This window comes from Mycobacterium sp. E2327 (assembly GCF_001672675.1).
In the GTDB taxonomy this organism is placed as follows: domain Bacteria; phylum Actinomycetota; class Actinomycetes; order Mycobacteriales; family Mycobacteriaceae; genus Mycobacterium.
This window is the reverse complement of record NZ_LZKE01000053.1, coordinates 1-48,752: the sequence shown is the minus strand read 5'-3', so window position 1 is coordinate 48,752 and position 48,752 is coordinate 1. Positions and strand designations below refer to the sequence as shown.

General features: G+C 70.0%; 45 protein-coding genes and 2 pseudogenes. 34 read left to right on the top strand and 13 right to left on the bottom strand.

Features of this window, described 5'->3' with window-relative positions; translation table 11 throughout:
• The 14 genes and pseudogenes from A5712_RS31240 to eccE all read left to right on the top strand — a co-directional run.
• Positions 1 to 329 (top strand): annotated as a pseudogene (locus A5712_RS31240) (hypothetical protein); the annotation flags it as partial.
• A gap of 10 nt (positions 330 to 339) precedes the next feature.
• Positions 340 to 1,242, top strand: a complete 903-nt coding sequence (locus A5712_RS06765; RefSeq protein WP_068102792.1) for a class I SAM-dependent methyltransferase — start codon at positions 340 to 342, stop codon at positions 1,240 to 1,242.
• Positions 1,243 to 1,349: 107 nt separating this feature from the next.
• Positions 1,350 to 2,861, top strand: coding sequence for a PPE family protein (locus tag A5712_RS06760; protein ID WP_068102790.1), 1,512 nt, complete (start codon positions 1,350 to 1,352; stop codon positions 2,859 to 2,861).
• 170 nt (positions 2,862 to 3,031) lie between these two features.
• Complete coding sequence (gene eccA / locus A5712_RS06755) at positions 3,032 to 4,885, top strand: type VII secretion AAA-ATPase EccA (protein ID WP_068102788.1); 1,854 nt, start codon at positions 3,032 to 3,034, stop codon at positions 4,883 to 4,885.
• Positions 4,882 to 6,465, top strand: coding sequence for a type VII secretion protein EccB (eccB, locus tag A5712_RS06750; RefSeq protein WP_068102786.1), 1,584 nt, complete (start codon positions 4,882 to 4,884; stop codon positions 6,463 to 6,465). The genes eccA and eccB overlap by 4 nt, the downstream gene beginning before the upstream one ends.
• Positions 6,462 to 10,430, top strand: a complete 3,969-nt coding sequence (gene eccCa, locus A5712_RS06745; RefSeq protein ID WP_068102783.1) for a type VII secretion protein EccCa — start codon at positions 6,462 to 6,464, stop codon at positions 10,428 to 10,430. Before eccB ends, eccCa begins: the two co-directional genes overlap by 4 nt.
• A 2-nt stretch (positions 10,431 to 10,432) precedes the next feature.
• Positions 10,433 to 10,741 carry a PE family protein gene (locus A5712_RS06740; RefSeq protein WP_067158321.1) on the top strand — a complete coding sequence of 103 codons (309 nt, stop codon included), beginning with the start codon at positions 10,433 to 10,435 and terminating at the stop codon, positions 10,739 to 10,741.
• A 3-nt stretch (positions 10,742 to 10,744) separates the two neighbouring features.
• Complete coding sequence (locus A5712_RS06735) at positions 10,745 to 12,202, top strand: PPE family protein (RefSeq protein ID WP_068102781.1); 1,458 nt, start codon at positions 10,745 to 10,747, stop codon at positions 12,200 to 12,202.
• Positions 12,203 to 12,253: 51 nt separating this feature from the next.
• Complete coding sequence (esxG, locus tag A5712_RS06730) at positions 12,254 to 12,547, top strand: type VII secretion system protein EsxG (RefSeq protein ID WP_068102779.1); 294 nt, start codon at positions 12,254 to 12,256, stop codon at positions 12,545 to 12,547.
• A gap of 43 nt (positions 12,548 to 12,590) precedes the next feature.
• Positions 12,591 to 12,881 (top strand): WXG100 family type VII secretion target, encoded by a 291-nt coding sequence (locus A5712_RS06725; protein WP_068102777.1) that lies wholly within the window; start codon positions 12,591 to 12,593, stop codon positions 12,879 to 12,881.
• 10 nt (positions 12,882 to 12,891) lie between these two features.
• On the top strand, positions 12,892 to 13,830 hold the full coding sequence (locus A5712_RS06720; protein WP_068102774.1) for an ESX secretion-associated protein EspG: 939 nt from the start codon (positions 12,892 to 12,894) through the stop codon (positions 13,828 to 13,830).
• Entirely contained in the window at positions 13,827 to 15,251 is a 1,425-nt protein-coding gene (eccD, locus tag A5712_RS06715) for a type VII secretion integral membrane protein EccD (protein WP_068102772.1), read from the top strand. The genes A5712_RS06720 and eccD overlap by 4 nt, the downstream gene beginning before the upstream one ends.
• Positions 15,248 to 16,637, top strand: a pseudogene (gene mycP, locus A5712_RS06710) (type VII secretion-associated serine protease mycosin); the annotation flags it as partial. The gene eccD and the pseudogene mycP, both read left to right, overlap by 4 nt.
• Positions 16,633 to 17,631 (top strand): type VII secretion protein EccE, encoded by a 999-nt coding sequence (gene eccE, locus A5712_RS06705; RefSeq protein WP_082973309.1) that lies wholly within the window; start codon positions 16,633 to 16,635, stop codon positions 17,629 to 17,631. The pseudogene mycP and the gene eccE, both read left to right, overlap by 5 nt.
• Positions 17,632 to 17,715: 84 nt before the next feature.
• On the opposite strand, the gene A5712_RS06700 is transcribed toward eccE, so the two are convergent.
• Entirely contained in the window at positions 17,716 to 18,909 is a 1,194-nt protein-coding gene (locus A5712_RS06700) for a S9 family peptidase (protein WP_068102799.1), read from the bottom strand.
• Between the two features lie 102 nt (positions 18,910 to 19,011).
• On the opposite strand from A5712_RS06700, the gene A5712_RS06695 reads away from it, so the two are divergent.
• On the top strand, positions 19,012 to 19,791 hold the full coding sequence (locus tag A5712_RS06695) for a trans-aconitate 2-methyltransferase (RefSeq protein WP_068102767.1): 780 nt from the start codon (positions 19,012 to 19,014) through the stop codon (positions 19,789 to 19,791).
• Here the strand turns inward: A5712_RS06695 and A5712_RS06690 are convergent, their stop codons facing one another.
• A complete protein-coding gene (locus A5712_RS06690) occupies positions 19,792 to 21,156 on the bottom strand; it encodes a sulfatase (protein WP_068102765.1) in 1,365 nt (454 codons plus the stop codon). It lies immediately after the preceding gene.
• A gap of 72 nt (positions 21,157 to 21,228) precedes the next feature.
• A complete protein-coding gene (gene bluB / locus A5712_RS06685; RefSeq protein ID WP_068102797.1) occupies positions 21,229 to 21,894 on the bottom strand; it encodes a 5,6-dimethylbenzimidazole synthase in 666 nt (221 codons plus the stop codon).
• Between the two features lie 31 nt (positions 21,895 to 21,925).
• Here bluB and A5712_RS06680 point away from each other — a divergent pair, with 31 nt between their 5' ends.
• The gene (locus A5712_RS06680) at positions 21,926 to 22,210 is read left to right on the top strand and encodes a hypothetical protein (RefSeq protein ID WP_068102762.1); all 285 of its coding nucleotides are present in this window, start codon (positions 21,926 to 21,928) and stop codon (positions 22,208 to 22,210) included.
• Here the strand turns inward: A5712_RS06680 and A5712_RS06675 are convergent.
• A complete protein-coding gene (locus A5712_RS06675) occupies positions 22,194 to 22,676 on the bottom strand; it encodes a hypothetical protein (RefSeq protein WP_068102760.1) in 483 nt (160 codons plus the stop codon). The two genes, A5712_RS06680 and A5712_RS06675, sit on opposite strands and share 17 nt — an antisense overlap.
• A gap of 35 nt (positions 22,677 to 22,711) precedes the next feature.
• Here A5712_RS06675 and A5712_RS06670 point away from each other — a divergent pair, with 35 nt between their 5' ends.
• Positions 22,712 to 23,335, top strand: coding sequence for a phosphatase PAP2 family protein (locus tag A5712_RS06670; RefSeq protein ID WP_068102758.1), 624 nt, complete (start codon positions 22,712 to 22,714; stop codon positions 23,333 to 23,335).
• A 71-nt stretch (positions 23,336 to 23,406) separates the two neighbouring features.
• Complete coding sequence (locus A5712_RS06665; protein ID WP_068102756.1) at positions 23,407 to 24,060, top strand: L,D-transpeptidase; 654 nt, start codon at positions 23,407 to 23,409, stop codon at positions 24,058 to 24,060.
• Here the strand turns inward: A5712_RS06665 and A5712_RS06660 are convergent.
• Entirely contained in the window at positions 24,050 to 24,544 is a 495-nt protein-coding gene (locus A5712_RS06660; RefSeq protein ID WP_068102753.1) for a nuclear transport factor 2 family protein, read from the bottom strand. The genes A5712_RS06665 and A5712_RS06660 overlap by 11 nt on opposite strands.
• Positions 24,545 to 24,586: 42 nt before the next feature.
• Complete coding sequence (locus A5712_RS06655; protein WP_068102751.1) at positions 24,587 to 25,168, bottom strand: TetR/AcrR family transcriptional regulator; 582 nt, start codon at positions 25,166 to 25,168, stop codon at positions 24,587 to 24,589.
• Positions 25,169 to 25,206: 38 nt separating this feature from the next.
• Here A5712_RS06655 and A5712_RS06650 point away from each other — a divergent pair, with 38 nt between their 5' ends.
• From A5712_RS06650 to A5712_RS06635, 5 genes are all read left to right on the top strand, one after another.
• Entirely contained in the window at positions 25,207 to 26,433 is a 1,227-nt protein-coding gene (locus A5712_RS06650; RefSeq protein WP_068102749.1) for a hypothetical protein, read from the top strand.
• Between the two features lie 239 nt (positions 26,434 to 26,672).
• Complete coding sequence (locus A5712_RS32425) at positions 26,673 to 28,172, top strand: Hsp70 family protein (protein ID WP_304528662.1); 1,500 nt, start codon at positions 26,673 to 26,675, stop codon at positions 28,170 to 28,172.
• Positions 28,169 to 28,489, top strand: a complete 321-nt coding sequence (locus tag A5712_RS31790; RefSeq protein ID WP_231982012.1) for a hypothetical protein — start codon at positions 28,169 to 28,171, stop codon at positions 28,487 to 28,489. Before A5712_RS32425 ends, A5712_RS31790 begins: the two co-directional genes overlap by 4 nt.
• A 163-nt stretch (positions 28,490 to 28,652) precedes the next feature.
• On the top strand, positions 28,653 to 30,041 hold the full coding sequence (locus A5712_RS06640) for a hypothetical protein (protein WP_068102747.1): 1,389 nt from the start codon (positions 28,653 to 28,655) through the stop codon (positions 30,039 to 30,041).
• Positions 30,042 to 30,111: 70 nt separating this feature from the next.
• Positions 30,112 to 30,513 (top strand): hypothetical protein, encoded by a 402-nt coding sequence (locus A5712_RS06635; protein ID WP_068102745.1) that lies wholly within the window; start codon positions 30,112 to 30,114, stop codon positions 30,511 to 30,513.
• Position 30,514: 1 nt separating this feature from the next.
• On the opposite strand, the gene A5712_RS06630 is transcribed toward A5712_RS06635, so the two are convergent.
• The gene (locus A5712_RS06630) at positions 30,515 to 31,234 is read right to left on the bottom strand and encodes a DUF3060 domain-containing protein (protein WP_068102742.1); all 720 of its coding nucleotides are present in this window, start codon (positions 31,232 to 31,234) and stop codon (positions 30,515 to 30,517) included.
• 47 nt (positions 31,235 to 31,281) lie between these two features.
• On the opposite strand from A5712_RS06630, the gene A5712_RS06625 reads away from it, so the two are divergent.
• Complete coding sequence (locus A5712_RS06625; protein WP_068102795.1) at positions 31,282 to 32,307, top strand: NADP-dependent oxidoreductase; 1,026 nt, start codon at positions 31,282 to 31,284, stop codon at positions 32,305 to 32,307.
• On the opposite strand, the gene A5712_RS06620 is transcribed toward A5712_RS06625, so the two are convergent.
• Positions 32,304 to 32,933 (bottom strand): hypothetical protein, encoded by a 630-nt coding sequence (locus tag A5712_RS06620; protein ID WP_068102739.1) that lies wholly within the window; start codon positions 32,931 to 32,933, stop codon positions 32,304 to 32,306. The two genes, A5712_RS06625 and A5712_RS06620, sit on opposite strands and share 4 nt — an antisense overlap.
• Before the next feature lie 118 nt (positions 32,934 to 33,051).
• Between A5712_RS06620 and A5712_RS06615 the strand changes: the two genes are divergently transcribed.
• Both A5712_RS06615 and A5712_RS06610 read left to right on the top strand, forming a co-directional pair.
• Entirely contained in the window at positions 33,052 to 33,501 is a 450-nt protein-coding gene (locus A5712_RS06615; protein WP_068102738.1) for a MarR family winged helix-turn-helix transcriptional regulator, read from the top strand.
• Positions 33,502 to 33,658: 157 nt separating this feature from the next.
• Positions 33,659 to 34,492, top strand: a complete 834-nt coding sequence (locus tag A5712_RS06610) for a family 16 glycosylhydrolase (RefSeq protein WP_068102736.1) — start codon at positions 33,659 to 33,661, stop codon at positions 34,490 to 34,492.
• Here A5712_RS06610 and A5712_RS06605 read toward each other — a convergent pair whose 3' ends face one another.
• On the bottom strand, positions 34,493 to 36,022 hold the full coding sequence (locus tag A5712_RS06605; RefSeq protein ID WP_068102734.1) for a glycosyltransferase family 39 protein: 1,530 nt from the start codon (positions 36,020 to 36,022) through the stop codon (positions 34,493 to 34,495).
• Between the two features lie 78 nt (positions 36,023 to 36,100).
• On the opposite strand from A5712_RS06605, the gene A5712_RS06600 reads away from it, so the two are divergent.
• Genes A5712_RS06600 through A5712_RS06590 form a run of 3 tightly spaced genes read left to right on the top strand, consistent with a single transcriptional unit; the run spans position 36,101 to position 37,805 of the window.
• On the top strand, positions 36,101 to 36,406 hold the full coding sequence (locus A5712_RS06600; RefSeq protein ID WP_068102732.1) for a hypothetical protein: 306 nt from the start codon (positions 36,101 to 36,103) through the stop codon (positions 36,404 to 36,406).
• Between the two features lie 20 nt (positions 36,407 to 36,426).
• Positions 36,427 to 37,098, top strand: coding sequence for a GAP family protein (locus A5712_RS06595; RefSeq protein WP_068102730.1), 672 nt, complete (start codon positions 36,427 to 36,429; stop codon positions 37,096 to 37,098).
• Positions 37,099 to 37,124: 26 nt separating this feature from the next.
• Complete coding sequence (locus A5712_RS06590; protein ID WP_068102728.1) at positions 37,125 to 37,805, top strand: GAP family protein; 681 nt, start codon at positions 37,125 to 37,127, stop codon at positions 37,803 to 37,805.
• On the opposite strand, the gene A5712_RS06585 is transcribed toward A5712_RS06590, so the two are convergent.
• On the bottom strand, positions 37,796 to 38,521 hold the full coding sequence (locus A5712_RS06585; RefSeq protein WP_068102726.1) for a hypothetical protein: 726 nt from the start codon (positions 38,519 to 38,521) through the stop codon (positions 37,796 to 37,798). The genes A5712_RS06590 and A5712_RS06585 overlap by 10 nt on opposite strands.
• A gap of 24 nt (positions 38,522 to 38,545) precedes the next feature.
• Here A5712_RS06585 and A5712_RS06580 point away from each other — a divergent pair, with 24 nt between their 5' ends.
• The 3 genes from A5712_RS06580 (at position 38,546) to A5712_RS06570 (ending at position 42,478) form a co-directional block, all read left to right on the top strand.
• On the top strand, positions 38,546 to 40,042 hold the full coding sequence (locus A5712_RS06580; protein ID WP_068102724.1) for a bifunctional phosphatase PAP2/diacylglycerol kinase family protein: 1,497 nt from the start codon (positions 38,546 to 38,548) through the stop codon (positions 40,040 to 40,042).
• A gap of 64 nt (positions 40,043 to 40,106) precedes the next feature.
• Positions 40,107 to 40,889, top strand: coding sequence for an SDR family oxidoreductase (locus A5712_RS06575; RefSeq protein ID WP_068102721.1), 783 nt, complete (start codon positions 40,107 to 40,109; stop codon positions 40,887 to 40,889).
• Positions 40,890 to 41,065: 176 nt separating this feature from the next.
• Positions 41,066 to 42,478 (top strand): PE family protein, encoded by a 1,413-nt coding sequence (locus A5712_RS06570; protein ID WP_068102719.1) that lies wholly within the window; start codon positions 41,066 to 41,068, stop codon positions 42,476 to 42,478.
• A gap of 12 nt (positions 42,479 to 42,490) precedes the next feature.
• On the opposite strand, the gene A5712_RS06565 is transcribed toward A5712_RS06570, so the two are convergent.
• Both A5712_RS06565 and A5712_RS06560 read right to left on the bottom strand, forming a co-directional pair.
• Positions 42,491 to 42,994, bottom strand: coding sequence for a PE family protein (locus tag A5712_RS06565; RefSeq protein ID WP_068102717.1), 504 nt, complete (start codon positions 42,992 to 42,994; stop codon positions 42,491 to 42,493).
• A 134-nt stretch (positions 42,995 to 43,128) separates the two neighbouring features.
• The gene (locus A5712_RS06560; RefSeq protein ID WP_068102715.1) at positions 43,129 to 44,112 is read right to left on the bottom strand and encodes an NAD(P)-binding domain-containing protein; all 984 of its coding nucleotides are present in this window, start codon (positions 44,110 to 44,112) and stop codon (positions 43,129 to 43,131) included.
• Positions 44,113 to 44,259: 147 nt separating this feature from the next.
• Between A5712_RS06560 and A5712_RS06555 the strand changes: the two genes are divergently transcribed.
• Positions 44,260 to 45,705, top strand: a complete 1,446-nt coding sequence (locus A5712_RS06555) for a PecA family PE domain-processing aspartic protease (RefSeq protein WP_068102714.1) — start codon at positions 44,260 to 44,262, stop codon at positions 45,703 to 45,705.
• Between the two features lie 40 nt (positions 45,706 to 45,745).
• Positions 45,746 to 46,342, top strand: a complete 597-nt coding sequence (locus A5712_RS06550) for a cutinase family protein (RefSeq protein WP_068102712.1) — start codon at positions 45,746 to 45,748, stop codon at positions 46,340 to 46,342.
• 5 nt (positions 46,343 to 46,347) lie between these two features.
• On the opposite strand, the gene A5712_RS06545 is transcribed toward A5712_RS06550, so the two are convergent.
• Positions 46,348 to 48,435, bottom strand: coding sequence for a hypothetical protein (locus tag A5712_RS06545; protein ID WP_068102710.1), 2,088 nt, complete (start codon positions 48,433 to 48,435; stop codon positions 46,348 to 46,350).
• Between the last annotated feature and the right edge of the window lie 317 nt (positions 48,436 to 48,752).

Below are 48,752 nucleotides of genomic sequence, written 5' to 3'. Positions count from 1 at the left end.
CCGCGGCGGCAGCGGCGGCCGCGCGGGAGGCGGCGCGAGCGCGGCGGCGCCGGCGCGCCAAGCGGCACGACCACGGCGACGAATTTCTCGATATGAACGTCGACGTCGACCCGGACTGGGACGAGCCGCCGTCGACGACGGCGTCCGAACAGGGCGGCGGCGCGCTGGGGTTTGCCGGGACCGCACCGCGGGAGGCGGTCGCCGAGGCGGCCGGCTTAACCACGCTGGGTGGCAGCGAATTGGGTGGCGGCCCAAGGGCGCCGATGTTGCCGGGCACCTGGGACCCGGACGCGGCCGCGACGGCGGGCCGCCAGAAACCGTCGGCGTAATGTCGGTTGAGTGCGTAGCGAAGGTGATACCTGGGACATCACAACGAGTGTCGGTTCGACGGCGCTGTTCGTAGCGACCGCCCGAGCGCTGGAGGCGCAGAAGCCCGACCCACTGGCCGTCGACCCGTACGCGGAGTTGTTCTGCCGTGCCGTCGGCGGTCCCGCGGCCGACGTGCTCGACGGCAAGGACCCCGACCACCCGCTGAAGTCCGAGGAATTCGGCGTGCATTTCGTCAACTTCCAGGGCGCCCGCACCCGGTACTTCGACGAATACTTCCGCCGGGCCGCCGAGGCGGGCGTGCGGCAGGTCGTCATCCTGGCTGCCGGGCTCGATTCCCGCGCCTACCGGCTGGACTGGCCGGGCGCCACGACGATCTTCGAGCTGGACCGCCCGCAGGTCCTGGACTTCAAGCGCGAGGTGCTCACCGAGCACCGCGCCCAACCGCGCGCCGACCGTCGCGAGATCGCCGTCGACCTCCGGGACGACTGGCCGCAGGCCTTGCGGGACAGCGGCTTTGACGCGGCCAAGCCGTCCGCCTGGATCGCCGAGGGCCTGCTGATCTATCTGCCGGCCAGCGCGCAGGAGCAGCTGTTCACCGGCATCGACGGCCTGGCCGGCCACGGCAGCCACGTCGCGATCGAAGACGGCGCGCCGCTCGCGCCCGACGAGTTCGAGGCCGCGGTGGAGGAGGAGCGCGCCGCCGCCGACGGCGACCGGCGCCTGTTCTTCCAGTTGGTCTACAACGAGCAGCACGCGCCGGCCGCCGAGTGGTTCGGCGGGCGCGGATGGACGGCCGTCGGCACCCCGCTCGCCGATTACCTGCGACAGGTCGGGCGCCCGGTGCCCGGCCCGGACACCGAAGCCGGGCCGATGATCGCCCGCAACACCCTGGTGAGCGCCGTCAAGGACTGACGGGAACTTTCCCGCTCCAACTAGCGACTACTCCTACGGGCTCGTGACGCCGCCCCACTGCCCAGGCGGCCGTCAAGTCCAGCCCGGATCGTTAAGGAGTCGTCGCTATGACCGCGCCCGTGTGGATGGCGTCGCCCCCGGAGATCCATTCGGCGCAGCTGAGCAGCGGTCCGGGACCAGGCGGGCTGCTGGCCGCCGCTGCGGGATGGAGCTCGCTGAGCGCGACGTACGCGTCCGTCGCCGACGAACTGGCGTCCATCCTGGCCGCGGTCGAGGCCGGGGCGTGGGAGGGGCCCACCGCGGCGCAATATGCGGCCGCGCACGTGCCTTACCTGGCCTGGCTGATGCGGGCCAGCGGCAACAGCGCGTCGGCGGCCGCCCAGCACGAGACCGCGGCCGCCGCCTACACCGCCGCGCTGGCCGCGATGCCCACCTTGGTGGAGCTGGCCGCCAACCACGCGATTCACGCGGTGCTGTTGGCGACGAACTTCTTCGGCATCAACACGATTCCCATCGCGCTGAACGAGGCCGACTACGTCCGGATGTGGATCCAGGCGGCCACCACCATGGCCACCTATCAGACCGTCGCCGGCACGGCGGTGGCATCGGCGCCGCAGACCGATGCCGCGCCGCAGATCCTGCAGGCCGATGACAACAGCGACGGCAGCGACACCGGCGACAGCGGAGACATCATCGACAACGACGCCGGCGACCCGACGCAGCTGAGCTGGTGGGAAAACCGGTTCCTCGAGATCTTCCAAACCCTGGGCAGAGACCTCGAGGAATTCCCCGAGAACCCCGCGCAGTCGATATCGCAGATCGAGAACGACATCCCGCTGTTGGTTGCGGACGAGGCCACGCATGTGGGCGAGGTCTTCGACACGTTTCCCGAATTGCAGACGATCCTGCCGCTCGCGCTCGCGTCAACGCTCGTAACCCCCGGATTCGGGGCCGGTTTCGCGGGGCTGAGTGGGCTGGCCGGGATTCAGCCGGCCGTGGCCCCGGCGGCGATCGCGCCGCTGCCCGAGGCGCCCGCCGTACCCGCGGTCGCCGGCTCGCCTCTCGTCAGCGTCGCGTCCGCCCCCGCTCCCGGTCCGGCTCCGGCCACGGCGCCGGCTCCCGCGCCGGCACCGGCGTCGGTGGCGGGCGGGGTCCCGCCGCCGCCCCCCGCGGGCGTTGCCGGAGGCCCCTTCCCCTACCTGGTGGGCGGGCCGACCATCGGGACCGGCACCGGCATGGGCACCGGCGCTCAGCGAAAAACACCCGAGCCCGATAGCGCGGCGGCCGCGGCCGTCGCCGGGACGTCGGCGCGCGAACAGGAACGGGCGCGCCGGCGGCGGCGGGCGGCGACGCACGACCACCACCGCGGCTACCGGTACGAGTACGTGGATCCGGAGTGGGAGACGGACGACGAACCGGGTTTCGACACGGCCGCGACCGCCGCGTCCGACGTCGGCGCGGGGCCATTGGGCTTCGCCGGAACCGCGCGCACCCAGACGGCGTCGGCGGCGGGCCTGGCCACGCTGGCCGGCGACGAGTTCGGCGGCGGCCCGTCGGTGCCGATGATGCCGCAAACTTGGCCACCGGATGCTTTTGATAATGAAAACGATTTTCAGTAAGCTCAGCTGGTCGAGGTCGTCCTGCTGCGGAATGTCCTGGTCAGCGGGCGCGAAGGCGGAGGCGGTGGCGCAACTCGGGTGAGCTGGGGGCGCCTCGACAACAAGCTTAGGCAATGCTAACTTCAGGCAGGTTAGGTTAGGGGAAGCTACATAGATGGGAAGTAACAGCCGTGGAACGCGGTGACGCCGGCGTGCTCGCAGCGCGGCCTACGCGTTCTCGTCCAGACGGCAGGGTCGACGCCGATATCGTCAGCCGGTTCGCGACATGTTGTCGCGCCCTGGGGATCTCGGTGTATGAGCGCCAGCGCCCGGCTGACCTGGCCGCGGCCCGCTCCGGCTTCACCGCGCTCACGCGCATCGCCCACGACCAATGTGACGCCTGGATCGGGCTCGCCGCCGCCGGCGACGTCTCCCTGCGCGTGCTGGAGGCCGTCTCACGCACCGCGGCCACGGCCGGCACGTTGCAGCGCCACGTGGAACTGGCGCCCGGCGCCCTGGGCTTCCGCTACGAGACCGGGCTGTACCTCCAGTTCCGCGCAGCCACACCCGACGATTTCCACCTCGCCTACGCGGCGGCGCTGGCAACCGACGGGCGGTTTGCCGACGCGGACCGGATCGTCACCGGCCTCATCGAACGCCGCCCGAGCTGGCGCGAGGCCCGCTGGGTGGCCGTGGTCATCAACTACCACGCCGAGCGCTGGTCGGACGTCGTCAAGCTGCTCACCCCGATCGTCAATGACGCCGACCTCGACGAGACCTTCTCGCACGCGGCGAAGGTCACGCTGGGTACCGCGCTGGCGCGCCTGGGCATGTTCGCGCCCGCGCTGTCCTACCTCGAGGAACCCGACGGGCCCGTCGCCGTCGCGGCGGTGGACGGCGCGCTGGCCAAGGCGTTGGTGCTGCGGGCGCACGTCGACGAGGAGTCGGCGAGCGACGTGCTGCACGACCTGTATGCGGCCCACCCCGCCAACGAGCAGATCGAACAGGCCCTGTCCGACACCAGCTTTGGGATCGTGACCACCACGGCGGCCCGCATCGAGGCCCGCACCGATCCCTGGGATCCCGCCACCGAGCCGAGCGCCGACGACTTCGTCGACCCGGCCGCCCACGAGCGCAAGGCCGCGTTGCTGCACGAGGCCGAACGCCAGCTCGCCGAGTTCATCGGGCTCGACGAGGTCAAGAACCAGGTGTCCCGGCTGAAGAGCTCGGTGGCCATGGAGCTGGTGCGTAAGCAGCGTGGGCTCGCCGTGGCGCAGCGCACCCACCACCTGGTCTTCGCCGGGCCGCCCGGGACCGGTAAGACCACCATTGCCCGTGTCGTCGCCAAGATCTATTGCGGCCTGGGCCTTTTGAAGCGGGAGAACATCAGGGAGGTGCATCGCGCCGACCTCATCGGTCAGCACATCGGCGAGACCGAGGCCAAGACGAACGCGATCATCGACAGCGCGCTGGACGGGGTGCTCTTCCTCGATGAGGCATACGCCCTGGTCGCCACCGGCGCCAAGAACGACTTCGGGCTGGTGGCCATCGATACCCTGTTGGCGCGCATGGAAAACGACCGCGACCGGCTGGTGGTCATCATCGCCGGCTACCGGGCCGATCTGGACAAGTTCCTCGACACCAACGAGGGCCTGCGGTCCCGGTTCACCCGCAACATCGACTTTCCCTCCTACACGCCGGGTGAGCTGGTGGAGATCGCGCACAAGATGGCCGAGCAGCGCGACAGCGTCTTCGAGCCCGCCGCACTCGAGCACATGGAGGCCCTGTTCTCGAAGCTGGCCAGCGAGTCGACGCCCGACGCCAACGGAATCTCGCGGCGCAACCTCGACATCGCGGGCAACGGCCGGTTCGTCCGCAACATCGTCGAGCGCTCCGAGGAGGAACGCGAATTCCGCCTCGATCATTCGGAGCACGCCGGAACCGGGGAATTCAGTGACGAGGAGCTGATGACGATCACCGACCAGGACGTCGAGAAGTCGGTGGAGCCGCTGCTGCGCGGCCTCGGGCTGTCGGTGCCGGCATGACCAATAACCATGTGCCGGAAGGAGACCGGCGTTCGTTCACCTCACGAACCCCGGTCAACGAGAATCCCGACAGGGTCGAATACCGGCGCGGCTTCGTCACGCGCCACCAGGTGACCGGCTGGCGTTTCGTGATGCGTCGGATCGCCTCCGGCATCGCCCTGCACGACACCAGGATGCTCGTCGACCCCCTGCGCACCCAGTCGCGCGCGGTGCTGATGGGTGCGCTCATCCTCATCACCGGGCTGGCGGGCTGCTTCGTGTTCTCGCTGATCCGGCCGAGCGGCTCGGCGGGTAACAACGCGGTGCTTGCCGACCGGTCGACCGCCGCGCTGTACGTGCGGGTCGGCGAGGATCTGCACCCGGTGCTCAACCTGACCTCGGCCCGGCTGATCGTCGGCAAGCCGGTCAACCCGACCACCGTGAAAAGCTCTGAGCTGGACCGGTTTCCGCGTGGTAACCTGATCGGCATTCCGGGCGCGCCGGAGCGAATGGTGCAGAGCGCCTCGCGCGACGCCGACTGGACGGTGTGCGACGCGGTGAGCGGAACGTCGCACGGCGCCCACAGCACGGGTGTCACGGTGGTCGCCGGTCGCCCCGACGGCGACGGCGCGCGGGCCGGCGCGATCCACGCCAATCAAGGCATCCTGGTCGATAACGGCACTGGCACCTGGCTCCTCTGGGACGGCAAGCGCAGCCAGATCGACCTGGCCAACCACGCGGTGACCAACGCGCTGGGCCTCGGTGTCGAGGTGCCCGCGGCGCGGCCGATCGCACAGGGGTTGTTCAACGCGATCCCCGAATCGCCCGCCCTCGCGCCGCCGTCGATCCCGAATGCCGGTGCACCCGCGGGCTTTTCGGTGCCGGCCCCGATCGGCGGCGTAATCGTCTCCTACGGGCTGGAGCAGAACCAGCGCTACTACGCGGTGTTGCCCGACGGCCTGCAGCAGGTTTCGCCCGTGCTGGCCGCGATCCTGCGCAATTCCAATTCCTATGGCCTGGACCAACCCCCGCGGCTCGGCGCCGACCAGGTGTCCAAGCTGCCGGTATCGCGGATGCTCGACACGACCCGCTACCCCGACCAGCAGATCGCCCTGATCGACGCGGCCAAGGATCCCGTCACCTGCGCCCACTGGAGCAAGCCGGTCGGGGCGGCAACCAGCTCGCTCGGCCTGCTCTCCGGCTCGGTGCTGCCGGTGTCCGAGGGGATACGCACCGTCGACCTGGTCGGTGGTGGCGCCCCGGGCGTCGCTGCCCGCGTCGCCCTGGCGCCGGGCACCGGCTACTTCACACAGACGGTGGGCGGCGGGCCGGCCGCCCCGGCCGCCGGATCGCTGTTCTGGGTCTCCGACACCGGAGTGCGCTATGGCATCGACACGGAAACCGGTGACGGCGCCGTCCGCAGCAAAACCGTTGAGGCCCTGGGCCTGAACCCGCCCGCGGTCCCCGTGCCGTGGTCGGTCCTGTCACTGTTCGCGCCGGGTCCGACGCTGTCGCGCGCCGACGCGCTGCTGGCCCACGACGGCCTGGCGCCCGACGCCAAGCCCGGGCGCCCGGTTTCGGCGGAGGGGGAGGGCCGATGAGCCGACTGATCTTCGAGGCGCGCCGGCGGCTGGCGCCGCCCGCCACCCGCAAGGGCACCATCACCATCGAGGCGCCCCCGGAGCTGCCCCGCGTCATTCCGCCGTCGTTCCTGCGTCGCGCGATGCCCTATGTACTGGTGCTCCTGATCGTGGGCATGGTGGTGGCGCTCGTTGCCACCGGGATGCGGGTGATCTCCCCGCAGACGCTGTTCTTCCCGTTCGTGCTGCTGCTCGCGGCGACCGCGCTGTATCGCGGCAACGACAACAAGACGCGCACCGAGGAGGTCGACGCCGAACGGGCCGACTACCTGCGCTACCTGTCGGTGGTCCGGGACAACATCCGGACGCAGGCCGCCCAGCAGCGGGCCGCCGCCGAGTGGTCCCACCCGGACCCGGCCGGCCTCGCGGCGGTGCCCGGGTCGCGCCGCCAGTGGGAGCGCGACCCGCACGACCCCGACTTTCTGGTGCTGCGGGCCGGGCGTCACCAGGTGCCCCTGGACACCGCGCTGCGCGTCAACGACACCGCCGACGAGATCGACCTGGAACCGGTGTCGCACAGCGCATTACGCAGCCTGCTGGACACCCAGCGCACCGTGCGCGACGTGCCGACCGGTATCGACTTGACGAAGGTCTCGCGGATCACCGTCCTCGGTGAAGTGGACGAAGCGCGGGCGGCGTTGCGCGCCTGGATCGCTCAGGCCGTGACGTGGCACGACCCGACCGTGCTCGGCGTCGCGCTGGCCGCCCGCGACCTGGAGGGCCCGGACTGGTCCTGGCTGAAGTGGTTGCCGCACGTCGACATTCCCGGCGAGCTCGACGGCGTCGGCCCGGCCCGCTTCCTGTCGACGGACGCCGACGAGCTCGTCGCGACGTTGGGGCCCGCGCTCGCCGACCGGCCCGCGTTCACGGGTGAGCCCGCGGATGCGCTGCGGCACTTGCTGATCGTCGTCGACGACCCCGACTACGACCTGAACACCTCGACGCTGGCGCCGGGCCGGGCGGGCGTCACCGTCGTGCACTATTCGGCCACGCAACCGCACCGCGAGCAGTATTCCGATCCCGAAAAGCCGATCCTGCGGGTCACGCGCGGCGCTATCGAGCGCTGGCAGACCGGCGGCTGGCAACCGTACATCGACAACGCCGATCGACTCGGCGCCGCCGAGGCCGCGCACCTGGCCCGTCAGCTGTCGCGGTGGGACTCCAACCCGACGCACGCCGGATTGCGCTCCGCCGCCACCCGCGGCGCGACCTTCACCACGCTGCTGGGCATCCCGGACGCGTCGCAGCTGGACGTGGCGACGCTATGGGCACCGCGCCGCCGCGACGACGAATTGCGCGTTCCGATCGGCGTCACCGCGACCGGCGAGCCGCTGATGTTCGACCTCAAGGACGAGGCCGAGGGTGGAATGGGCCCGCATGGCCTGATGATCGGTATGACCGGCTCCGGGAAGTCGCAGACCCTGATGTCGATCCTGTTGTCGCTGTTGACAACCCACTCGGCCGACCGGCTGATCGTCATCTACGCCGACTTCAAGGGCGAGGCCGGAGCCGACAGCTTCCGGAACTTCCCGCAGGTCGTTGCAGTGATCTCGAACATGGCCGAGAAGAAGTCGCTGGCCGACCGGTTCGCCGACACCCTGCGCGGCGAGGTGGCGCGCCGCGAGACGCTGCTGCGCGAGGCCGGGCGGCGGGTTCAGGGCAGCGCGTTCAACTCGGTGACCGAGTACGAAAACGCCATCGCGGCCGGCCACGACTTACCCCCGCTGCCAACGCTTTTCGTTGTCGCCGACGAGTTCACCCTGATGCTGGCCGACCACCCGGAGTACGCGGAGCTGTTCGACTACGTGGCCCGCAAGGGCCGCTCGTTCCGCATCCACATCCTGTTCGCGTCCCAGACGCTGGACGTGGGCAAGATCAAGGACATCGACAAGAACACCTCCTACCGCATCGGGTTGAAGGTGGCCAGCCCCAGCGTGTCCCGGCAGATCATCGGCGTCGAGGACGCCTATCACATCGAGTCCGGCAAGGAGCACAAGGGCGAGGGCTTCCTGGTGCCCGCCCCCGGCGCCGCCCCGATCAAGTTCCGCAGCACCTACGTCGACGGCATCTACGAGCCGCCGCAGAAGGCCAAGACCCTTGTGGTGCAGTCGGATCCCGAGCCCAAGCTGTTCCCGGCCGGGATGGTGGAGCCCGATCACGGCACCGTGATATCCACCGCCGAGGACGAGGAATACGCCGGCCCCCCACGCAAGCTGATCGCGACCATCGGCGAACAACTGGCGGGCTACGGCCCGCGGGCGCCGCAGCTGTGGCTGCCGCCGCTGGACGAACCGATCCCGCTGACCGAGGTGCTGGCCCGCGCCGGCGTGCCGCACGGGCAATGGCGGTGGCCGCTCGGCGAGATCGACAAGCCGTTCGAGATGCGCCGCGACCCGCTGGTGTTCGACGCCGCCTCCTCGGCCGGGAACATGGTGATCCACGGCGGCCCGAAGTCCGGGAAATCGACCGCGCTGCAGACGTTCATCCTGTCGGCGGCCAACCTGCACTCGCCCCGCGAGGTCACGTTCTACTGCCTGGACTACGGCGGCGGACAGCTGCGGGCGCTGGACGGACTGGCCCACGTCGGCAGCGTCGCGTCGGCGCTGGAACCCGAACGCATCCGCCGCACCTTCGGCGAGCTGGAGCAGCTGCTGCTGTCCCGCCAGCAGCGCGAGGCGTTCCGGGAGAAGGACGGCTCCGCCCCCGACGACGGTTACGGCGAAGTGTTCCTGGTCATCGACAATCTGTATGCCTTCGGCCGGGACAACACCGACCAGTTCAACACGCGTAATCCCTTGCTGGCCAAGGTAACCGAACTGGTGAACGTCGGCCTCGCCTACGGCATCCACGTGGTGATCACCACGCCGAGCTGGCTGGAGGTGCCGCTGGCGATGCGCGACGGCCTCGGGCTGCGGCTCGAGCTGAAGTTGCACGACGCGCGGGACAGCAACGTGCGGGTGGTCGGCGCGCTGCGCCGCCCGGCCGACGCCGTCCCGCACGACCAGCCGGGCCGCGGATTGACCATGGCCGCAGAGCATTTCCTGTTCGCGGCTCCCCAGCTGGACCAGATCGGCGCCATCAACGCCCGCTACCCCGGGGTCTCCGCGCCGCCGGTCCGGCTGCTGCCCACCAACCTCGCGCCCGACGCGCTGGGACCGCTCTACCGCGGCGCCGAGAAGGTGGTCATCGGTCAGCGCGAAGAGGACCTCGCTCCCGTCGTCCTCGACTTCGCCGAGAACCCACTGCTGATGGTGTTCGGCGACAGCAGGTCCGGAAAGACCACGCTGCTGCGCCACGTCATCCGCACCATCCGCGAGCACTCCACCGCCGACCAGGTGGCGTTCACGGTGCTGGATCGGCGGTTGCACCTGGTCGACGAGCCGTTGTTCCCGGACAACGAATACACGGCCAACATCGACCGGGTCGCCCCCGCGATGCTGGGTCTGGCCAACATCATCGAGTCGCGGCGGCCCCCGGCCGGTCTGTCACCCGCGGAGCTGTCCCGCTGGACCTATCGTGGCCACACCCATTACCTGATCATCGACGACGTCGACCAGATCCCGGACACGCCGGCGATGAGCGGTCCATACATCGGGCAGCGGCCGTGGACGCCGCTGATCGCGCAGCTTTCGCAGGCCGGCGATCTGGGGTTGCGGGTGATCGTCACGGCGCGTGCCACCGGCTCGGCCCACGGCTTGATGACCAGCCCGCTGCTGCGCCGCTTCAACGACCTGCAGGCGACCACGCTGATGCTGTCCGGCAACCCGCAAGACAGCGGCAAGATCCGGGGCCAGCGGTTTGGCCGGATGCCGGCCGGCCGCGCGGTTCTGTTGGGCGACAGCGACATTCCGACGTATGTGCAGTTGGTCAACCCGCTAGTCGGTGAGGCCGCCATGTTTGGTGATACGCAACAGAAGGGGAGTTAGTCATGACGTTGCGAGTGGTTCCCGAGGGGCTGGCCGCGACCAGCGCGGCCGTGGAGGCGCTGACGGCGCGGCTGGCGGCCGCGCACGCGGCGGCGGCCCCGGCGATTACCGCGGTGGTGCCGCCGGCGGCGGACCCGGTGTCGCTGCAGACGGCCGCGGGATTCAGCGCCCAGGGGCAGGAGCACGCCGCCATCGCCGCCCAAGGTGTCGAGGAGTTGGGCCGCGCCGGCGTGGGCGTGGGTGAATCGGGCGCAAGCTATCTCGCCGGTGACGCCGCGGCGGCCGCGACCTACGGGGTGGCGGGCGGCTAGAAAATGACCGCGCCCGTTTGGATGGCTTCGCCGCCGGAAGTGCATTCGGCGTTGCTGAGCACCGGTCCGGGACCGGGGTCGCTGCTTGCGGCCGCCGGGGCCTGGTCGGCGCTCAGCGCCGAATACGCCTCGGCGGCGACCGAACTCAGCGGGCTTTTGGGTGCGGTACAGGCGGGTGCGTGGCAGGGGCCGAGCGCCGAGCAGTACGTGGCGGCGCACGCCCCGTACCTGGCGTGGCTGCAGCAGGCCAGCGCCGACAGCGCGGGCGTGGCGGCCCAGCACGAGGTCGCCGCGGCGGCCTACACGAGCGCGCTGGCGGCGATGCCGACCCTGGTGGAGCTGGCCGCCAACCACGTCATTCACGGGGTCTTGCTGGCGACCAATTTCTTTGGGATCAATACGATCCCGATCGCTCTCAACGAGGCCGACTACCTCCGCATGTGGGTGCAGGCCGCCACCACGATGGGCGCCTACCAGGCCGTCTCGGGCGGGGCGTTGGCCTCGGCGCCGCGCACCGCGCCGGCTCCCAACATCGTGAACCAGAACGGGGCGGCACAGAGCGACCCGGTGTCGTCGGTCGTGAACTTCTACGAGCAAGGGGCCAGCCAATTCTCGGGGCTGCTGCAGAACCCGGTCGGGACGTTGCAACAGATCATCACCGCGTTCGCCACGAATCCCGCTGCGGCGCTGGTGGCCTACGCCCCGCTGATTTTCTTCGGTGCCTATGAGGTGATTTCACCGATCGCCACCTACGGACCCATGCTCATGGCGCTGACCCTCGGGGTGAGCCTGAGCCTGGGACAGATCACGCTGCCGCTGGGCGAGCTTGCCCCGATCGCGGCGCCGATTGCGGCGGGGGTGGCCGCCGCGCCTGCTCTCGCGTCAACCGCTTCCGCGGTGTGGCCGGTCGCCGGCGTGGCCCCGACGACGGTCGCGGCTCCCGCGGGCGCACCCGCGTCCGCGCCCGCCACATCCGGGGCGCCCGCCGCGCCCGCCCCGGCCGCGACCACCGGAACCTTCGCCTACATGGTCGGTTTCGGCGGCGGCCCGGGCAGCGAGGCCGGGCCGACCGTCGGTCCGCACGGACGGGTCAAGGCGCCGGCGGCCACCATCCCGGCGGCCGGTGCGGCGGCCCCCATCCGGGCCGAGGCGCGGGCGCGGCGGCGCCGGCGGGCGGCGATGCGCGAATACGGCGACGAATTCCTGGACATGGAGTCCGACATCGGCATTCCGCCCGAGTACGCGCCTGAAGAGCTGGTGTCGGCGGTGGCGTCCGGGAGCGGCGCCGGGAGGCTGGGATTCGCGGGCACCGCGCACAAAGACCAGGCCGTGGGGGCGGCCGGGTTGACGAAGCTGGCCAACGACGAGTTCGGCGGCGGGCCGCGGGTGCCGATGGTGCCCGGCACCTGGGACCAGCAGGGCCCGGGTGAATCGGGGAGAGGGGGAGACGACGGTTCGTAACGAGACAGTGAGCAACCGAAATCCGAAGAGAGTGAAAGGAAACCAATCACCATGAGTATGTTGGACGCTCACATTCCACAGCTGGTGGCCTCGCAGTCGGCGTTTTCCGCCAAGGCGGCGCTGATGCGCAGCACCATCAGCCAGGCCGAGCAGGAGGCGGTGTCGGCGCAAGCGTTCCACCAGGGCGAGTCCTCGGCGGCGTTCCAGGCCGCGCACGCCCGTTTCGTGGAGGCCGCGGCGCGGGTCAACACCCTGCTGGACATCGCCCAGGCCAACCTCGGCGACGCCGCGGGCACCTATTTGGCCGCCGACGCCGCCGCCGCTTCCGGCTACACGTCGATCTAATCCGAGATCTAATCCGAGATCTAAGACCGCGAAAGGACTTGTGATGTCACAGATCATGTACAACTACCCGGCGATGCTGAGCCACGCCGGGGACATGTCGGGCTACGCCGGCACCCTGCAGGGCCTGGGCGCCGACATCGCCAGCGAGCAGGCCGCGCTGTCCAACGCCTGGCAGGGCGACACCGGCATGACCTACCAGGTGTGGCAGGCCCAGTGGAACCAGGCCATGGAGTCGTTGGTGCGCGCCTACCAGGCGATGGCCAGCACCCACGAGGCCAACACCCTGGCCATGTACGCCCGCGACACGGCCGAGGCCGCCAAGTGGGGCGGTTAACCCAGGCCAAATGAGCGCAGCGCCGAATGCCGTCGAGCTGACGGTCGATCACGCGTGGTTCATCGCGGAAACCATTGGGGCGGGCACCTTCCCGTGGGTACTGGCGATCACCACGCCCTACCGCGACACCGCGGAACGCGCCGAGTTTTTCGAACGGCAGCGTGCCGAGCTGACCGGTATGGGTCTGTTGACGCAAGACGGAGTCGTAAATCCGGCCGTCGCGGGCTGGATCAAGGCCGTCTGCTTCCCGGACCGGTGGCTCGACCTGCGCTACGTGGGACCCGCCAACGCCTCCGGCTCGAGTGAGCTGCTGCGCGGCGTGGTCGCGCAGCGCAGCGGTACAACCGCTAAAACGGTGGTCGCGTTACGCAGCGCGCAACTGGTCACGTTCACCGCGATGGACATCGACGACGCGCGAGGGCTGGTCCCGGTCCTCGGCGTCGGCCTCGCCCAGCGGCCGCCGGCGCGATTCGACGAGTTCAGCATGCCGATGCGCGTCGGGGCCCGGGCCGACGAGCGGCTGAGGTCGGGCGCCCCGCTGTCGGAAGTCGTTGAATACCTGGGAATCCCGGCGTCGGCACGGCCGGTGGTGGAGGCGGTCTTCTCCGGTCCGCGCAGCTACGTCGAGGTCGTCGCCGGCTGCCGCCGCGACGGGCAGCACGCCACCACCGAGGTCGGCATGAGCATCGTCGACACCGCCGCCGGTCGCGTGCTGGTCAGCCCCTCCCGAGCGTTCGACGGCGAATGGGTCTCGACGTTCGCCCCCGGCAACCCGTTCGCGATCGCCGTCGCGATCGAGCACCTGACCGCCCTGCTGCCGGAGGGCCAGTGGTTCCCCGGCCGGAGGCTGTCCCGAGATTTTTTGCCGAACACCAACCAGCAACGAGATAGAGAAGAGAGAACCATGTCGCAGGAATGGCCGCAGCGTCTTTTGAGGGCCGCCAAATGACGTCCGGCACCGTGATGCCGATCGTCCGCGTCGCCATCCTCGCGGAGAGCCGGTTGACGGAGATGGCCCTGCCCACCGAGTTGCCGCTGCGCGAAATCCTGCCCGCGGTCAAGCGTTTGGCGGCTCCGGCCGCGTCGAACGGCGACGCGGACGACGGCTTGGACACCCTCGCGGCGGCCCACCTGAGCCTGGCGCCGATCGGCGGCGCGCCGTTCAGCCTCGACGCCAGCCTGGACACGGTCGGGGTGGTAGACGGTGACCTGCTGGCGCTGCAGCCGGTCCCCGCGGGCCCGGCGGCGCCGGGCATCGTCGAGGACATCGCCGACGCCGCAATGATTTTCTCGACCTCGCGCCTCAAGCCCTGGGGTACGACGCATATCCAGCGTGGCGCGCTGGCCGCGGCGATCGCCGTGGCCTTCCTGGCGACCGGCCTGGGTGTCACCTACCGGGTGGCCACCGGCGCACTGTCCGGACTGGTCGCGGTCAGCGTGATGGCCGTCCTCACCGCGGCGGCGGGCCTGCTGATCACGGTGCGTTCCGCGCGCGCCGGAATGGCGCTGTCGGTCGCCGCCCTCGTGCCCATCGCCGCCGCCCTGGCGTTGGCGGTTCCCGGCAAGTTCGGGCCGTCGCAACTGATGCTGGCCGCGGCCGGCGTCACCGCGTGGTCGCTGATCGCCCTGTTGGTCCCCGGCCCGGAGCGCGAGCGGATCGTCGGTTTCTTCACCGCGACCGCGGTGGTGGGGGCCGCCGTGGTGCTGGCCGCCGGCGCCGAATCACTCTGGCATTTCCCGATGTTGACCATCGGCTGTGGGCTGATCGTGGCGGCCCTGCTGGTCACCATCGAGGCCGCTCAGCTGTCCGCCCTGTGGGCGCGCTTCCCGCTGCCGGTCATTCCGGCGCCCGGCGACCCCACCCCGTCGGCGCCGTCGTTGCGCGTGCTCGAGGACCTGCCGCGGCGGGTGCGGATCGGTGACGCGCACCAGAACGGATTCATCGCCGCCGCGGTGTTGCTCAGTGTCCTGGGTTCGGTGGCCATCGCGCTGCGCCCAGAGTCGTTGGGCGGCTTGGGCTGGTATGCGGTCGGAGCGACCGCCGCCGCGTCCGTGCTGCGCGCCCGGGTCTGGGATTCGGCCGCCTGCAAGGCCTGGCTGCTCGCCCAGCCTTACCTCGCGGCCGGTGTGCTGTTGGTGCTCTACACCGCGACGGGGCGTTACGCCGCCGCGCTGGTTGCGTCGCTGGTGCTGATCGCGTTGGCGTCGGCGTGGGTGGTGGTGGCCTTGAACCCGCGCATCGCCTCGCCGGAGAGCTATTCGCTGCCGCTGCGCCGGCTGCTGGGTTTCCTCGCGGCCGGGCTCGACGCGTCGCTGATCCCGGTCCTCGCTTACCTGGTCGGCCTGTTCGCGTGGGTCCTCAATCGATGATCCGTTCCGGACTCGCCTGCGTCACAGCCGCTTTGGCGGCGGTGATGTGGGCCTGCCCGCCGGCGTTGGCGATCGATCAGCCGACGGTCGACCCGGGCGTGGCACCGCCCAACGGGACCCCGGGTCCCGGGCAGCCGATGGAGCAGCGCGGTCCCTGCGCGGCCTCCGGCGTCATTCCCGGCAGCGATCCGGCGGTGACGACGCCCAGCCAGGCGATGCTGAATCTGCCTGCGGCATGGCGGTTTTCCCGCGGCGACGGCCAACTGGTGGCGGTCATCGACACCGGGGTGCGGCCGGGCCCGCGCCTGCCCAACGTCGATCCGGGCGGCGACTACGTCGAGACGACCGACGGCCTGACCGACTGCGACGGGCATGGCACGCTGGTCGCCGGCATCATCGCCGGTCAACCCGGTGACGACGGGTTCTCCGGCGTGGCGCCCGCGGCGCGGGTGCTCTCGATCAGGATGACGTCGGCCAAGTTCTCGCCGCGCACACCGGGCGGCGATCCGATGCTGGCGCGGGCGTCGCTCGACATCGCGACCCTGGCGCGGGCCATCGTGCACGCGGCCGACCTCGGCGCCCGGGTGATCAACATCTCCGCGATCACCTGCCTTCCCGCCGACCGTCCCGTCGACCAGGCCGCGCTGGGCGCGGCGATCCGGTACGCGGCGGTGGACAAGGACGCGGTGATCGTGGCCGCCGCGGGCAACACCGGGGCGACCGGATCGGTCGGCGGCGGGATGTCTTGTGACTCCAACCCGCTCACCGACCTCGGCCGCCCGGACGACCCCCGCAACTGGGCCGGCGTGAAGTCGGTCTCGGTGCCGTCGTGGTGGCAGCCCTACGTGCTGTCCGCGGCGTCGCTGACCCCGGACGCACAGCCGTCGAAGTTCACCATGGCCGGCCCGTGGGTGGGCATCGCGGCGCCCGGCGAAAACATCGTGTCGGTCAGCAACCGCGACGGCGGGGGCCTGGCTAATGGCCTGCCCGACGATCACCAGCAGCTGGTGGCGCTGAGCGGCACCAGCTACGCGGCGGGCTACGTGTCGGGCGTCGCGGCGCTGGTGCGCAGCAAGTATCCCCAACTCAACGCGACACAGGTGGTGCGCCGCATCACCGCGACCGCGCACAACGGCGCCCGGGCACCCTCCAACGTCGTCGGCGCCGGCAGCGTGGACCCGGTGGCCGCGCTGACGTGGGACCTGCCCGCCGGCAACCAACCCGGTGTGGCGGCGGCGAAACCCGTTGCCGCCCCGCCGGCACCGGCGCCGGAGAACACCACCCCGCGGACCGTGGCGTTCGTCGGAAGCGCCGTGCTGGCTTTGGTGGTCGCGGCCGTCGCCGCGATCACCGCGATCGTACGTAAGAAGGAGAGCACCCCGTGAGCCGTTCGATACCGACCCCCGGCGCCGGCCGGATCACGCTGGCGCTGCTGGTCGTGGTGCCCGCGGTGCTGGCGTACCCGTGGCGATCGCCGCGCGACTACTGGGTCCTCGGCATCGCCGCGGCCGTGGTGATCCTGCTGTTCGGCGGGTGGCGCGGGTTGCACTTCACCACGATCCTGCGCCGCCGGATTGCGATCATCCGCCGCAACGGCGGGACCGTGCCCGAATCCGGTTCTGCCACAACGGCGACCGCGCTGCTGCGGCTCGGGCCGCCCCTCGGCGACTCCGACGTGTTGCCGCTGCCGCTGCTCGCCCGGTACCTGGACCGCTACGGCATCCGGGCCGACAAAATCCGGATCACCAACCGCGGCAACGCGTCCGACGCGTCGGCGCTGCAGACCTGGATCGCGATCACGATCTCGGCGGCCGACAACCTGGCGGCGCTGCAGGCGCGGTCGTCGCGGATCCCGCTGCACGAGACGGCCCAGGTGGCGGCCCGGCGACTGGCCGACCACCTCCGCGAGATCGGCTGGGACGCCGGCATCGTGGCGCCCGACGACGCCCCGCGGCTGCTGGCGCCGAACGCGCGCGAGACCTGGCGGGGAGTCCAACGCGGTGCCTCGGATTTCGTTGCGGCATACCGGGTCCGCGTCGACGGCGGGCTGCCCGAAACGCTGGAGGCGATCCGGACGCACCCGACGCGCGAGACCTGGACCGCGCTTGAGGTCGCCGGCGACGCAAACCATCCCACCGTCGCGGCCGCGTGCGCGTTTGTGACCGACACGCCCCCGGCGGCCGCGGCCCCGCTGGCCGGGCTGATCCCGCAACGCGGGGATCATCTCCCGGCGCTGGCCGCGCTGGAGCTGTTGTCGACGCGGCGGCTCGACGGACACACCGAGGAACCGGCGGGCCTGCTGGCCGAACTGGTCTGCCCCACGCCGGAGGCCGGCGCGCACCGGGCGCCGGTGACGGAAATCGTCGCCGCGAGTCGTTAGTTCTCGAAATCTACGGTGGCGTGAAGAAGTGCGAGTGAACTACACGCTGCCGTCGATTTCGGCGCGGAATGATGGGTCGAACCGTCAGAACATGACCTCGCGCAGGAACTGGGTCATTCGGCGCAGGTAGTCCAGCTGGCTGACATGCAGGACGTGGCTGCCGGGAAACCAGTGCAGCGCACAGCGATTCCAGTGCTCCCAGAGCGCGACGGCCTGATCCGGCGGCGCCATCCGGTCGCCCAGGCCGGTGATGATCATCCGGCGCTCCTTATCGATCAGCGGCCGGTAATTGAGCGGCGAGTGATAGGACAGCCCGGCGATCAGCTCGTCACGGCTGATCTTCGACATCCGCAGGCCTAGGCCCATGAGCTTGTTGGCGGGAAACCATTCGTCGAACATCGTCGCCGGCGTCACGACGGGGCAGTTGGGGATCACCGCCTCCAACCGGTCGTCCACCGACGCCACCAGCGCGGCGGTGTAGCCGCCGAGCGAAATGCCGGTCAGCGCGATGCGCTCGACGCCGGTGTGCCGCAGGTAGTCGATGATGGACCGAAAGTCGTGCACGGCCTGTGCCATCGCCTCGGCGAAACCGCAGAGCCCGCCCGCGAAATAGCCGAAACCGCTGAATGGCGAATACCTTTCGGCCCGCGGGCCATGGAACGGCAGGGTGTACATCAGGACGTCGTAGCCGGAGCGGTAATACCACGGCAGCGTGAAGAAGCGCCCGTTGGCCAGGTATGACGACCCCATGAAGCCGTGTATGACGCACAGCGTCGGGTGCGGCCCGTCGGCATGTCGCCAGTGCTGCGCGTGCACGATGTTGTTGGATCCAAACGCGCTCCAGCGGGTGCGCATATCCGGGTTGATCGCCCGGAAGCTGCTGGGGAACGAGATGTTCTCGACGGTCCCGTGCGCGATCCACTCCGCCAGCCGATTCGCCGGCCGCGACGACACCCGGGGCGGCTCGGTGGGCACCGGAAACGACTTCGCCGGATCATGCTCGGCGCCGAGCTCGGCGTAGAAGCGCAGGGTGTCGCGTTCGCTGCCGGAGCGCACCGAGTTGGCGAGCACCGCCGGCGTGACCGTGGTCGTCAGCACCGACGCGACCGCCGTGCGCAGCGCGAGATCGGAGATGGCGGCCGCCTCGACGACCATTCGCTGACGGGGCGACAACGCGGAGCGCGGCGGCAATCCCGCGGCGCCCGCGGGCAGGTCGGCGCCGGGAACATCCGGTACCGGAACCGGGGGAATGACCGGATCCGGGTCGGGCGGTGTCACAAACGCGATGCTATCGCCCACTCGGTCGCTGCCGCGGCGGCATGCGGTAATACGGTTTACCTATCAGCTCGAGCCGTGATGGTGTTGATCAGGAGGACCGATATGTGGGATCCCGACGTCTACCTGGCCTTTGCTGACCATCGCAGCCGCCCGTTCTACGACCTGCTGTCGCGCGTCGGCGCCAAGCAGGCGCGCCGGGTGGTCGACCTGGGCTGTGGCCCCGGCCACCTGACGAAGTATTTGGCGCGGCGCTGGCCCGAGGCGGTGATCGAGGCGGTGGACAGCTCGCCGGAGATGGTCGCCGCGGCCAAGGAACGCGGGATCGACGCCGTCGTCGGCGACTTGCGAGACTGGAAGCCCAAGCCCGACACCGACGTGGTGGTGTGCAACGCGGCCTTGCACTGGGTGCCCGAACACGCCGATCTGCTGGTGCGGTGGGCCGGCGAGCTGGCGCCGGGCTCGTGGATCGGCGTCCAGATCCCGGGCAACTTCGAAACCCCCTCCCACGCCACGGTGCGAGCGCTGGCGCGTCGCGAGCCCTACGCAAAACTCATGCGCGACATACCATTTCGCGTCGGCGCGGTGGTCCAGCCGCCGATGACCTACACGAACCTGCTGCTGGACGCCGGATGCAAGGTCGACGTCTGGGAAAGCACCTACCTGCACCAGCTGACGGGGGAGAACCCGGTGCTGGAATGGATCACCGGAACGGCGCTGGTCCCGGTGCGCGAGCGGCTGGACGACGAGGGCTGGGAACAGTTCCGCCGGGAGCTCATCCCGTTGCTGGACGACGCGTACCCGCCGCGGGCCGACGGCACGACGATCTTCCCGTTCCGCCGGGTGTTCATCGTCGCCGAGGTCGGCGGCGCGCAACGCGCGTAACTACTCCTCGATGCCGCGGTCGACGGCGATGGCCGAGCGGCTGGTGGGCTTCATGTGGTGGATCCGCAGATAGGTTTCGGTGTAGCGCACCGCGATGCGCATGCCGGCGAACTCCGACGGTATGACGTCGCCGGTGCGCTGGCGCCAATCATGCAGCCGCACAGCAAGATCCGCGGCCACAGCGTCGACGTCCGGGTCGCCGGTCGCCAGCAGGTTCGTCGTCTCCGCGGGATCGGTTCGCAGGTCGTAGAGTTCGCGCTCCGGACGCGGGCCGGCGATCAACGGCGCGACCGCGTGTCCCGACGGGCTGTCCTGGATGTCCAGCGGCAGGTCGAGCAGCGGGCGGGCCGCGTAGTTCTCGATGTAGCTGTATTCCTTGGTGCGGATGGCGCGGATCGGGTCGAACGAGTCGTGATAGGTCTTCATCGAGTACACCTGCTCGCGGACCGGTTCGGCCTGCGGCTCCGGCGCGAGCAGCGCGCCGGCGTGTGACACGCCCTCGACGTCGGCCGGCACGCGCAGCCCCAGCAGCTCCAGCAGCGTCGGCACGAAATCGACACCGCTGAACAGTTCGTCGTACACGCGCGGCGCCACGGCGCGGCCCGTCGGGGGACGGACGATCATTCCGATGCCGGTTCCGGCGTCGTACAGCGTGGATTTCGCGCGTGGGAACGCCGGGCCGTGATCGGTGAAGAACACCACCCAGGTGTTGGCGTCCAGCCCCGTCTGGGACAGCGTGTCCAGCAACCGGCCGACGGCGGCGTCGGCGGCGGCGATCGCGCCGTAGAAGTCGGCGACGTCGCCGCGGACCTCGGGGGTGTCGGGCAGGAAGTCCGGGGTATCGACCTCCGCGGCGTCGGCCGGCTCGTAGCGGTCCCGCGGGTAGGGCCGGTGGGTTTCGAAGAACCCGGCGGTCAACAGGAACGGTTGGCCCGCGAGGTTTTCGGCGCTGTCCGCCAGCCACTCCTGGGCGCGCTCCACCACGTAGTCGCAATAGGAGTTGGACACGTCGAACTCGTCGAAGCCGAGCCGTTTCGGGTAGGACGTCTCGTGTTGCATGCCGAAAAGTGCCGAGTACCAACCGGACTCGGCCAATATCTGTGGCAGGGTCCGTACGCCGCTGCGGTATTCCCAGCCGTGGTGGGCCAGGCCGACCAGGCCGTTGCTTTGCGGGTAGCGCCCGGTGAACAGCGACCCGCGCGACGGCGAGCACAGCGGCGCCGTGGCGTGGGCCCGGGTGAACAGGATGCCCTCGGCGGCAAACCGGTCCAGCCGCGGGCTGGACACATCCGGGTGACCGTAGGCGCCGAGATATCGCCCCAGGTCGTGCCAGTGCACGATCAGCACGTTCTCTTTAGCTGTCATGTGGCGACTTTGCCCGTCATTGCCTCACCTCGACGCGCGACGATACCGCAGCCACCAGGTTGTCGCCGGGCGTTACGATCGGCGCGATTCCCAGCGGTTCTCGGAGACGAACTCCGGCAGCGGCCGCCCGTATGCCCACCCGTCGAGCTCCAGCGCCGGCCGGTCCGGGAACTCGGGCACCGGTCCCACACACAGGATGGCCACCGGCTCGGCGTCGTCGGGCATGGCCAGCAGCTCCGCCAGCCGTCGGGGGTCGAACAGGGAAACCCAACCCACGCCAAGGCCTTCGGCGCGGGCGGCCAGCCACAGGTTCTGGATCGCACAGGACACCGACGCGAGGTCCATCTGCGGCAGCGTCCGGCGGCCGAACACGTGCCGGTCGCGGTCGTCGCCGAGTGCCACCACGAAGAGCTCGGCGCACTCGAGGATGCCCTCGACCTTCAGCGCCAGGAATTCCTCGGACCGCTCCCCCAGGGCGGCGGCGGTGCGCGGGCGTTCCTCGTCGACGAGCGCGTGAATGCGTCGCCGCAGCGCGTCGTCGGTGATGCGGATGAACCGCCACGGCTGCATCAGCCCGACGCTCGGCGCGGCGTGCGCGGCCTGCAGCAACCGCCCCAGCACCTCCTCGCTCACCGCGGCGCCCGGTGAGAACCGGCGCATGTCGCGTCGCTCGGAGATCACCCGATACACGGCCCGCCGCTCCTCGGGGCTGAACGCCTGATCGGTCACGCCAGCCATCGTAGGGAAAACCGGGTTAGCGTAGTGGTCCATGAAGTTTTCCGACGTGCTGGACCAATTGCCCGCCGACGGCGCCGACGGGCGCGTCTACGGCGAACCGTACGAGACCGCCGATGGGACCACCGTGATCCCCGTTGCCAAGCCGCTCGGCGTGTTCGTCGTGCACGGGGGCGAGGCGTCCTGGGTGCCCGCGGTCGATCAGAACCGGATCGCGTTGATCGGCGTGCTCACCGGCCTGTTGGCGGCGGTGATCGCCAGCCTGGCGGTGCTGCGCCAGCCGCCCTGGCCGAAGATGACGTTCACGGACTATAGGTGACGCCGACCGCCCGGAAGACGTACTCGGGCGGCATGTCGAAGGCCAGCGACCGTCGCGGCAGGCCGGCCAGCACGTCGTCCGCCAGGGCCACCTTGTAGTGCAACGACAGGTGGCCGCTGAAGTTCTGGTCGACCTCGCTGACGTCGACGTCGACCTGCACGCCGGTTGACGAGATCTCGACCTTGGCCGCGCCGGTCTGCGGCGCGTCCCAGCGCGCGTCGATGGTCGGCCCGGCCAGCTTCGGCAGCATGGACAACGTCGCCAGCACCCGCTCCGAGGTGAAGGCCAGCGAGCCGACGTAGCTGGCGACGCTGTGCGGCAGCCGGACGCCGGGGATGATGCCGCTGAACCGGCGGGTCACCGCGACGTAGTCGGCGAGGTAGATGAGGCCCTCCGCCTCGACCTGGGCGTGCAGATCGGCGGGTAACTTGCCGATGCCGAACAACCTGCGGACGAAGACCGCCATGACGCCAGTATGACCGCCCTGGTATCGGTTGACTCATGACCCGCCCCCGGATCGCCCCGGCCGCGTGGGTCGCGGTGGCGGCCGTCGCGGTCTACGCGGTGATGTGGGTGGGCTACTGCCAGCACTGGGGTTGGTTGCTTCGCGCCGATTGGTCGATGCTCGACGCCGCGCGCGACGTCGCGGTCAAGCATCCGGCGTGGGTGCGCTTCTGGGAGGTCGTGTCGTTCGTGCTGGGCCCGGTGCTGCGGGTGCTGGGAGCGGTGGCCGCGGTCGTCGCGCTGGTGCCGCGGGAGGTGCGGGCGGCGCTGGTGCTGCTGGCGTGCGCGCCGCTGAGCGGCCTGGTGACGACGGCGGCCAAGGCGTTGGTGAACCGCCCGCGCCCGGCGACCATGCTGGTGGCGGCCCCGTCGTCGTCGTTTCCGTCGGGGCACGCGCTCGAGGCGACGTCGGCGTTGCTCGCCCTGCTGGCGTTCGTGCTGCCGATGCTCGGCCGCGCGGCGGGGCGCGCTGCGATCGCGCTGACGGCGCTGAGCCTGCTGTTGGTCGGGATTGCCCGGGTCGCGCTGAACGTGCATTACCCGTCCGACGTGCTGGCCGGGTGGTCGCTCGGATACCTCTATTTCCTCTTGTGCCTGTGGGTGTTTCGGCCCGGTTGGTAACACCGTGGTGACACAACCGGGTCTAAAGCTTTACTTGACCCCGGGGCTCGCGTCGCCGGACCATTGAATCCATGCGCCGACTGCTCGCTTCGCTGTGCGCTGCGGTGTGCCTGATGGTCGCGGCGTTGGTGCTGGCGCCGGTGAGCGGTGCGGCCACTCCCTGGTTCGCGAACTCCGTCGGCAATGCCACGCAGGTGGTTTCGGTCGTCAGCACCGGCGGGTCGAACGCGAAAATGGATATCTACCAACGCACCGCCGGGGGCTGGCAGGCGCTGGTGACCGGTATCCCCACCCACGTCGGCTCCGCGGGCATGGCGCCGCAGGCGCGCAGCGGGGTGCCGGCCACCCCGATGGGCGTGTACACCCTCGATTCCGCCTTCGGCACGGCGCCCAATCCCGGTGGGGGACTTCCCTATACGCAAGTCGGGCCGAATCATTGGTGGAGCGGCGACGACCACAGCCCCACCTTCAACAGCATGCAGGTCTGCCAGAAGGCGCAGTGCCCGTTCAACACGGCCGACAGCGAGAATTTGCAGATCCCGCAGTACAAGCACGCAGTCGTGATGGGTGTCAACAAGAACAAGACCCCCGGCGGCGGTGCCGCGTTCTTCTTTCACACCACTGACGGCGGGCCCACCGAGGGGTGCGTGGCGATCGACGACGCCACGCTGGTGCAGATCATCCGCTGGCTGAAGCCCGGCGCGGTGATCGCGATTACGAAGTAGCCAGCGCGCGCCCGGGCTTGATCTTGAAGTCCAAGCCCGCCAACGACATTGTGGCGTCGTAGGTCCTGTCGTAACCGGTTCCGCTGATCTTCCAGCCGGCGTCGGTGCGCCGGTAGGTGTCGCGGTAGAAGGCCGCGCCGATCAGCATGAAGTTGAGGTCGGCGACGATGACCCGGTCCTGCAGATACCAGCTGCCCGTTGCGGTGTCGCCGTCCACGGTGATGTCGGGGTGGGTCACCCGGTGCTCGGTGATGACGTTGAGTGGGAGCGAGGTGCGCATGTACTCCACCAGGTCGGCACGGTTGGTGAAGTGCAGCTCGTTGCCGATCGACGGGCCGTAGTCGGCCGTGATGTCCTCGGCCAGCGTGTCGGCGAAGTCGTCCCAATGCTTGGTGTCCAGCGCGCGCAGGTAGCGGTATTTCACCTGCTTGATGGCTTCGATGTCGGCGAACTCTTGAGGGGTCATCCCGACATTGCAGCACACGGTGATGGGGAGAGCCGACGTCGCCCTAAGTGTCCCGTGCCGTCATTGCAGCGCGCCGGTGGCCATCTCGATCAGCGCGCGTCGTTCCAGGCTCCAGTCGATGGCCGTCCCGGTGATCATCTGCGCCAGCACCACACCCCGCAGGGTGGCCCAAATGACCTCGGCCACACCGGCATTGGCCGGGTCGTCGGTGATCAGCCGGCCGAGCTGGCCGATCGCGGCGTTCATCTCCATCAGGTGGCGCCGCGAGGACCCGCCCCGGGTGGCGCGCAGGATTTCGAAGGCGGCCATCGACGTCGGGCTGCTGTAACAGCTCCACGCGGTGTCGACGACGACCTCGATGCGCTCGCGTAACGGAAGCTCGCTGACGTCGGCCGCGGACAGGCTGTCGACCAGCCTGGCCACGCCGTCGTCCACGACGGCCATCAGGAGGCCGTTGCGGTCCCCGAAGTGGTATTGGATGACCCCCCACGTCACGCCGGCGCGCTCGGCCACGTGCTTGGCGGTCGCGGCGGCGAACCCTTCCTCCATGATGCAGCGCACGGTCTCGTCGATGATCTTGGTGCGCGTGTCGTCGCCGCGCTTGCGGGGCGCGCTGGTGCGACGGGTGGGGGAGATCGGCATTGTTGACTTTATAACATAAAGCCGTCTATTTTTGGGCGGTGACCGGATCCCGATACGCGCGGTTGTCCCGCCAGGAGCTGTCGGTCCTGGTTCCCGAACTGCTCTTGATCGGTCACATGATCGACCGCTCCGGCATGGCGTGGTGCATCACGGAGTTCGGCCGCGAGGAGATGGTGCAGATCGCCATCGAGGAGTGGGCCGGCGCCAGCCCGATCTACACCAAACGCATGCAGCGGGCGCTGAACTACGAGGGCGACGACGTGCCCACCATCTTCAAGGGCCTGCAGCTCGACATCGGCGCTCCGCCGCAATTCATGGACTTCCGCTACACCATTCACGACCGTTGGCACGGGGAGTTCCAGCTCGACCACTGCGGCGCGCTGCTCGATGTGGAGCCGATGGGCGACGAGTACGTCTTCGGGATGTGCCACACCATCGAGGATCCGACGTTCGATGCCACCGCCGTGGCGACCAACGCGCGTGCGCAGATGCGCCCCATCCACCGGCCGCCACGGGTGCCGGCGGACCGGCATCCACACTGCGCGTGGACCGTCATCATCGACGAGTCCCACCCTGAGGCGCAGAGCATCCCAGCGCTCGAGGTCATCCGCCAAACGCGGGCCGCCACTTGGGAATTGGACCCGATTGACGGCTCCGAGGAGGGACAGGCGGATTACTCCGGTCCGTTGCTGTCCGATTTTGACTTCGCCGCGTTCTCGCGCTCGGCGCTGGTGCGCATGGCCGACGAGGTGTGCCTGCAGATGCACCTGCTGTATCTGTCGTTCGCCCTCGCGGTGCGGGCGCGCGCCGCGAACGACGCCCAGGCCGTCGACGTGTGCACCCGCGGCCTGACCGGCCTGGCCGGGCTGGCATCCGAGCGCATCCACCGTGCGCTGCAATTGCCCGGCGGGATCGAGGGCACACGACGGGTGCTCGAGCTGCACCCGCTGCTCAACCCCGCGGGCTACGTCGTCGCGGAAACGGCGCAGAACCGGCTGCTCGTGCACCGGTCCCCGGCGCACGACGACGGCGCCTGGATTTCGCTGTGCTCACCGGAATCCGTGCAGCCGCTGCAGGCGATCGCCACCGCGGTCGCCCCCCACCTCGAGGTACGGGTCAGCGGCACCACGACCGACTGGACCGCAGAGCTGGTCGAAACCGACACCGCGGCAAAGGAACTGCCCGAGGTGCAGGTGGCCAAGGTCAGTCGCGGATCGACATTTCAGTTCGAGCCGAGGCGTTCGCTGCCGCTCACTGTGATCTGAGCACCCGCCCGCTGTCAAGGGAATCGTCGATACCGTTTCGGTGACGACACGGCATCGACCGGATACCAATGAGGTTGTGGCCGGGGGAAATACAGTGCGTGCGCGGCTATGGTTGACGCTGGCCACCGACCTCTATAGACGAAAGCTCTCGCTCTATGTACGACCCAGTGGGGTTGTCGATCGGGACCGCGAACCTGGTCGCTGCGCGAAACGGAAGTTCGCCGGTTACACGCCGTGCTGTGCTGACGCTTTATCCGCACTGTGCGCCGAAAATCGGCCTGCCCCTAGAAGACTCCGCGAACCCTCCGCTGTCCGAGCCCGGGGTGCTCATGCGGGGCTTCGTGGAGCGCGTCGGCGACTCGGTTGCGCTGGTGTCGCCCGATGGGTCCGCTCATGACCCGGACCTGCTCATGGTGGAGGCGCTCGACGCCATGGTGGCCGCCGCCGGCGCGGACTCTGGCGCGTCCGAGATCTCCATCGCCGTTCCGGCGTATTGGAAACCCGGCACGGTGCAGGCGTTGCGCAACGGTCTACGAACGCATTTGGGCTTCGTCCGAAGCGGCATGGCGCCCCGCCTGGTCTCCGACGCGATCGCGGCGCTGACGGCGGCGAACGCGGAGCTGTGCCTCGCGGCGACGGGCGTGGTCGGCCTGCTCGATTTCGGTGGCGGCGGGACCTCGGCCACCTTGATCAACCTCGCCGGCGACTTCGAACTCCTCACACCGACAATGCGTTACGCGGCCTTCTCCGGCGAAGAAATCGACCAGGCGTTGTTGCTTAAGGTCTTCGAGGAACTCGGGCACGGCAGCGGGCTGGACCCGGCCAGCACGGCCGCGGTCGGTCAGCTCGGCCTGCTGCGGGAACAGTGCCGCGCGGCCAAGGAGCAGCTGTCCACCCAAACGGTGGCCGAATTCTCGGCCGAGCTCGGTGGTCGCCGGTGCACCATGAAGCTGACGCGCGACGAGCTGGGCGACCTGATCCAGGACCGGCTGTCCGGCTTCATCTACGCGTTCGACGAGATGCTGGTCCGGCACAAGAGAAGCTGGTCCGACCTGTCGGCGGTCGTCATGGTCGGCGGCGGTGCCAGCATTCCCCTTATCAAGGAACGCCTTTCGGTGCACGGCCGCCGGCCGGTCGTGAGCCCGCTGGAGCCGGCGCACGCCGCCGCCCTCGGCGCGTTGCAGATCGCTTCCCGGGGGGAGCAGCTCGATTTGCAGGCGCGCACGTCCATCGGCCTGCTCACGGCGGCCGCCGGCGAAATCGTGGAGTTGCCGGCGGGCGACGTGCTGGTGATCGACGACGAGGCGCTCACCGACCGCGAATTGGCTTGGTCGCAAACCGAATACGGCCCCGACATCCGGGTGCCGTACAGCCCCACGGCCTTCGACGAAGACGGCGGGTCCGGCTGGTCGATGCGCCTCAACGTGATCGAGCCGCCGAAAGCGAGCTCGTGGCGGCGGCTGCGGCTGTCGCAGTTGGTCATCGGGATGTGCGCCGTGGTGGCCATGACGTCGATCGGGGGCGTGGCCTACACGTTGTCGGGCATCGAGAACCACCAGGTCCCCCCGGCCCCCACCGTCGCGCCCCTGCCCGCGCCGCCCGTCAGCTCCCTGCCGGCGCGGCCCGTGCCCCCGCCCCCGCGCCCGTGCCGCCGCCGCCCAGCGCCGCACCGGTGCCCAGCCCGGCGCCGCCACCGCCGCCCCCGCCGTCGCCGCCGCCCCCACCGCCGGCGCCGGTGATCGTCACGACCGCGCCGCCGGTCGTCACGAGGCATCCCGCGCCGCCGGTCACGACCCAGCCGCCGGTCACGACCCAGCCGCCAGTCACGACGGCCATGACGACGCCGCCTCCGCCGCCGACCACCACGACGACACCCCCGGCGGCCCAGACGACGACGCCCACCACGACGGTGCCGATGACGACGCAGTGGATACACGTGCCGCTGCTGCCGGTGCCGATCCCGGTTCCCGTACCCGCGAGCCAGGCGCCCCAGCCGCCCGCGGCCCCGCAGTATCCGGGGAACTCGCAGAACCCCTTTTTGAGTCCGGGGTACTGAGCCCGGGGCCTTCAAAATCGCCCGTGTGACCTAGCTCAATCACAGGTCAGCGGGGCGAGCGCGCACGGCCGCACGGGAGTAGCGTGGAATCACCCAATTCGGGCGGGGGTCCGTTTCATGGTGCCCTGGTAGAGGGCGTTGATCAGGACCATGGAGGCGCACAGTGGACATCGTGCTCGGAGTCTCGATGGCTCCGGACACCGTCCGCCTGGTGCTCATCGAGGGCCAGGATGCCGACGGTGTCACAGTCGAAGAAGACGAATTCGAGGTCGCCGCTTCGGGCGGACCCGACCAGGTGGTCGCCGCGATCGTCGGCACCCGGGAAGGCGCGGCGGAGGGCGGCTGCCAGCTGGTTTCGACGGGGGTGACGTGGACCGACCCCGCCGGCGTCGGCGCGCTGCGGGAGGCGATCGCCTCCCACGACGTCGGCGGCGTCATGTTGGTCTCCCCGCTGCTCGCCGCGGCCGCGTTGGCGCAGACGGTCGGCCAGTCCATCGGCTATGAACACATCGCGATGCTGTTCGTCGAGGCCGACAGCGCGACGCTGGCCGTCGTCGACGTCGCCGACGGATCCGTCGTCGACCTGCACCGCCGCCGGCTGTCGGGCGCCGTCGGGCCCGAACTGGCCGCGATGGTCGCCGCGCTCGACTCGCGGGCCGGCGGGGTGTTCGTCGTCGGCAGCGGCGTGGGTATCGGCGCCGAGGTGGCCGCGATCAAGTCCGCCCTGGAGGCGACGACCGCGCTGCAGGTGACCGTGCCCGAGGAGCCGGCGCTGGCGCTGGCCCGGGGCGCGGCGCTGGCGTCGGCGAACGCCCCGCTGTTCGCGGCGTCGACGGCCGCCCTGGCCTACTCGCTGGATCCGGGCACCGGTGAGGTGAATCCCGGCGCGCTCATCCCCAGCTATCTCGACGTCTCCGGCAACGCGGAGCTCGGTGCGCTCGCCTACAGCGCACTCGAGGACGACGCGACCGCCGACGCGCGGCCGGCCCGGCGGCGCCAGCCCTCCCTGGTGGTCAGCGCGGCGATGGCCGGTGCCGCGGCCGTCGCGGCGGGCCTCGTGGTGGTCTCGCTGACGTCGGACGCCCATCCGACCCAGCCCACGCCGCACGCCGTAGCCCCGGCGAACCGGGTGCCGCCGCCGCAGGCGCAGGTGCCCCCGCCCAGCCCTTCCAGCACGCCCAGCCCTGCCAGCCCTCAGACGCCCGCGGTGGCCGCCGCGCCCGCGCCGGCACCCGAGGTCGCCGTCCCGCCGGCGCCACCCGCGCCTGCGCCGGCACCGGCGGTGCAGCAGGCGCCGGTCGTGCAGCAGGCGCCCGCGCCACCGCCCCGTCGCGCGCCCGTGCGGCGCGCGCCGGAGGTGGCACCGCCCCCGGAGCAGCAGGCACCGGCGCCGCCGCCGGCCGCCCCGCCGCCGCCCGAGCCGGTCGCGGCGCCCGCTCCGCCGCCGCAGTACCAGCGCCCGCCGCTGACGATGTACCTGCACCTGCCGTTCGTCACGGTGCCAATTCCGATCAACCCACCGCCGCCACCAGCCCCGCCGCCGGCGCCGTAGGCCGCCCGTGGCACAAGGCGACGACTGAGCGCACACTGAGCAGTAACGCTGTAAATGCAAGGAGGCCTGCGTGGGCGAGTACGGTGCGTTCGGATTCGATCCCGAGGATTTCGACCGCGTAATCAGGGAGGGCAGCGAGGGGCTGCGCGAGGTGTTCGAGCGGCTTGGCAGATTCGTCACCGCGCCGGTGCCGGGGACGAGTTGGTCCGCGTTGTTCGAGGACCTGTCCCGGCGGCCCCGCCGCGGGCCGGAGACCGCCGGCGAGGCCGGCGACGGGGTGTGGGCGATCTACACCGTGGACGCCGACGGCGGCGCGCACGTCGAGCAGGTCTACGCGACCGAACTCGACGCGCTGCGCGCCAACAAGAACAACGTCGACCCCAAGCGCAAGGTGCGCTTCCTGCCCTACGGCATCGCGGTCAGCGTTCTCGACGACGATTCGGATTCGGATTCGGCGGAGGAATCCAGCTAGCTCAGCCCTGCTGCACCACGTTGGAACCGCCGGCGTTGCTGATCTTCGGGTTGCCCGAGTGATAGGTGATCTTGTTGTCGAAGCCGGAGGCGTCGATGCTGTCGACGGCGTCGACGGTGATGGCGTTCTGGACGCCGGACACGGTGAGGCTCTTGCAGTGGCCGGTGATCACGACCGTGTTGGAAACCCCGCTCACGTTGACGAGGTTGTCGTTGCACGCGACGGTGCGGTTCTCGTTGATGCCGGAGATGCTGAGCCTGCCCCCGGGCGACGGGGTGGGTGACGTCGACGGCGTCGTGGTTCGCGTCTTCGACGGGCTGGGGCTTCGCGAGCTGGTCGCGGGTGGACCGAACGTCCCGGTGATGGTGGGGACGGTGGGCGTTGAGCTGATGATCGACCGGACGCCCGAAAGTTGGTGTGCGGCAAAGGCCGCGATGCCCCCGGCCAGCGCCAGGAACCCGACCACGATCACCGTGCCCAGGATCCACCACGTGCGGTTGCCCGACGGCGACTTCGGTGGGGGCCCCGACAGCGGGCCGCCGTAGGGCCACGGGCTTTGCGGCGGCGGGGGCGGTGGATACGTCGGGGGTGAATACGCACCGGGCGAATACGGGTAGCCGCCGGGCGGCGGCGCCTGTCCGGATTCGGACGCGCGTGCCGTGTCGGCCAGGGGCTGCTCGAGCTCCCGGATGCGCTGCTCCGGGTCGTCCTGCGAGTTCATGTGCAGATGCTCCCATTGGATGGGCCCCTATGGGTAGTTTCAGCACCGTGCCCGACTTGCCGAACCGTCAGATCCTGTTGCGTCGCCGCCCCACCGGGCTGGTCCAGCCCGACGACACCGAGCTGGTCACCACGCCCGCGCCCGAACCCGCCGACGGCGAGGCGCTACTGCGCACCACCTACGTCGGCCTCGACGCCGCCGCCCGCACCTGGTTGAACGACCAACCCGGCTACCTGCCGCCGGTGCAGCTGGGCGAGGTCATCCGGGCGGCCGGCATCGGCGAGGTGGTGGCGACGCGCTGTGCCGCCTTCGAGGTCGGCGACGTCGTCACCACGCTGACGGGCTTCCAGGAGTACTCGATCATCCGCGACGACGTGTTCAGCACGCCCGTGCCCGGCAAGGCCGCAGTGGATCAGCTGGCGGTGATGTCGGTGTACGGCCCGACCGGGGCGACCGCCTACATGGGGATGATGGACATCGGCCGGCCTCAGCCCGGGGAGACGGTGGTGGTGTCGGCGGCCGCGGGCGCGACCGGGTCGGTGGCCGGGCAGATCGCCAAGATCGCCGGCGCCCGCGTGGTGGGCATCGCCGGCGGGCCCGAGAAATGCCGGGCGGTGGTGGAGGACTTCGGGTTTGACGCGTGCATCGACTACAAGAACGAGGACGTCGCCGCGGCGCTCAAACAGCATTGCCCCCGCCGGGTCAACGTCTACTTCGACAACGTGGGCGGCCCGATCCTGGACGCGGTGCTGGGCCGGCTGGCCACCAAGGCGCGGGTGGTGCTCTGCGGCGTCATCTCCAGCTACCTCAGCGGGCAGCACCCGGGGCCGGCCAACTACGTGAACCTGTTGTCCAAGACCGCGCTGATGCAGGGGTTCAACGCGCTCGACGACTGGGGCCGCTTCGAGGAAGCCTATGCGGCGCTTCGCCAGTGGGAGGGCGAGGGCCGAATCAAGCACCGCGAGACCGTTTTTGAGGGCGTCGAGTCGTGCGTCGACGCCCTCAACGGCCTATTCACCGGTGCCAACATCGGCAAGATGCTGGTCAAGCTGAGCGAACCGGCTTCGGGCTAACTTTCCCCGAGGACGCGGTGCAGCGTCTTCTTGGCGTCGGTCAGCGCCTCGAGCACCTTGGTCCGGGTCTCGGCGAGCTGCTCCTTCTGCTCGTCGGTGCCCGTCCAGGCGATGGTGCGGGCCAGCCCCGCGAGCTCGAAGAGCGTTCTGCGGATCTTGAACACGTCGCCGAACTTGGCCGCCCGCCCCAGGAAGGCGTGCGCGGTCTCGCTGCTGACACCCCGCCAGGCCAGCAGGTTGCGGCCCAGCTCGGTCAGCGTCGCGACGCCGTTGTCGACCGTGACCACACCCCGGCCGGCCAGCAGGCCGATCGCGAGCTCCGCCACGTCCTGCGGCGGCGTGAACGCGCCCTCGGTCGCGTCGGACACCCGCTGCACGATCTGCGCGGCGTCGGCCGGCCCGTCGAGCAGCAGCGCCGCGGTGACGAACGCCGCGCGCTTCAGGAAGGGCCGACGTCCGGGACCGCCGTGGCCGAATCCACCCTTGAACCCGAAGCCGCCTTGGCCCCAGCCCTTTTCGCCCCACCCGCCGAAACCGGGACCGCCAAAGCCCGGGCCACCGAACCCGGGTCCGCCGAAGCCGGGACCGCCGAAACCACCGAAACCACCGAAAAATCCACCAGACATCGCTGTCGTTCCTTTCCACATTGGACTATCAAGCTCCTTGATACCACCGCCGGCGGGGATGTCAAGGAAATTGATGGTTGCTTTCTCCGGACCGCCGGGCGCATGCGAGCATGAGGGCGTGAGTCAATTCCACGAGGCGCCCCTGGGGTTTTTGCTGTACCGCGTTGTGGCGGCGCTGCGGCCCCAGGTGGCCGCGGAGCTCAAGCCGTTGGGCCTCACCCTGCCCGAGTTCGTCTGCATGCGGATCCTGGCCCATCACCCCGGGCTCAGCAGCGCCGAGCTGGCTCGCGGCACCAACGTCTCCGCGCAGGCGGCCAACCAGGTGCTGCACGCCCTCGAGGAACGCGGCGCCCTGACCCGCCCTTCGACACCATCGGGCCGGGCGATGCCCGCCCAGCTCACCCGCCGCGGCAAGGCCCTGCTCAAACGGGCCGACGCCGCGGTCCGCACGGCCGATCAGCGCGTCCTGGGCAGGCTCACCGCCGACGAGCAGCGCCAGCTCAAGCAACTGCTTTACGCGGCGGGAACCCGCACGGCGGCGGGCTGCGAAACGGATTCGCCCCGCTAGCAGCGGTTAATCGGCGAAAACGCAGGGCGACGCACCGTCGTGCGAGATGCATACCGCCCCCAGTGCGTGGTTTTATAACACCGTTTGCGAAAGTTGCCTCGGGGAAGATCACGCCGGGCCGCAGGTGCCGGCTTCTTAGCGATTGGGTGGTAAGCAGATGGATCGTCGCAGCATGTTGTTGACCACGGGGCTGAGCATGCTGGCGGCCGTGGCCGCTTCCCCCCTCCCAAAGGCACTGGCCAACCCGTCGCTGCCGGCGCCGCCGAAGGCGCCGTCGGCGGGTAGCGGCGGTTACCTCTTCGCCGACGATTTCGACGGCCCGGCGGGCTCGGCTCCCGATCCGGCCAAGTGGACGGTGCAGACCTGGCAGGACGACGTGTTTCCGCCGGTCGCGGGGATCTACCGCGACGATCGCCGAAACGTGTTCCAGGACGGCAACTCCAACCTTGTCCTGCGTGCCACCCAGGAGGGCGACACCTACTACGGCGCGAAACTGCGGGGCAACTTCCGCAGCATGATCAACCAGACCTGGGAAGCGAAGATCAAGCTGAACTGCCTGGACCCCGGCCTGTGGTCGGCGTTCTGGGGTGTCAACGAGGACCCGCTGCCCGACGGCGAGGTCGACATCTTCGAGTGGTACGGCAACGGCTCCTGGCCCCCGGGCACCACCGTCCACGCCGCGTCGAACGGAAAGACCTGGGAAGGCAAGTCGATTCCCGGCCTGGTCGATGGGGGCTGGCACACGTGGCAAATGCATTGGGGCGAAAACGGATTCCAGTTCTCGCGCGACGGGTCGCAGTACTTCACCGTTCCGAACAAACCCATCCATGTGCACGGCGGCGCGCCCGACGACTTCCGGTGGCCGTTCAACAACCCCGGCTACTGGATGACCCCGATGTTCACGCTGGCGGTCGGCGGGGTGGGCGCGGGCGATCCTGCCGCGGCGACCTACCCGGCGGACATGCTCGTCGACTACATCCGCATCTGGTGACTATTTTTCCGCTTTGATCACCTGAACCAGGTTGAACTGCCAGCGCTCGACCAGCCGGAAGCCCAGGTCGTGCGGGACCGCGAAGGCGGGGGTGGGCCCGTAGACCGGGCCCGGGGGAATCGCCGCGCCCTGCTCGTGGGCGGGCACCGCGGGGTCGGCCTGGGTGATGATCCACACGACGCCGCACTGGCTCAACGGCTTGGCGACGACCTCCGGAATGAGGTTGGTGTCGAAGACGTCCCGTCGGTCCGTCGCCCGTTGCCACAGCGTGAGGTCGACCAGTTTGCGGTAGGCATCCGGGCGCGCCGCCATCAGCGGGCGCATCGGCGCCGGCATGAACGTCACCGTGTCGTTCACCAGCAGGCAATCGCCCGGCGCCGCCTTGGCGGTGATCAGGTCGGCCACCTGGCTGTAGTCCATCCCATACTTGGCATACGGGTTGTGTTGCGCCCGAACGTAGTTCGGCGCCGCGGCGACGGCGAAAAGGGTTAGCAGCGCCGCTGCCGCCCACGGCCTGGCGGCCACGGCGGCGGTGCAGACGCCCAGGATCAGCGCCATCGCCGGCGCGGTGAAGGCCAAATACCGCGGCGTGTAGATCGGGTGGGCCAGCGCCGAGAAGAGCACGATCAGGGCGGTCGGTATCGCCAGCCACGCGACCGCGATGGTCAACAGCTGCCGCTCTCCGCGCGCCAACCGCGCGGATCGATTGAGCCACAACGCAATAGCCGCGGCCATCACCAGCGCCGAGAGAACCGCGAACGGCGGGCTCCGCTCGAAGTACTGCTGGATCACCACGTCTTCGATCGTGCGGTGCCCGATCGTCGGCACCCACTTGATCTGCGGCGATTGCCGGGCGACCGTCGCCAAAAACGGCGCCAGGACGCCCACCGCCACCGCCGAGGTGATGACGAAGCGCGGCAAGGCCTTTCGCGCCCGCTCGAAGGCCGCGATGTAGACCAGGTGTGCCAACACCAATAGCACCAGGTACGCGTCGAGCAGGATCGACGCCGCCAGGGCTACGCCGTACGACAACCACGACCACGCGCCGTTGCGGCGCACCGCGACGACCAGCAGCACGGTTATCCAGACGGCGGCCATCATGGAAAGGGCGTAGGGCCGCGCCTCGACGCCCGCCCACGTCGTGCGTGGCAGGACCCCGCAGAGAACCCCGGATGCCACCGCCACCGTGCGCGACGAGAACTGGCCGCCCAGGACCACCACCCCGGCCGCGGCGCCGCCCGCCGCCAGGCCGCTCGGCGCGCGCGACCAGAACTCGGTGTGCGGAAAGACCTGAAACCAGCCGTGCATGAACAGGTAGTACAGGCCGTGCACCGCGTCGACGTTGCCCAGCATCTGCCACAGCTGGCCCAGGGACCGGCTGTAGGAGGCCGAAATGGTCGCGGCCTCGTCGTACCAGAAAGAGGGGCGGGCCGCGCCGGCCAAACTTATTGCGGCCGCGAGGAGTCCGACGACCAACGGGTCGAACGCGCCACTGCGCTGTCCTGACTCGCGGGTATCGGAGGCGCTCACCGTCCGCTATGTTGCCAGACGCGGTAACGCGTCCTCGGTCGTTGCCCATCCATCGTTGTTCGAACGTATGATCGATAAATGGGCGACCTCGCGTCGATCGGATACAACGGGCAGCCGGTCCGCGACCCGTTTCGCGTGGTGCGCCCGCCGATCGCGGTGCTGATCGACCTGACCGTGCTCTTCCCGCGCGAGCCGCATCGCTCGGGTCGCTATCAACCCAACGGCCTGCAGCTGCACAAGGTCGTCGAGGGGCGGCTGAGCTGCTGGGGCATCTGCGAACAGGGCGACTGGTGGGGGTTGGTGACCTATCCGATCGCCTACGGCTCCAAGCGGAAGACCGTGACGCACTGGATACCCGCCTGGACGCTGCGCCGGAAAGGCTAGCAGTGCGATGATTGCTGCCCGTGACAGGCAACTTGGCGTCCGCACTGACCAAGCTCATTCCGCTCGGTCTGGTCATCGCGCTCTCACCGATCACGGTCATCCCGGCGGTGCTGGTGTTGCACGCGCCGCGGCCGCGGCCGGCCAGCCTCGCCTTCCTCGGCGGCTGGCTGGTGGGCATGGGCGCCCTCACCGCTGCGTTCGTCGGGGCCTCCGATTTGTTGGGCGATCTGCACCAGACGCCGCCGAAGTGGGCCTCGTGGCTGCGCGTGGTGCTGGGGGCGGCGCTCATCGTGTTCGGCATCGTCCGCTGGCTGACCCGGCATCGCCAGGGCAAGAGCCCGGCCTGGATGCGTTCGTTTTCCAAAATGACCCCGCTGCGCGCCGGCGTGACGGGGGTGGTGCTCACGGTGGTGCGCCTCGAGGTGCTGATCCTGTGCGCGGTCGCCGGCCTGGCGATCGGCACCGGCGGGCTGGGGATAGCCGCCGGCTGGACCGCCGGGGCCGTGTTCGTCGCCGCGTCCTCGTCGACGGTCGCCGCACCGATACTGGCCTACGTCGGCTCCGGCGGCCGCCTCGATGACGCGCTGGAGCGGCTCAAGGAGTGGATGGAGCAAAACCACGCCGCCATGCTGGCGGTGATCCTGGTCCTGATCGGTTTGTTGGTGCTTTACAACGGAATTCACGCGCTGTAGGAGCCGGGCACGCTAGATTGCTGCCCATGGCAGGAAGCTGGGTTACCGTCGCGACCGGGCTGATTCCGCTCGGGCTGGTCATCTCGCTCTCGCCGCTCACGGTCATCCCCGCGGTGCTGGTCCTGCAGGCGCCGCGGGCGCGCCCGAGCAGCCTGGCGTTCCTCGCCGGCTGGGTGCTGGGCATCGCCGCGCTGACGGCGTTGTCGGTCGCCGCGTCCGGCCTGCTCGGTGGGTTGGACAAGTCGCCACCGAGGTGGTCGTCCTGGCTGCGGGTGGTCCTCGGGTCGGCGCTGATCGTCTACGGCATCTTCAAATGGTTCACCCGGCAGGGCCACAGCGAGTCACCGGCCTGGATGCGCGCGTTCGACACGATCACGCCGGCCCGGGCGGGGCTGATGGGGGCGGCGCTGGCGGTGGTGCGGCCGGACGTTTCGCTGATCTGCGTGCCGGCCGGTTTGGGCATCGGCACCAGCGGGCTCGGCGCCGCCGGTGACTGGTTGGCCGCCGCGTTCTTCGTCGCCGTCGCGGCGTCGAGCGTCGCGATCCCGATCCTCGCGTACGCGGCGGCCGGTCAGCGCCTCGACCCGACGCTGGCGCGGGTCAAGGAATGGATGGACAAGAACAACGCCGCCCTGCTGGCGGCGCTGTTGGTCGTGATCGGTGCGATGGTGCTGTCCCACGGGATTCGCGCGCTGTATCACCTGTAGCCGCCGTCGGACAGGCCGGCGTCCTCCTCGAGCCTGTTCGTCTTGCCGAACGCCAACTCGCGCACCAGTTCCCAGCCGTAGCCGCCGAGCATGCCCAGGTAACCCTTCGCCGCCCACTGCCGGGAGTGCCGCTCCTCGTGGTGCAGCACCCGGTCCAGGTCGGGGGTGTTCCGGACGATCCGGCGCAGCCGCTCCGCGGGATCGCTGAGCGGGCCGCCGTTGACCATGAAGATGTCGCCCCAGGTGGTGCCGCCGCGCCGGCTGAACTGCCGCTGCAGCCAATTGCCGCCCACGCCCATCAGGATGCCGTTCGGGGTGGTCACCAGGCGCCCGCCGTTGCGGTGCACGAACCGGACGTCGCGCGAGTAACTCCAGCGATTTGCGTTTTGCCGCTTGGTGATTCGCGTGACCTCCGCGGCGCAGTACGGCGTCTCGGGAAAATCCGCGGGCCGCCGGCCCGCCTTGCCGTAGTCCGTCCCCGCGTTCAGGACGTAGGTCAACAGCGTCGCGGCGCGCGCGTCGTCGCCGCTGATCCCCGGCGGCAACAGGAAGAAGGACTTGCCGTGCGGGTCCTTGATCTCCTCGGCCTGCGCGAGGATCGCAAAGCTCTCCGGCGTGATGGCGTGCCGCCGGGCGATCTCGGCGACGGCGTCCCCGGGCACGCCGCGGCGCCGGGCGTTTTCCCGCCACGCCTGGGAGTAGCCGTTTGCCCGCACGCTTGCCAATTTAGGGTGGAGTCAATGAACAGGCTGCCCTGGCAACGCCCGCGCGGCGTCAGACAGATCACCCGCGGACTGGGCACCCTCGATCGGGAGCTGTTCGAGACGATCGCCGAGACGCCCACCCCGCTGCTGGACACCCTCATGCCACCGCTGACCCGGGCGGCCGACCACTCCAAGCTCTGGTTGGCCATCGCCGCGGCGATGCTGTCGTCGGGCAAACCGTCCGCGCAGCGCGGCGCGACCCGCGGCGTTGTCACCCTCGGCGCCACCAGCTTGATCACCAACCAGGTCGCGAAGCGAATCCGACGGCGCCCGCGGCCCGTCTACGAGTCGGTGCCCCTGGTCAGGCGGGTGCGCCGCCGCCCGGTATCCAACTCGCTGCCGTCGGGACACTCGGCCAGCGCCGCGGCGTTTGCCGTCGGCGTCGGACTGGAGAACCCCCCGCTGGGCTTCGTCCTGGCGTTGCTGGCCGGCATGGTCGGGCTGTCGCGGGTGGCGACGGGCGCGCACTACCCCGGTGACGTCCTCGCGGGGTTCGGCATCGGCGCCGGCCTCGCGGTGCTGGGCGGGCGGCTCGTCCCGCCAATCGTCGAAACCACGCTGCCGCGGACCGAACCGCTGCTCGTCGACACCCCGCAACGCCCCGACGGCTCCGGCGTCGTCCTGGTCATCAATCCGTCGTCGGGGAGCGGCACCGGCGCCCGCATCGTCGACGAGGTCCGCGCCGAACTGCCCAAGGCCGAGATCGTCGAATTGGGACCCGACGAGGATCCCGAGCCGGCGCTGCGGAGCGCGGCCGAGCGCGCCGAGGTGTTGGCGGTCGGCGGCGGCGACGGCACCGTGGCGGCCGCGGCATCGGTCGCCATCGACGCGGGACTCCCACTGGCGGTCTTCCCCGGCGGCACGTTCAACCATTTCGCGAAGGACATCGGCTGCGACACGGTGGCCAAGACGGTGGACGCAATCCGGCGCGGCAGCGTGTTCCGCGTTGACCTGGTGTGCCTCAACGAATCTCAGATGGTCCTCAACACCGCGAGCATTGGCGCCTACCCAAAGTTCGTGCAGCGGCGCGAAAAGCTGGAGAAGCGCGTCGGCAAGCCGGTGGCCAGCTTCTACGCGCTGCTGCGCACGCTGCGCAGCGATCGGCCCGTCACCATCCGCTACGACAACAAGACCCTGCAGACGTCGTTGTTGTTTCTCGGCAACTCGGTGTATCTGCCGAGCGGATTCGCGCCTTCGCGTCGCACCCGAATGGACGACGGCCTGATCGACGTGCGCATCCTGGAGACCGGTCGCCCGTGGGCGCGGACCAGGATCCTGACAGCGCTGGCACTGGGACGCCTGCCCCGTAGCCCGCTCTACCACGAGCTGCAGGTGCCGGAGTTCAGCTTCTCGACCGTCGACGGCCCGACGGTCATCGCCCACGACGGCGAGGTCGGCGAGCGATACGACCACGCGAGCTTCAGCGCGAAATACCGGGTCCTGTCGGTGTTCCGGCCGCAGCCGGATTCCTGAGGTCCCGGAAAGGGCTCGGCTGCAGTATGTTTGGTTACGAGTGCGGCCGGCGAGGGGAGCGGGGATGGAACTGGGACTGGGCGGCAAAGTCGCGGTGGTGACCGGCGCCAGCAAGGGCATCGGCCTGGCGATCACCCGTCGTTTCGTCGAGGAGGGCGCCCGGGTCATCGCCGGGTCGCGGACGACCAGCGCCGCGCTGGCCGAGCTGGCCGACGCGGGCTCGGTCGAGCCGGTCAACGTCGACCTGGCCGAGCCCGACGGTCCCGCCCGGCTGGTCGCCGCCGCCGGCGATCGGCTCGACATCTTGGTCAACAACGTGGGCTTCGGCGCTCCGCGGCTCGACGGCTTCCTCGCGATCACCGACGACATGTGGCAGCAGACCCTCAATCTCGATTTCATGGCCAGCGTGCGGGCGATCCGGGCCGCCCTCCCGCCCATGCTCGCCAGCGGTGGCGGGGCGATCGTCAACGTCGGGTCGGTCAACGCGCGGCTGCCGCTTCCGATGGTCACCGACTACAGCGCGGCCAAAGCCGCGTTCAGCAATCTGGCCAAGTCACTGTCGAAAGAGTTCGGGCCCAAGAACGTTCGGGTCAACACGGTGGAGCCCGGCCCCGTCGTCACCGACTTCTGGCTCGGTCGCGACGGGTTGGCCTCCGTGTTGGGCGCCACCGACGGGAGGTCGGCCGAGCAGGTCACCGAAGAGTTCGCGTCGGGCAGCACGGTATCGGGGCGGTTCACCAGGCCCGAGGAGGTCGCCGACCTGGTGCTGATGCTGGCCAGCGATCGCTTCGCCAACATGATGGGGGCCGGCGTGGCGATCGACGGGGGTATGATCCCCACGCTTTGAGGCCGCGGATTAACAGCGCCGACACAGTCCTGGCTTAGCTCCGCCTCAGCGATCGGGTGTTTGCTCTTAGCGTCGCCGCGACGACCGCTGAAACTTGGGATCGGTAGGCCGGGCAAGCGATACACGATTTTGGCATTCGGCGACTATGGGCGGTCGCCGCGTCGGTCGGAGGTCGGATGTCCTTTCTAATCGCGGTTCCGGAGTATGTGACGGCGGCGGCCTCGGATCTGGCGAATGTCGGCTCCACGATCAGCGCGGCCAACGCCGCGGCGGCAGCCCCGACCTCGGCGGTGGCGGCGGCGGGCGCGGACGAGGTGTCGGCGGCGGTCGCGACGTTGTTCGGCGCGCACGCCCAGGCCTACCAGGCGATCAGCGCCGAGGCGGCGGCGTTCCACCAGCAGTTCGTCGAGCTCCTCAACGCGGGCGCCGCCTCCTACGCCGGCGCCGAGGCCGCGAACGCCAATCCGCTGCAGGGGCTGCTCAATGACATCAACGCGCCCTTCGAGGCGCTGCTGGGCCGCCCGCTGATCGGCGACGGCGCCGACGGCACGCCCGGAACCGGTGCCAACGGCCAGAACGGCGGGCTGCTGTGGGGCAACGGCGGGGCCGGCGGATCCGGCGGGCCCGGCCAGAACGGCGGCAGCGGCGGGGCCGGCGGGTTCCTGTTCGGCAACGGCGGCCGCGGCGGCAACGGCGGCAACGCGATCGGCGCCGGCGTGGCCGGCTTCGGCGGCAACGGCGGCAGCGCCGTCGGACTTTTCGGCAACGGCGGCGGCGGCGGGACCGGCGGTATCAGCGTCAACGGCGTCGGCGGCGACGGCGGCTTCGGCGGGAACGGCGGGTTCCTGATCGGCAACGGCGGCGTCGGCGGGACCGGTGGCAACGGCTTCGTGGCCGGCTGGGGCGCCGCGGGCGGCAACGGCAGCAGCTTGATCTACGGCCTGGGCGGCGCCGGCGGAGCCGGCGGGTCCAGCCTCAACTTCAGCAACGGGCTCGCCGGTGTCGGTGGCGACGGCGGCAGCGGCGGCGCACTCTTCAACCTCATCGGCACCGGGGCCGACGGCGGCGCCGGCGGGGCGGCCGTCGGCGCCGGAAACATCGGCGGCCAGGGTGGCCAGGGCGGCAGCGGCAGCGGTCTCGTCTTCGGCCTTGGCGGCCACGGCGGGGCCGGCGGCACCGCCCTCACGCCGGGCGGCACCGGCGGCCCGGGCGGAAACGGCGGCGACAACGGTTACGTGTTCAGCGACGGTGCCGGCAGCATCTACGCCGGGGGTTCGTTCTTCGGCATCGGCGGTGCCGGCGGCGACGGCGGGGTTGCCCAGGCCGGCGGCCATGGCGGCACCGGCGGGCTCGGCGGCCTTGGCGGGCTGCTCTTCGGCCTCGGCGGCCACGGCGGCAACGGCTACGGCGCGGCGGGCTTGGCCTTCGGCGGCAACGGCAGCCAGGGCGGCTACGGCGGTCTGCTCTTCGGCATCGGCGGCGCCGGCGGCAACGGCGGCTTCGGGGCCGTCCCCGGCGTCGGCGGACAAGGCGGCTTCGGTGGGTATTACCTGTTCGGCCCGAACGGGGCTAACGGGTTACCCGGGTGATTCGCGGTCGATCTACTTGAAGAGGCCTTGCACAATTGCCGTGGCAATGGCGTTGGCTAATGAGTTGATAATCGGGTCGAGAATTGGTGCAAACAAAAAGAACAAGAAACGGCCTATTAAGTTCTGCAGATCGATCAAGAGCTGATTGAACCACTGGACGACGGGGTTGGCGGCGGCGACGGCGGCGCCGGCGACCGCGCCCGCGACCGAGCCCAGGGGTTGCATCACGGCGGCGTTGGCCGCCTCTGCGGCGGTGTAGGCCCCCGCGCCGGCCTGCAAGTTCTGCGTGAACTGCTGATGAAACGCCTCAACTTGCCCGGCGAGCGCCTGGTATTCCTGGCCGTGCGCGGAGAGCAACTGCGCCACGGCGGCCGATACCTGGTCGGCGGCCGCGGCAGGCACCGTGGCGGTCGTGGGGGCGGCGGCGGAGTTGGCGGCGCTCAGCGTCGAGCCGATGTTCGCCAAATCCGTTGCGGCCGTGCTAATTAGCTCCGGCGCCGCGATCAAGCCCGACACTACCGTCCTCCTAGCGCCTCATCGAGCCATTCGAGATTGCAAAAGTATCGCCCGAAACCGGTGATTTTCACAAGTGGCCTCCTGCATTTACCCGGGTGGCAAGAAATCACCGGCGCCAAATTCACCCTCACCTGCTAGCCGGTTCCGAAATGGTGGTTCCGCTCTCCCAGGCGGGCGCGCAGATCTTCTTCGAAGGAAACGACCGCGGGGTTGAGCCGCTCGGCCCGCAGCCGCTCCAGATTCGGGTAGCCGGCGGCGCGCTCGGCGTCCCACTCGTCGGCGAACCTGCCCGACTCGATGTCACTGAGCACTTCGCGCATCACTCGCGGGACGTCGAGGCCGTCGTAGCGATCCGCCCGCGACATTTGGCCGTACTGACTGGTCGGTGAGTGGTAGCGCATCTGGCCGGCGTAGCCCTCCAGCCGCAGCAGCCGGTAGCTGCGTTCGACCTCGCCCGAGAGCACGAGCTCGGTGATGATCGCCTCCAGCGGGATGCCGGCCCGGGACATCAGCTCGACGAAGCTCTTCGAGACCCGGCCCAGGGCGGGGGCGAGCACCTGTTCCACCGCAAGATCCAGGACGGCCTCCTGGCGCGGCGTCATCTCGATGGCGCCCTGGCGCAGGCCGCCGATCGCGCGTCCGACGGCCAGCGTGCGGGCCAGCGCCGTCCCGGAGTTGTCCTTCTGCACGCCGAGCGCGGTGATGAACCCGACGCCCTCCAAGTAGCACTCGCGCACCTCGGGACCCAGCATCCGGGGGGCGATCATGCCGAGGTCGCAATCCGGGTCGATCCGGTCGAAGGCCGCCACGTATCCCGACGCCAGGACCCACAGCGCACCCGTTTTGGGGGTGATGGGCAGCTCGGGGATGACGTCGTCGGGGATGAGGGTGCAGATCACGTCGCATTCGCTCGCCGCCTCGACCTCGCCGGGCTGGAAGCCGTCGGCCTCGGCCTGTTCCCGGGAGGCGTCGGCGCGGGCGAAGACGTTCACGGCGAGGCCGGAGTCGCGCAGGTTGAGGGCCCAGGAGCGGCCCTGATTGCCGTACCCGACGACCGCAATCCGCTGTCCGTCCAGCACCGAGAGGTCAGCGTCGGACTCGTAATAGATCGTCGTCATCGCGGATCCTCTCTGCCGGTGCCCATCCCCAAGATGATGCGCTCTAGTCCGTGGGCGCGAAAATGGTGGTTTTCAAAGAGGCGAGATTGTGGTACTTTCGTCCTGTTTCTCACCGGGGGCTAGACGAATACCGGTGGGAGGCCATCGATGTCGTTTCTGTTCGCGGCGCCGGACGTGCTGACCGACGCGGCACAAAATCTGGCGAGCGTCGCCTCCACGATCAGTACCGCCAACACGGCGGCGGCAGCGTCGACGACGGGTGTGCTGGCGCCCGCCGCGGACCAGATTTCGGCGGCCGTTGCGGCGATCCTTTCCCGGCACGGGTCGGCATATCAGGCACTGAGCGCGCAGGCGACGGCGTTCCACGCCGAGTTCGTGCGGGCGCTCGGGGGTGCCGGCGGCGCGTACGCGGCCGCCGAGGCGGTGGGCGCCTCGGGATTGGCCGCCGCTGAGCAGACCGTCGAGCAGGACGTGCTGGCCGCGATCAACGCGCCTACCGAGCTGCTGCTTGGGAGACCGCTGATCGGCAACGGGGCGAACGGGACGGCCGCGAGCCCTAACGGCCGTCCCGGTGGGCTGTTGTTCGGCAACGGTGGCACCGGCTATTCCGCGACGGCCCCGGGGGTGGCCGGCGGGACGGGCGGTGCGGCGGGGTTGATCGGCAGCGGGGGCGCCGGTGGGGCCGGCGGGGCCAACGCGGCCGGCGGGGCCGGCGGTCGCGGCGGGTGGCTGTGGGGAACCAACGGGCCCGCCGGCGTCAGCTCATTGGCGAGCGGGACCGTGCCGCTGCAGATGAACGGCGTCTTCGCGACGGTCGGCGTCTCCGTCAACGGGGGGCCGAGCGTTCCCCTGACCGTCGACACCGGATCCAACGGCCTGCTGATCCCGTTCTGGGACATCGGACTTCGGCAACTCGGCCTGCCCACCCAACTCGGATTCGTCAGCTACGGCGAAGGGGTCGCCTTCATCTACCTCAACTTCAACGCGCCGGTGAATTTCGGGAACGGCCTCATCACCGCGCCCACCCCCGTGAGCGTCGAAATCTTCGAATTCCCAATATCTCTCAATGGCCTCGGGCTGATGCTCACCGGCAATGCTTTCGCCGGGGGAGATGGCATCTTGGGCATCGGATCGAACGCGGTGGGCCCGGCCAGCTCGGTGGTCACAGCGTTGCCGGGCCCGCTCAATCAGGGGGTGCTGATCGACGAACCCCAACGCTACCTACAGTTCGGCCCCAATCCGCTGCCCGGAATCACGGTCACCGGGGCACCGGTCACCGCCTTCGACGTCCAAATCAACGGCGGGCCTTTGCAACAGGTTCTGGCGCTGGTCGATTCCGGCGGCAATCACGGGTCCATCCCGTCGTCCATCCTGGACACCGGGCAGACGTCCGGACCGTTGCCGGCGGGCACGACCATCTCGGTCTACACCAACGACGACCTGACGCCGCTGTACTCGTACACGACGACCGAGACCAACAGCCCGCAGGTCATGTCGGGCCAAATGAATACCGGGTTCATGCCGTTCGCGCAGGGGCCGGTGTACATCAGCTACAGCCCCAACGGCGTCGGGACGATGACGTTCGATTTCTGAACGGGCTGACCGAATGTCAGTATTTCCGTAAAATCGCGTCATGAGGCTTGTCGCGCTCGCCGCGGCACTGATGATCGCGCCCATTCCGCTGGCGTGGATTCCGGCGGCATCGGCCGCCTGCCCCGACGCCGAAGTGGTTTTCGCGCGCGGCCGAGAAGAACCGCCCGGCGTCGGCGCCGTCGGCGACGCGCTGGTCAATTCGCTGCGGGGCAAGACCCGTATGTCGGTCGGCGTGTACGGGGTCAACTACCCCGCCAACATCAGCACCGGCAGCGGCGCCAACGATATGAGCGCCCACGTCCAATTCATGGCCAAGAATTGCCCGAACACCCGCATGGTGCTCGGCGGCTATTCACTGGGTGCCGAGGTGGCCGACCTAGTCACCGGTGGCCGTTCGGGATTCGGATTCACCAACCCGCTGCCCCCGGGCGTCGATCAGCACGTTGCAGCGGTCGCCCTGTTCGGCAACGGAACCCACGGAGTCGGCCCCGCCTTTGCCGGTAAGACGATCGACCAGTGCGCGCCGGGCGACCCCATCTGCGGGAGAGGCCTGAATTGGCCGTCGCACCTGCAGCCTTCCTACATCGACTCGGGATTGGTGGATCAGGCCGCCGGCTTCGCGGCCAGCAGGCTCTAGGACGGCTAGTGGTGGCCGCCGCCGGAGCTGTGGCCGCCGCCAGAGCTGCCGCCCCCGATCGAGCTGCCGCCGGAGCTGTGGCCGCCGAGGGAGCCGCCGCCAAGGGAGCCGCCGCCGATCGAGCTGCCTCCGCCAAGGGAGCCGCCTCCGCCGATCGAGCTGCCGCCGCCGAGGGAGCCCCCACCAAGGGAGCCGCCGCCCCCGACCGGGCCGCCGCCGAGGGAGCCACCGCCGCCAAGGGAGCCGCCCCCACCGACTGGGCTACCGCCACCGCCGACTGGCCCACTGCTGCCCGGGCTGCCGCCACCGCCGACCGGCCCACTGCTGCCCGGGCTCCCGCCACCGCCGACCGGTCCGCCGCTCTCGGGCGGCGTGCTGCCGGGGTTGCCGTGGCTAGGGCCGGGACCGGTGACGGGTCCGCCGCTCTCGGGTGGCGCACCGTCAGGGTTGCCGTGGCTCGGGCCGGGGCCTGTAACCGGTCCGCCGCTTTCGGGTGGCGTGTCGCCGGGGTTGCCGTGGCTCGGGCCGGGACCGCTGCCCGGTTCGCCGCTTTCGGGAGGCGTATCGCCGGGTGTCCCGTGGCCGGATCCCGGGCCGTTGGCAGGCCCTCCGCCCCCATTGCCGGGGGGCATCCCTTCCGTACCACCGGGATTTGTCCCGGGCCCGTGGCCCGGCGGAGTTTGGTGGGGCGGCGGCGAGTGCGGTGGAGGGACATGGACGGGTGGTGGCTCGGCCGGCGGCGACGGATGCGGCGGCGCCTGGATCACGGGCGGACTCGCTGGCGGGTCGGAGAACCAAACCTGTGGAAGGGGGCGCGGACCTATCGGCGGAACCACGACAACGGGAAACGGCACGGCCGGCGCGACCGCAACCGGCACCTGCGGAACAGGAGCCGCGGGGACGGGAGCCGGCGGAATCGGGGCCGCGGGCGGAGGAGCCGCAGGAGCCGCGGCGGCGGGGACCGGCGCTGCCGGCGGCGAACCCGCGGTTAGAGTCAACGGCTTGGGTGCCTCCGCCTTGGTGGCGGCCGCTTGCCAAGGCGCAGGCGGGAATACGTGCTCTGCCGGCGCGAGGATATTTTGCAGCGGCGCGGGCAGCATTCCGACGGTCGTGTGGACGCCGACCGACAGCGCGATCTCCAGCGCCATCGCCGCGCTGATGGCGGCGACTGCCACCGCGCTGCCGACCAGCAGGCCCGGCCTGGAGCGGGGCGCGCTTTCATCCTGATCGGCGGCGTCCATGATGACGGTCGGTGCGCTTGCCTCGTCGTCTTCCACTGCGCTATAGGCGAATTCGTCATCGCTCGCCTCGGCATCGGCGATGCGGAGATATTCGGGCAGGGTACTCGCGTCGAGCGCCCCGGTACCCGGGTCTTGTGCGTAGGCGAGCGCGGCGGTCGACGACGCGAACAACGGCGCGTTGGCGGACGCCAGGGCCGCCCCACGGGCCAGCGCCGTCTCCGGCTCCTCCGGGGTGCTCACGCTCAGCGGCGTCGCCTCTTCCAGCCACGGCTTAATCGGGGCGACATCGACGCCGGAGCCGACCACGAATAGGCCGTCCGGGCCGTCTGGCGACTCGACGAGCCCGGCGACCATCTCCATCAGCTTCGCGGTGGCGCACTCCCCGGACGAGTCATCCAAGGATTCTGTCCGGACATCGGCGACCGACCCGTCGGAGGTCTCGACAACCGCCAAAGTCGCGGTGTCGGGCTCGACGAAAAGCACCGCGGTGCGCTCGTAACCCATTGCGCCACCGACGGATTGGGTCAACGATGTCGCGGCAAGAAACGTTGACACCAGCATGACGTTCTCGAGCTTGTGGGCGGCCAGCGCATCGCGCACCGCCCTCGCTTCGAGCTGGTCGGTGCAGGCCACCCCGACGGCGGTCAGTTCGATGCCGGCACCGACGGCGTCTTCGCGAGTACCCAGGATGGCGGCGATCGCTCGATCGGATGCGCTGACGGTGGGCGAATCGTCCGCCGCGGTGACAGCGAACTCCTTCTCGTCTACCGTTGCGCCGTCGGCGTTTTCGCCTTGCAGCAGCACCATCTGGACCGAGTCTGGCGCCAGCGAAACTCCCAGAACGATATCCACGACCCACGCCTCCCAGCGTCTTGGCGGCCGGTCACCGGTGGGCGGAGGAGAGACCACACGGACCGCTAACTGATCGTCGCCCGGAAAGCTGTATCCGAATCTTGGCGAAGCTGTGTAGGCCTTAAGAAGCGCGAGCCGGGCGGGCTAGGGTCGGCTGGTGCGCAGGGTGAGCTCGCGATAGTCCGCCGGCAACGCGGTCTGGTCGATGATCGTGACCGCGTCGCCGTCCCAGTCGATGGTCCTGCGCACCAGCCGACCCTAGCCCGCCCGGCTCGCGCTTCTTAAGGCCTACACAGCTTCGCCAAGATTCGGATACA

Bases quoted from the DNA above. Each gene is read 5' to 3' on its own strand.
- A5712_RS06760 (WP_068102790.1), top strand. From the start codon at position 1,350: ATGACCGCGCCCGTGTGGATGGCGTCGCCCCCGGAGATCCATTCGGCG.
- eccB (WP_068102786.1), top strand. From the start codon at position 4,882: ATGACCAATAACCATGTGCCGGAAGGAGACCGGCGTTCGTTCACCTCA.
- eccCa (WP_068102783.1), top strand. From the start codon at position 6,462: ATGAGCCGACTGATCTTCGAGGCGCGCCGGCGGCTGGCGCCGCCCGCC.
- A5712_RS06740 (WP_067158321.1), top strand. From the start codon at position 10,433: ATGACGTTGCGAGTGGTTCCCGAGGGGCTGGCCGCGACCAGCGCGGCC.
- A5712_RS06735 (WP_068102781.1), top strand. From the start codon at position 10,745: ATGACCGCGCCCGTTTGGATGGCTTCGCCGCCGGAAGTGCATTCGGCG.
- esxG (WP_068102779.1), top strand. From the start codon at position 12,254: ATGAGTATGTTGGACGCTCACATTCCACAGCTGGTGGCCTCGCAGTCG.
- A5712_RS06725 (WP_068102777.1), top strand. From the start codon at position 12,591: ATGTCACAGATCATGTACAACTACCCGGCGATGCTGAGCCACGCCGGG.
- A5712_RS06720 (WP_068102774.1), top strand. From the start codon at position 12,892: ATGAGCGCAGCGCCGAATGCCGTCGAGCTGACGGTCGATCACGCGTGG.
- eccD (WP_068102772.1), top strand. From the start codon at position 13,827: ATGACGTCCGGCACCGTGATGCCGATCGTCCGCGTCGCCATCCTCGCG.
- A5712_RS06695 (WP_068102767.1), top strand. From the start codon at position 19,012: ATGTGGGATCCCGACGTCTACCTGGCCTTTGCTGACCATCGCAGCCGC.
- A5712_RS06690 (WP_068102765.1), bottom strand. From the start codon at position 21,156: ATGACAGCTAAAGAGAACGTGCTGATCGTGCACTGGCACGACCTGGGG.
- bluB (WP_068102797.1), bottom strand. From the start codon at position 21,894: ATGGCTGGCGTGACCGATCAGGCGTTCAGCCCCGAGGAGCGGCGGGCC.
- A5712_RS06680 (WP_068102762.1), top strand. From the start codon at position 21,926: ATGAAGTTTTCCGACGTGCTGGACCAATTGCCCGCCGACGGCGCCGAC.
- A5712_RS06675 (WP_068102760.1), bottom strand. From the start codon at position 22,676: ATGGCGGTCTTCGTCCGCAGGTTGTTCGGCATCGGCAAGTTACCCGCC.
- A5712_RS06670 (WP_068102758.1), top strand. From the start codon at position 22,712: ATGACCCGCCCCCGGATCGCCCCGGCCGCGTGGGTCGCGGTGGCGGCC.
- A5712_RS06665 (WP_068102756.1), top strand. From the start codon at position 23,407: ATGCGCCGACTGCTCGCTTCGCTGTGCGCTGCGGTGTGCCTGATGGTC.
- A5712_RS06655 (WP_068102751.1), bottom strand. From the start codon at position 25,168: ATGCCGATCTCCCCCACCCGTCGCACCAGCGCGCCCCGCAAGCGCGGC.
- A5712_RS06630 (WP_068102742.1), bottom strand. From the start codon at position 31,234: ATGAACTCGCAGGACGACCCGGAGCAGCGCATCCGGGAGCTCGAGCAG.
- A5712_RS06620 (WP_068102739.1), bottom strand. From the start codon at position 32,933: ATGTCTGGTGGATTTTTCGGTGGTTTCGGTGGTTTCGGCGGTCCCGGC.
- A5712_RS06610 (WP_068102736.1), top strand. From the start codon at position 33,659: ATGGATCGTCGCAGCATGTTGTTGACCACGGGGCTGAGCATGCTGGCG.
- A5712_RS06600 (WP_068102732.1), top strand. From the start codon at position 36,101: ATGGGCGACCTCGCGTCGATCGGATACAACGGGCAGCCGGTCCGCGAC.
- A5712_RS06590 (WP_068102728.1), top strand. From the start codon at position 37,125: ATGGCAGGAAGCTGGGTTACCGTCGCGACCGGGCTGATTCCGCTCGGG.
- A5712_RS06580 (WP_068102724.1), top strand. From the start codon at position 38,546: ATGAACAGGCTGCCCTGGCAACGCCCGCGCGGCGTCAGACAGATCACC.
- A5712_RS06575 (WP_068102721.1), top strand. From the start codon at position 40,107: ATGGAACTGGGACTGGGCGGCAAAGTCGCGGTGGTGACCGGCGCCAGC.
- A5712_RS06570 (WP_068102719.1), top strand. From the start codon at position 41,066: ATGTCCTTTCTAATCGCGGTTCCGGAGTATGTGACGGCGGCGGCCTCG.
- A5712_RS06560 (WP_068102715.1), bottom strand. From the start codon at position 44,112: ATGACGACGATCTATTACGAGTCCGACGCTGACCTCTCGGTGCTGGAC.
- A5712_RS06555 (WP_068102714.1), top strand. From the start codon at position 44,260: ATGTCGTTTCTGTTCGCGGCGCCGGACGTGCTGACCGACGCGGCACAA.
- A5712_RS06550 (WP_068102712.1), top strand. From the start codon at position 45,746: ATGAGGCTTGTCGCGCTCGCCGCGGCACTGATGATCGCGCCCATTCCG.